Annotated in this window: 50 protein-coding genes and 1 pseudogene (1 of these 51 only partly in view); 31 read left to right on the plus strand and 20 right to left on the minus strand. The window is 73.0% G+C overall.

The annotated features are described in order from the left end of the window. A protein-coding gene (locus N4G63_RS23985; RefSeq protein ID WP_260790140.1) for an AraC-like ligand-binding domain-containing protein crosses the window boundary here: on the minus strand, positions 1 to 261 show its 5' end (the start). 714 nt of this gene lie to the left of the window's left edge; the window shows 261 of its 975 coding nt (coding positions 1-261); the start codon lies at positions 259 to 261; its stop codon lies off the left edge, out of view. 260 nt (positions 262 to 521) lie between these two features. Here N4G63_RS23985 and N4G63_RS23990 point away from each other — a divergent pair, with 260 nt between their 5' ends. The 6 genes from N4G63_RS23990 (at position 522) to N4G63_RS24015 (ending at position 7,001) form a co-directional block, all read left to right on the plus strand. After that, positions 522 to 1,760 carry an amino acid ABC transporter substrate-binding protein gene (locus N4G63_RS23990; protein ID WP_260790141.1) on the plus strand — a complete coding sequence of 413 codons (1,239 nt, stop codon included), beginning with the start codon at positions 522 to 524 and terminating at the stop codon, positions 1,758 to 1,760. Positions 1,761 to 1,819: 59 nt separating this feature from the next. Then, positions 1,820 to 2,695 (plus strand): branched-chain amino acid ABC transporter permease, encoded by an 876-nt coding sequence (locus tag N4G63_RS23995; protein ID WP_260790142.1) that lies wholly within the window; start codon positions 1,820 to 1,822, stop codon positions 2,693 to 2,695. Positions 2,696 to 2,738: 43 nt separating this feature from the next. Continuing rightward, complete coding sequence (locus N4G63_RS24000; protein WP_314600236.1) at positions 2,739 to 3,776, plus strand: branched-chain amino acid ABC transporter permease; 1,038 nt, start codon at positions 2,739 to 2,741, stop codon at positions 3,774 to 3,776. Next, on the plus strand, positions 3,769 to 4,680 hold the full coding sequence (locus tag N4G63_RS24005; RefSeq protein ID WP_314600237.1) for an ABC transporter ATP-binding protein: 912 nt from the start codon (positions 3,769 to 3,771) through the stop codon (positions 4,678 to 4,680). The genes N4G63_RS24000 and N4G63_RS24005 overlap by 8 nt, the downstream gene beginning before the upstream one ends. After that, positions 4,677 to 5,477, plus strand: a complete 801-nt coding sequence (locus tag N4G63_RS24010) for an ABC transporter ATP-binding protein (RefSeq protein ID WP_260790144.1) — start codon at positions 4,677 to 4,679, stop codon at positions 5,475 to 5,477. Before N4G63_RS24005 ends, N4G63_RS24010 begins: the two co-directional genes overlap by 4 nt. A 69-nt stretch (positions 5,478 to 5,546) precedes the next feature. Next, positions 5,547 to 7,001 carry an aldehyde dehydrogenase gene (locus N4G63_RS24015; protein ID WP_314600238.1) on the plus strand — a complete coding sequence of 485 codons (1,455 nt, stop codon included), beginning with the start codon at positions 5,547 to 5,549 and terminating at the stop codon, positions 6,999 to 7,001. 3 nt (positions 7,002 to 7,004) lie between these two features. On the opposite strand, the gene N4G63_RS24020 is transcribed toward N4G63_RS24015, so the two are convergent. Together N4G63_RS24020 and N4G63_RS24025 are read right to left on the minus strand one after the other, a co-directional pair. Beyond that, the gene (locus tag N4G63_RS24020; RefSeq protein WP_260790145.1) at positions 7,005 to 7,634 is read right to left on the minus strand and encodes a hypothetical protein; all 630 of its coding nucleotides are present in this window, start codon (positions 7,632 to 7,634) and stop codon (positions 7,005 to 7,007) included. Between the two features lie 155 nt (positions 7,635 to 7,789). Beyond that, a complete protein-coding gene (locus N4G63_RS24025) occupies positions 7,790 to 8,989 on the minus strand; it encodes a urate hydroxylase PuuD (RefSeq protein ID WP_260790146.1) in 1,200 nt (399 codons plus the stop codon). A 531-nt stretch (positions 8,990 to 9,520) separates the two neighbouring features. Between N4G63_RS24025 and N4G63_RS24030 the strand changes: the two genes are divergently transcribed. Together N4G63_RS24030 and N4G63_RS24035 are read left to right on the plus strand one after the other, a co-directional pair. Further along, entirely contained in the window at positions 9,521 to 10,792 is a 1,272-nt protein-coding gene (locus N4G63_RS24030) for a PhnD/SsuA/transferrin family substrate-binding protein (RefSeq protein ID WP_314600239.1), read from the plus strand. Beyond that, positions 10,789 to 11,901 carry a hypothetical protein gene (locus N4G63_RS24035; RefSeq protein WP_260790148.1) on the plus strand — a complete coding sequence of 371 codons (1,113 nt, stop codon included), beginning with the start codon at positions 10,789 to 10,791 and terminating at the stop codon, positions 11,899 to 11,901. Before N4G63_RS24030 ends, N4G63_RS24035 begins: the two co-directional genes overlap by 4 nt. Before the next feature lie 26 nt (positions 11,902 to 11,927). Here N4G63_RS24035 and N4G63_RS24040 read toward each other — a convergent pair whose 3' ends face one another. Together N4G63_RS24040 and uraH are read right to left on the minus strand one after the other, a co-directional pair. After that, positions 11,928 to 13,322, minus strand: a complete 1,395-nt coding sequence (locus tag N4G63_RS24040; RefSeq protein WP_260790149.1) for a vanadium-dependent haloperoxidase — start codon at positions 13,320 to 13,322, stop codon at positions 11,928 to 11,930. Between the two features lie 294 nt (positions 13,323 to 13,616). Continuing rightward, positions 13,617 to 13,973, minus strand: coding sequence for a hydroxyisourate hydrolase (uraH, locus tag N4G63_RS24045; protein ID WP_260790150.1), 357 nt, complete (start codon positions 13,971 to 13,973; stop codon positions 13,617 to 13,619). Between the two features lie 111 nt (positions 13,974 to 14,084). On the opposite strand from uraH, the gene puuE reads away from it, so the two are divergent. From puuE to fae (N4G63_RS24100), 11 genes are all read left to right on the plus strand, one after another. Continuing rightward, the gene (gene puuE, locus N4G63_RS24050) at positions 14,085 to 15,125 is read left to right on the plus strand and encodes an allantoinase PuuE (RefSeq protein ID WP_260790151.1); all 1,041 of its coding nucleotides are present in this window, start codon (positions 14,085 to 14,087) and stop codon (positions 15,123 to 15,125) included. A gap of 16 nt (positions 15,126 to 15,141) precedes the next feature. Then, positions 15,142 to 16,947 carry a 2-oxo-4-hydroxy-4-carboxy-5-ureidoimidazoline decarboxylase gene (gene uraD, locus N4G63_RS24055; RefSeq protein ID WP_260790152.1) on the plus strand — a complete coding sequence of 602 codons (1,806 nt, stop codon included), beginning with the start codon at positions 15,142 to 15,144 and terminating at the stop codon, positions 16,945 to 16,947. Between the two features lie 57 nt (positions 16,948 to 17,004). Beyond that, on the plus strand, positions 17,005 to 18,285 hold the full coding sequence (locus N4G63_RS24060) for a M20/M25/M40 family metallo-hydrolase (RefSeq protein ID WP_260790153.1): 1,281 nt from the start codon (positions 17,005 to 17,007) through the stop codon (positions 18,283 to 18,285). A 133-nt stretch (positions 18,286 to 18,418) separates the two neighbouring features. Then, complete coding sequence (locus N4G63_RS24065) at positions 18,419 to 20,293, plus strand: sensor histidine kinase (protein WP_260790154.1); 1,875 nt, start codon at positions 18,419 to 18,421, stop codon at positions 20,291 to 20,293. A 207-nt stretch (positions 20,294 to 20,500) separates the two neighbouring features. Beyond that, positions 20,501 to 21,637, plus strand: a complete 1,137-nt coding sequence (locus tag N4G63_RS24070; protein WP_260790155.1) for a beta-ribofuranosylaminobenzene 5'-phosphate synthase family protein — start codon at positions 20,501 to 20,503, stop codon at positions 21,635 to 21,637. Between the two features lie 89 nt (positions 21,638 to 21,726). Continuing rightward, positions 21,727 to 22,647, plus strand: a complete 921-nt coding sequence (locus N4G63_RS24075) for an NAD(P)-dependent methylenetetrahydromethanopterin dehydrogenase (RefSeq protein ID WP_260790156.1) — start codon at positions 21,727 to 21,729, stop codon at positions 22,645 to 22,647. A 13-nt stretch (positions 22,648 to 22,660) separates the two neighbouring features. Beyond that, positions 22,661 to 23,905: an ATP-grasp domain-containing protein gene (locus tag N4G63_RS24080; RefSeq protein ID WP_260790157.1), complete on the plus strand. Its 1,245-nt coding sequence runs from the start codon at positions 22,661 to 22,663 to the stop codon at positions 23,903 to 23,905. Next, positions 23,902 to 24,945, plus strand: a complete 1,044-nt coding sequence (gene mch, locus N4G63_RS24085; protein WP_260790158.1) for a methenyltetrahydromethanopterin cyclohydrolase — start codon at positions 23,902 to 23,904, stop codon at positions 24,943 to 24,945. Before N4G63_RS24080 ends, mch begins: the two co-directional genes overlap by 4 nt. Then, entirely contained in the window at positions 24,942 to 25,898 is a 957-nt protein-coding gene (locus N4G63_RS24090) for an ATP-grasp domain-containing protein (RefSeq protein WP_314600240.1), read from the plus strand. The genes mch and N4G63_RS24090 overlap by 4 nt, the downstream gene beginning before the upstream one ends. A gap of 58 nt (positions 25,899 to 25,956) precedes the next feature. Beyond that, positions 25,957 to 27,021 (plus strand): triphosphoribosyl-dephospho-CoA synthase, encoded by a 1,065-nt coding sequence (locus N4G63_RS24095; protein ID WP_260790160.1) that lies wholly within the window; start codon positions 25,957 to 25,959, stop codon positions 27,019 to 27,021. 78 nt (positions 27,022 to 27,099) lie between these two features. Beyond that, positions 27,100 to 27,612, plus strand: coding sequence for a formaldehyde-activating enzyme (gene fae / locus N4G63_RS24100; protein WP_260790161.1), 513 nt, complete (start codon positions 27,100 to 27,102; stop codon positions 27,610 to 27,612). Between the two features lie 88 nt (positions 27,613 to 27,700). Here the strand turns inward: fae (N4G63_RS24100) and N4G63_RS24105 are convergent, their stop codons facing one another. Then, positions 27,701 to 28,225 (minus strand): dihydroneopterin aldolase, encoded by a 525-nt coding sequence (locus N4G63_RS24105; protein ID WP_314600241.1) that lies wholly within the window; start codon positions 28,223 to 28,225, stop codon positions 27,701 to 27,703. 230 nt (positions 28,226 to 28,455) lie between these two features. Here N4G63_RS24105 and N4G63_RS24110 point away from each other — a divergent pair, with 230 nt between their 5' ends. From N4G63_RS24110 to N4G63_RS24130, 5 genes and pseudogenes are all read left to right on the plus strand, one after another. Then, entirely contained in the window at positions 28,456 to 30,570 is a 2,115-nt protein-coding gene (locus N4G63_RS24110; RefSeq protein WP_260790162.1) for a sigma-54-dependent Fis family transcriptional regulator, read from the plus strand. After that, complete coding sequence (locus N4G63_RS24115) at positions 30,497 to 31,171, plus strand: flavoprotein (protein ID WP_260790163.1); 675 nt, start codon at positions 30,497 to 30,499, stop codon at positions 31,169 to 31,171. The genes N4G63_RS24110 and N4G63_RS24115 overlap by 74 nt, the downstream gene beginning before the upstream one ends. Beyond that, on the plus strand, positions 31,150 to 32,691 hold the full coding sequence (locus tag N4G63_RS24120) for a DUF6513 domain-containing protein (protein WP_260790164.1): 1,542 nt from the start codon (positions 31,150 to 31,152) through the stop codon (positions 32,689 to 32,691). Before N4G63_RS24115 ends, N4G63_RS24120 begins: the two co-directional genes overlap by 22 nt. After that, positions 32,688 to 33,260 (plus strand): annotated as a pseudogene (locus N4G63_RS24125) (DUF447 domain-containing protein); the annotation flags it as partial. The gene N4G63_RS24120 and the pseudogene N4G63_RS24125, both read left to right, overlap by 4 nt. 163 nt (positions 33,261 to 33,423) lie before the next feature. Continuing rightward, complete coding sequence (locus N4G63_RS24130; RefSeq protein WP_260790165.1) at positions 33,424 to 34,149, plus strand: (5-formylfuran-3-yl)methyl phosphate synthase; 726 nt, start codon at positions 33,424 to 33,426, stop codon at positions 34,147 to 34,149. Here N4G63_RS24130 and N4G63_RS24135 read toward each other — a convergent pair. From N4G63_RS24135 to N4G63_RS24145, 3 genes are read right to left on the minus strand one after another with little or no spacing between them, the layout of a single operon-like run. Beyond that, positions 34,129 to 34,737 (minus strand): amino acid kinase family protein, encoded by a 609-nt coding sequence (locus N4G63_RS24135; RefSeq protein ID WP_260790166.1) that lies wholly within the window; start codon positions 34,735 to 34,737, stop codon positions 34,129 to 34,131. The two genes, N4G63_RS24130 and N4G63_RS24135, sit on opposite strands and share 21 nt — an antisense overlap. Then, the gene (locus N4G63_RS24140) at positions 34,737 to 35,858 is read right to left on the minus strand and encodes a hydantoinase/oxoprolinase family protein (RefSeq protein WP_260790167.1); all 1,122 of its coding nucleotides are present in this window, start codon (positions 35,856 to 35,858) and stop codon (positions 34,737 to 34,739) included. The genes N4G63_RS24135 and N4G63_RS24140 overlap by 1 nt, the downstream gene beginning before the upstream one ends. Continuing rightward, a complete protein-coding gene (locus tag N4G63_RS24145; protein ID WP_260790168.1) occupies positions 35,851 to 36,861 on the minus strand; it encodes an ATP-grasp domain-containing protein in 1,011 nt (336 codons plus the stop codon). Before N4G63_RS24145 ends, N4G63_RS24140 begins: the two co-directional genes overlap by 8 nt. Before the next feature lie 21 nt (positions 36,862 to 36,882). Here N4G63_RS24145 and N4G63_RS24150 point away from each other — a divergent pair, with 21 nt between their 5' ends. The 7 genes from N4G63_RS24150 (at position 36,883) to N4G63_RS24180 (ending at position 45,772) form a co-directional block, all read left to right on the plus strand. Then, positions 36,883 to 37,626: a HisA/HisF-related TIM barrel protein gene (locus tag N4G63_RS24150; RefSeq protein ID WP_260790169.1), complete on the plus strand. Its 744-nt coding sequence runs from the start codon at positions 36,883 to 36,885 to the stop codon at positions 37,624 to 37,626. A gap of 354 nt (positions 37,627 to 37,980) precedes the next feature. After that, positions 37,981 to 39,396, plus strand: a complete 1,416-nt coding sequence (locus N4G63_RS24155) for a molybdopterin-binding domain-containing protein (protein ID WP_260790170.1) — start codon at positions 37,981 to 37,983, stop codon at positions 39,394 to 39,396. A gap of 76 nt (positions 39,397 to 39,472) precedes the next feature. Next, positions 39,473 to 41,176: a formylmethanofuran dehydrogenase subunit A gene (locus N4G63_RS24160; protein WP_314600242.1), complete on the plus strand. Its 1,704-nt coding sequence runs from the start codon at positions 39,473 to 39,475 to the stop codon at positions 41,174 to 41,176. Beyond that, entirely contained in the window at positions 41,173 to 42,111 is a 939-nt protein-coding gene (fhcD, locus tag N4G63_RS24165; protein WP_260790171.1) for a formylmethanofuran--tetrahydromethanopterin N-formyltransferase, read from the plus strand. Before N4G63_RS24160 ends, fhcD begins: the two co-directional genes overlap by 4 nt. A 58-nt stretch (positions 42,112 to 42,169) precedes the next feature. Continuing rightward, a complete protein-coding gene (locus N4G63_RS24170; RefSeq protein ID WP_260790172.1) occupies positions 42,170 to 43,030 on the plus strand; it encodes a formylmethanofuran dehydrogenase subunit C in 861 nt (286 codons plus the stop codon). Positions 43,031 to 43,050: 20 nt separating this feature from the next. Continuing rightward, on the plus strand, positions 43,051 to 43,593 hold the full coding sequence (gene fae, locus N4G63_RS24175; RefSeq protein ID WP_260790173.1) for a formaldehyde-activating enzyme: 543 nt from the start codon (positions 43,051 to 43,053) through the stop codon (positions 43,591 to 43,593). A gap of 82 nt (positions 43,594 to 43,675) precedes the next feature. Further along, positions 43,676 to 45,772 carry a bifunctional chorismate-binding protein/class IV aminotransferase gene (locus N4G63_RS24180; RefSeq protein ID WP_260790225.1) on the plus strand — a complete coding sequence of 699 codons (2,097 nt, stop codon included), beginning with the start codon at positions 43,676 to 43,678 and terminating at the stop codon, positions 45,770 to 45,772. 30 nt (positions 45,773 to 45,802) lie between these two features. On the opposite strand, the gene N4G63_RS24185 is transcribed toward N4G63_RS24180, so the two are convergent. From N4G63_RS24185 to xoxF, 11 genes are all read right to left on the minus strand, one after another. Next, complete coding sequence (locus tag N4G63_RS24185) at positions 45,803 to 46,498, minus strand: M48 family metalloprotease (protein WP_260790174.1); 696 nt, start codon at positions 46,496 to 46,498, stop codon at positions 45,803 to 45,805. Between the two features lie 300 nt (positions 46,499 to 46,798). Further along, positions 46,799 to 47,443 carry a thioredoxin fold domain-containing protein gene (locus N4G63_RS24190; RefSeq protein WP_260790175.1) on the minus strand — a complete coding sequence of 215 codons (645 nt, stop codon included), beginning with the start codon at positions 47,441 to 47,443 and terminating at the stop codon, positions 46,799 to 46,801. Next, positions 47,443 to 48,372: a quinoprotein dehydrogenase-associated SoxYZ-like carrier gene (locus N4G63_RS24195; RefSeq protein WP_260790176.1), complete on the minus strand. Its 930-nt coding sequence runs from the start codon at positions 48,370 to 48,372 to the stop codon at positions 47,443 to 47,445. The genes N4G63_RS24190 and N4G63_RS24195 overlap by 1 nt, the downstream gene beginning before the upstream one ends. A gap of 35 nt (positions 48,373 to 48,407) precedes the next feature. Next, positions 48,408 to 49,457, minus strand: a complete 1,050-nt coding sequence (locus N4G63_RS24200) for an MBL fold metallo-hydrolase (RefSeq protein WP_260790177.1) — start codon at positions 49,455 to 49,457, stop codon at positions 48,408 to 48,410. Continuing rightward, positions 49,454 to 50,017 carry an SRPBCC family protein gene (locus N4G63_RS24205; protein WP_260790178.1) on the minus strand — a complete coding sequence of 188 codons (564 nt, stop codon included), beginning with the start codon at positions 50,015 to 50,017 and terminating at the stop codon, positions 49,454 to 49,456. Before N4G63_RS24205 ends, N4G63_RS24200 begins: the two co-directional genes overlap by 4 nt. A gap of 136 nt (positions 50,018 to 50,153) precedes the next feature. Beyond that, positions 50,154 to 51,113 (minus strand): YVTN family beta-propeller repeat protein, encoded by a 960-nt coding sequence (locus N4G63_RS24210; RefSeq protein ID WP_260790179.1) that lies wholly within the window; start codon positions 51,111 to 51,113, stop codon positions 50,154 to 50,156. Then, positions 51,110 to 51,535: a hypothetical protein gene (locus N4G63_RS24215; protein WP_260790180.1), complete on the minus strand. Its 426-nt coding sequence runs from the start codon at positions 51,533 to 51,535 to the stop codon at positions 51,110 to 51,112. The genes N4G63_RS24210 and N4G63_RS24215 overlap by 4 nt, the downstream gene beginning before the upstream one ends. A 53-nt stretch (positions 51,536 to 51,588) precedes the next feature. Further along, on the minus strand, positions 51,589 to 52,509 hold the full coding sequence (locus N4G63_RS24220) for a hypothetical protein (protein WP_260790181.1): 921 nt from the start codon (positions 52,507 to 52,509) through the stop codon (positions 51,589 to 51,591). Then, positions 52,506 to 53,363 carry a substrate-binding domain-containing protein gene (locus N4G63_RS24225; RefSeq protein WP_314600243.1) on the minus strand — a complete coding sequence of 286 codons (858 nt, stop codon included), beginning with the start codon at positions 53,361 to 53,363 and terminating at the stop codon, positions 52,506 to 52,508. Before N4G63_RS24225 ends, N4G63_RS24220 begins: the two co-directional genes overlap by 4 nt. Then, positions 53,360 to 53,746 (minus strand): c-type cytochrome, encoded by a 387-nt coding sequence (locus N4G63_RS24230; RefSeq protein ID WP_260790183.1) that lies wholly within the window; start codon positions 53,744 to 53,746, stop codon positions 53,360 to 53,362. Before N4G63_RS24230 ends, N4G63_RS24225 begins: the two co-directional genes overlap by 4 nt. 131 nt (positions 53,747 to 53,877) lie before the next feature. Beyond that, positions 53,878 to 55,668: a PQQ-dependent ethylene glycol dehydrogenase XoxF gene (xoxF, locus tag N4G63_RS24235; RefSeq protein WP_443112093.1), complete on the minus strand. Its 1,791-nt coding sequence runs from the start codon at positions 55,666 to 55,668 to the stop codon at positions 53,878 to 53,880. Positions 55,669 to 56,224 lie beyond the last annotated feature (556 nt).

Consider the following 56,224-nt stretch of genomic DNA (forward strand, 5'->3'; position numbering starts at 1 on the left):
GGGCGCCACGATCTTCAGGTGGGCCTCGCCGCCGTGGCGCGCCTGGTCGGCCGAGCGCATCACGCGGTGGCGGTTGCTGTCGAGCCGGCTGAGCACCACGTCGCCGGCCTGCGCGGTGGCGATGCGGCCGTCGAAGCGGGTGTCGCCGTACAGGTCGGAGCGCAGGCCGTGAAACAGGCGGTCGATCCAGTCGGTCCAGTAGGGCACGCGGTCATCCGGACTGACTTGGTCGGTGTCCATCGCGGTGCTGCGTTGTCCCATCGTGTCGCCTCCTTGCGTGGCGGCGGATTATCGGCAGCCGGGGGGCATTCGCCGCTCGGCGAACCCGGGATCGGGTAAGCCCCGAGCCCGGTTTGACCGCCAGGGGATCGGGAAACTCCTGACCCCGCTTGCACAAATCGGCAAGCCGGCCGGTAGTGGCGGCACAGCAGCGGCGCACGGCCCTGCCTACAGTGCAGCTGCCCACCGGTGGCCCCCAGCCGGGCCACCCGCCACTGCAGCCACACGAGAGGAGACCTCCGATGTCCGACCCACGCTCCCCGGCCCCTGAAGCCAGCCCCAGCCGCCCCGAGTGCGTCAGCCGCCGCACGGCGCTGCAGGGCGCGGCAGCGGCTGCCGCGTCGCTGGCCTTTCCGGCCATCGCCCAGGCCAAGCCGGTGCGGGTGGGTTATGCCATCGCCCGCACCGGCCCCTGGACCGGCGGCGCCCAGGTCAGCCAGGAGCCCAACTACCTGCTGTGGGCCGAGCAGCAGAACGCGGCCGGCGGCCTCAGCGTGGGCGGCCAGAAGCGGCCGATCGAGCTGATCAGCTTTGACGACCGCAGCGAGGTCGAGACCTGCGTGCGCACCTACGAAAAGCTGATGGGCAGCGACAAGGTCGACCTGGTGCTGCCGCCCTGGGGCAGCAATGCCAACTTCGCGGTGGCACCGCTGGCCAACCGCTTCGGCTACCCGTTCCTGGCGCCCACCGCGCTGAGCCGGCGCCTGGTGGAGATGAAGCTGCCCTACTTCTTCCTGCTGCTGCAGCAGCCGGCGCCGATGACCCAGGCGCTGGTGGACATGCTCAAGGCCAACGGCGTGAAGAGCGTGGCCTGCATCTACGTGGACGACCTGTTCGGCCTCGAGAACTACGCCGCGCTGAAGGTGGCGCTGCAGGGCTCGGGCATCAGCCTGGTCGAGGACAAGAGCTACCCGGGTGGCGTGAAGGACTTGAGCCCGGTGCTGCGCAGCATCAAGGACAAGAACCCCGACGCCTTCATCGGCTTCACCTACCCGCCCGACACCATCCTGGCCAGCAAGCAGGCCAAGGAGGTGGGCTTCAACCCGAAGTTCTTCTACGCCTCGGTGGGCACGGCCTTTCAGCTCTACCGCAACGTGATGACGCCGGCCGGCGCCGAGGGCGTGCTGGGCATGGGCTCGTGGAACGGCAAGACCAGCGCCGGCGCCAAGGCCTATTTCGACGCCCACACCAAGAAGTTTGCCGGCAAGGAGCCCGACCGCTGGGCCAGCGGTCACTGCTGGGCCAGCCTCGAGATCCTGAGCGCGGCGGTGGCCAAGGTGGGCCTGGATCGCAAGGCCATCCGCGACTACGTGGCCGGCACCGAGCACGACACGGTCATCGGCAAGGTCCGGTTCACCGGCAGCGAGAACACCGCCACGCCGGGCACCGTGGGCCAGTGGCAGAACGGCGAGTTCGAGGTGGTGTGGCCCAAGGCCCGCGCCACCGCGGCCCTCAACGCCGCCAAGCCGGCCTGGAAATGACCCAGCCGCCTTGCGCCACGGTGCAGCCCGGCCGCCGCGCTGGCCCGCTGGAGCGTTGAATGAGCGCGCTCGCGTGGTTCGAGTTGCTGGCGTCGGGGCTCATCACCGGCGGCATCTACGCCCTGGTGGCGCTGGGCCTGAACCTGCAGTACGGCCTGATGCGCATCCTGAACATCGCCCATGGCGAGTTCCTGATGCTGGGCGCTTTTGTCACCTGGATGATGCACACCCAGTTCGGCTGGCACCCGCTGCTGATGGTGCCGCTGAGCTTTGCGCTGCTGTTCGCGCTGGGCCTGGTGGTGCACCGGCTGTGCTTCAGGCGGCTGGCCGCCACCTCGCCCAACCTCGACATCTTCGAGGCCCGCGGCCTGATGGTGGCCTTCGGCCTGATGTTCCTGGTGCAGAACCTGGTCAGCCTGGTGTGGGGCGGCGAGCTGCGCGGCTACGACTTCGCCACCACCGCGCTGCCGGTGGCCGGCACGCAGTTCGCGGCCAACAAGCTGCTGGTGTTCGCCCTGGCGCTGCTGTTTGCCGGCGCGCTGATCGCGCTGCTGCGCCTCACGCTGCTGGGCAAGGGCGTGCGCGCGCTGATGCAGTCGCCGGTGGGCGCGCAGCTGGTGGGCATCGACACGCGGCGCCTGCACCCGCTGATGTTCGGCATCGGCCTGGGGCTGTCGGGCGTGGCCGGCTGCCTGCTGTCGATGGCCTACACCATCAGCCCGGCCATGGGCGAGCCCTACACCGTGACGGCGCTGATCGTCATCACCCTCGGCGGCTTCGGCAGCATGGGCGGGGCCCTGGCCGGCGGCCTGCTGCTGGGCGTGGTCGAGGCCGTGGGCATGCACTACAGCAGCCCCTCGCTGAAGGCCTTGCTGTCCTACACCGTGTTCATCGCCGTGCTGCTGGCACGGCCCAAGGGCCTGTTCGCCAAATGACCATCGACCTCCAGCTGCCCCGCGCCCGGCGCCGGGCCACCCCATGAACCGCCCGGCAGCCGAGCTGCGGCGCGATGGCCTGGTGCTGTTCGGCCTGGCCGGCTGGGCCCTGGCCCTGCCCGGCCATGCCAGCGAGTTTGTTGCCTCGCTGGCGCTGACCTGCCTGATGTACGTGGCGCTGGCCTCGAGCTGGGCGCTGTTTTGCGGCACCTCGCGCTACCTGTCGCTGGCCACCGCGGCGTTTTTCGGCCTCGGCGCCTACACCAGCGCGCTGGGCCTCGAGCATGTGGGCTGGTGGAGCGCCATCGCGCTGGGTGCGCTGGTGGCCAGTGCCGTGGCCCTGGTGATGGGCGCGCTGGTGCTGCACCTGCGCGGCACCTACTTCGCGGTGCTGACCTTCGGCATGACCGAGCTGATCCGCCACGCCATCACCTTCTGGGAAAAAAGCGTCACCGGCACCGTGGGCCGGGTGCTGACCGTGGTGCCCGAGCGCGAGACGGTCTACCTCACCGTGCTGCTGCTGGCGGTGCTGGCGGTGGCCACCAGCATCGTGGTGCGGCGCACGCGCTTCGGCCTGGCGCTGGCCGGCATCGGCGCCGACGAGCAGCGCGCGCAGACCCTGGGCGTCAACACCCGCTGGGTCAAGACCCTGGGCTTTGCGCTGACGGCGGCCTTTGCCGGCGCGGTGGGCGCAGCGATGAGCGTGCGCTGGACCTACATCGACCCGCCCACCGTGTTCAACCCCTTCATCGGTTTCCAGACGGTGCTGATCGCGCTGATCGGCGGCGCGCTCACGCTGTGGGGGCCGCTGATCGCCGCGGTGGTGTTCAGCCTGCTGGCCGAGACCCTGCGCCTGCAGGTGCCGCAGCTGTACATGATGTCGCTGGGCCTGCTGCTGATCCTGTGCGTGCTGTACCTGCCGGGTGGCCTGGCCAGCCTGCGCTGGGCCACGCTGCAGGGCTGGTGGCAGCACAGCCGCCAGGCGCTGCGCGAGCGCCGCGCGCGGCGTGACCGGCGCAACCAGCGCAACCAGCGCGCCAACCGGGCCGCCGGCCATGACGACGAGGACAGCGATGACTGAGCCCCTGCTGCAGGCCCGGGCGGTCAGCGTGCGCTTTGGCGGGCTGACCGCCGTCGACGCGGTGGACGCCAGCTTCCACGCCGGTGAGCTGGTGGGCATCATCGGCCCCAACGGGGCTGGCAAGACCACCTTCTTCAACGCCATCTCGGGCGTGGTGGCGCCCACCGGCGGCGAGCTGATCGCCGGTGGCCAGCGCCTCACCGGGGCCGGCCCGCACCGCTTTGCCGCGCGCGGCATCGCCCGCACCTTCCAGACGCCGCGCGTGTTTGCCGACATGACGGTGCGCGACAACATCGCCTTCGGCCTGCAGTTTGCCGGCCGGCGCCCGCGCCGCTGGGGGCTGTGGGGCGCCCAGGCGCCGGTGCCCTGGGCGCTGCGCACGCCCGAGAGCATCCTGGCGCTGATCGGCCTGGGCAGCGAGCGCCAGGACCTGGCCGCGCTGCCTGCCGCCGCGATCACGCCGTCGCAACAGCGCCTGCTGGAGATCGGCATGGCGCTGGCCACGCGGCCCAGGCTGCTGCTGCTTGACGAGGTGGCGGCCGGCCTCACCGAGGCCGAGGTCGAGGCCATGGCCCAGCTGATCCGCCGCCTGCGCGACGAGCTCGACCTCAGCGTGGTGTGGATCGAGCATGCGGTGACCACGCTGCTGCGCCATGTCGAGCGCGTGATCGTGCTGCACCAGGGCCGCAAGATCGCCGATGGCCCGCCGGCCGAGGTGGTGCGCAACCGCGAGGTCATCGAGGCCTATCTGGGCGACGAGATGGGCGACGAGACGGGCGGCGCGGCCGGCGACAAGACCCGCGACAAGACCCGCGACAAGACCGGCGACAACACTGGCGACAACACCAGCGACAACACCGGCCAGGGCCTGAACCACCGCCACAGCGCAGGGGCCGCCGCATGATGGACTGGAGCGATCGGCCCTTCGTGCTGGGCGGCACGGGCCATGCGCACCTGTCGGTGCAGGGCCTGTCGGCGGGTTACGCCAACTTCCTGGTGCTGCGCGACCTGCAGCTCGAGGTGCGGCCCGGGCTGACCGTGATCCTGGGGCCCAACGGCGCCGGCAAGACCACGCTGCTGAAGGCCCTGGCCGGCCTGATCCCGCGTCAGGGCCGGGTGCTGCTGGACGACGTGCGCCTGCCGCGCCGCACCGATGCCATCGTGCGTGCCGGCATGGCCCTGGTGGCCGAAGGGCGCCAGCTGTTTCCGCAGATGAGCGTGCTGGAGAACCTCGAGCTTGGCGGCTGGCTGACCGACAAGGCCCAGCGTGCGCAGCGTCTCGAGCAGTGCTTTGCCAATTTTCCCAAGCTGCGCGAGCGCGCCCAGCAGCTGGCCGGCACCATGAGCGGTGGCGAGCAGCAGATGGTGGCCGTGGCCCGCGCAATGATGAGCGCGCCGCGCCTGCTGATGCTCGACGAGCCCTCGCTGGGCCTGGCGCCACGCATGGTCGACGAGCTGCTGGCCATCGCCCGGCGCATTGCCGACGCCGGCACCACGGTGCTGATGGTGGAGCAGAACGTGCGCAAGGCGCTGGCCGTGGCCGACCGCGCCCATGTGCTCGAGCGCGGCGTGCTGGTGGCCAGCGGCCCGGCCCGGCTGCTGGCGCGCTCGAGCGTGGTGCGCGAGGCCTACCTGGGCAAGGCCGAGGCCCCCGCGGCTGCGCCGCGGCCGCTGGCGCGCCCACAGCCCCGCGCGGCCTGAGCGCACGCAGCGCCCGGCCGAGGCCTGCCTGCGCCCTCAACCCCCCGTTTCGCCACTGGAGACACCGCGATGTCCGACTTATCGATGCTGATCAACGGCCTGCAGGTCACCGCCGAGCATGGCGCCACCTTCGAGCGCCGCAACCCGCTGGACGGCAGCGTGGCCACGCGCGCCGCGGCGGCCAGCCCGGCCGATGCGGTGATGGCCGTCGAGGCCGCGGCCGAGGCCTTCAAGGCCTGGAGCCGCAGCGGCCCCGGCGAGCGCCGCGCCCTGCTGCTGAAGGCCGCCGACGCGCTGGAGGCCAAGACCCCGCGCTTCATCGAGGCGCTGGGCGCCGAGACCGGCGCCACCGCCATGTGGGCCGGCTTCAACGCCCACCTGGCCGCCGGCATGCTGCGCGAGGCGGCGGCGCTCACCACCCAGATCAGCGGCGAGGTGATCCCGTCCGACGTGCCCGGCAGCCTGGCCATGGGCCTGCGCGTGCCGGCCGGCGTGGTGCTGGGCATCGCGCCGTGGAACGCGCCCATCATCCTGGGCGTGCGCGCCATCGCCGTGCCGCTGGCCTGCGGCAACACGGTGGTGCTCAAGGGCAGCGAGAACTGCCCGCGCACCCATGGCCTGATCATCGAGGCGCTGCAGGAGGCGGGCTTTGCGCCCGGGGTGGTGAACTACGTCACCAACGCCCCGGCCGATGCCGGTGCGGTGGTCGAGGCCATGGTGGCCCACCCGGCGGTGCGGCGGGTCAACTTCACCGGCAGCACCCGGGTCGGCAGGATCATTGCGCAGACCTGCGCGAAGTACCTGAAGCCGGTGGTGCTCGAGCTGGGCGGCAAGGCGCCGCTGCTGGTGCTTGACGATGCCGACCTGGACGATGCCGTCAACGGTGCGGCCTTCGGCAGCTTTGCCAACTCGGGCCAGATCTGCATGAGCACCGAGCGCCTGATCGTCGACCAGAAGGTGGCCGACGAGTTTGTGCGCAAGTTTGCCGCCAAGGCCAGCGCACTGCCGCTGGGCGATCCGCGCCAGCCCGATCCGGTGGTGCTGGGTTCGGTGGTGGGCATGGGCACCGTGGCGCACTGCAACGCGCTGATCGACGATGCGCTGGCCAAGGGCGCCAAGCTGGTGTGCGGCGGCAAGGTCGAGTCGACCTTGATGCCGGCCACCGTGCTCGACCATGTCACGCCGGCCATGCGCGTGTACCGCGAAGAGACCTTCGGCCCGCTGAAGTGCGTGGTGCGGGTCAAGAGCACCGACGAGGCCGTCGCCTGCGCCAACGACAACGAGTACGGCCTGTCGGCGGCGGTGTTCGGCCGCGACATCGCGCGCGCCTTCCAGGTGGCCCAGCGCATCGATTCGGGCATCTGCCATGTCAATGCACCCACGGTGCACGACGAAGCGCAGATGCCCTTTGGCGGCGTCAAGGGCTCGGGCTACGGCCGCTTCGGCGGCAAGGCCGGCGTGGCCGAGTTCACCGAGCTGCGCTGGATCACGCTGCAGACCACGCCGCGGCACTACCCGTTCTGAGCGTCAGACCAGGTTCCAGTCGCAGGCCACCTGGTACACACCGTCGTGGTCGCGGAAGGTCAGCGTCTTCACCGCCGAGCTGGGGCTGCCGCTCCAGCTGAAATTGGCCGAGTCGATGCTCACCGTGGTGTGCTGGGGCTGGAACAGGTCGTCGGAGATGGCGCCCATCAGCTTCTTGCGCACGTAGTCAATGACGTAGGGCGCGGCATAGGCCAGGGCCTGCGCCAGCAGCGGTGACAGCGCCCGCTGGCCCTCGGCCTGGCGCACCATCGCAGCCGGCTGCTCGAGGCGCTTGCGCACCTCGGTCTCCACCTTGTCGGCAATGCGCTTGATGGCGTCGCTCATGCCGCCGGCGTCTTTCTCGATCAGCACCAGGCCCACCGCGAACTCCTGCGGAAAGCTGGGCCCCAGCGCGAAGGTGTGGAACACCCGCGGCGGGTTGTAGACCTTGATGTCGCCATCGTCGAAGTGCGGGTACACGCTGAACGCCGGCACCACGCTGGTACTGCCGTCGCCGAGCATGGCGTGACCGCCCATGTAGATCTCGTCGTTGCCGAAACGCTCGGCAAAGCGGCCGCCGGTCTCGTCGACGCAGCGCACGCTGTGGATTCGCAACTGCAGGGCTGAAGCCATGGAACACATCCTTTGGTCTGGAACTCCGAGAGGCGCTCGGTACGCTCCAGGTTCCACGGCCGCTGCCGCCTGCCGCGGACGGCAGCGCGGCCACCCGCCTCATCTGGCCGGTGGAGGGGGCGGCAGGCCGGCTGCCCGCGCGGGGGCCGGGCCGGTCAGCGCGTGAGGGCCCCGCCCTCGTACCAGCGGCGGATCAGGGCGCGCTCGTCGTCGCTGATCTGGGTGGCGTTGTTCAGCGGCATCAGCTTCAGCACCACCGCCTGCTGGTAGACGGCCTGGGCATGGCGGCCCAGCAGCTCGGGCGTGTGCAGGGCCACGCCCTTTTGCTGCAGCTGCGGGCCATGGCACATCAGGCAGCGCTGGGCGATCACCGCCTGCACCTGGGCCGGCGTGGGCAGCGGCGCACTGGCGGCCGGCGCCGCCTGCGGCATGGGCGCGCGCCACACCGCCAGGCCCGCCAGCAGCAGCGTGCCGGCCAGCGCATGGCCCCAGGGCACCGCCTGGCCCAGCACCAGGGCCTTGTGGCGGGCCACGAAGCTGAGGCGGATCAGCGCCCCGGCCAGCATCAGCAGCACCAGCACCGCCCAGTTGTGCGGGCCCTGGTACAGCCAGCCGTAGTGGTTGCTGAGCATGGCCACCAGCACCGGCAGCGTGAAGTAGGTGTTGTGCACGCTGCGCTGCTTGCCGCGCAGGCCGTGCACCGGATCGACCGGCTGGCCGGCCTTCATCTGCGCGATCACGGTGCGCTGGCCCGGGATGATCCAGAAGAACACGTTGGCGCTCATCGCCGTGGCCATCATGGCGCCGATCAGCAAGAAGGCTGCGCGCCCGGCAAACAGCTGGCAGGCCAGCCACGAGGCCAGCACCACCACCGCCGTCACCGCCGCGCCAACGATCGCATCGCCGCGCGGGCCGCGGCCCAGCGTGCGGCAGATGGCGTCGTAGACCAGCCAGAACACCGCCAGAAAGCCCAGCGCCGCGGCAATGGCCGCGCCGGCCGGCCAGTCGTGCACGCTCTTGTCGATCAGAAAGCTGCCGGCCTGGAACAGGTACAGCACCGTGAACAGGCCGAAGCCGGTGAGCCAGGTGCTGTAGCTCTCCCAGTAGAACCAGTGCAGGCGCTCGGGCAGCGCAGCCGGCGCCAGCAGGTATTTCTGCGGATGGTAGAAGCCGCCGCCGTGCACCGCCCACAGCTCGCCCGACACGCCCTTGCGGCGCAGCGCGGGGTCGTCCGGCGGCGTCAGGCTGCTGTCGAGAAAGACGAAGTAGAACGACGAGCCGACCCAGGCGATCGCGGTGACCACATGCGCCCAGCGCAACAGCAGATTGGCCCAGTCGAGCAGGTAGGCCTCCATGGCCGCCTCCAGCAATGCACGCGCCGTGCCGCCTGGCCAGGTGCCCGGCCCGTGGCGGGCCCGGCCGGCCGGAGCGGCACCCCACCACAGCGGGCTCTGTGGGGCGCGAAAGGTCGCGAACCCGGCTGACGGTGCGTCGGCCAGGGCGCCGCGGCGACCATGGGCCACAGTCTAGCCAGTTGCGTGCCAGCCGCACCCGGCCTGCGCGCTGCGGGAGGTACGGCGCAGGGCCTGCGCCGGATGCAGGCGAGGTGGATTCACCCAGTGACCAATGTCACAACTGCGCACGGTGGCCCTGCGCAGGCGGGCCGGTGCGGGGCGCCGCCGTCAAGCTGTTTGTCAGCGTTCGCCCCTATAGTCACCAGCACAAAATTGGGGAGCCCGGGGCGACACCGGGCTTTCTCACCCAGGAAGGCGGCATGTCGGACGGGAACCTGCGCGGCACCAAGGCGTGCAGCCGATTCCAGTCAGGGCAGCCAGTTCGTCCCGTGGAACAGGTTGTCGTAGTACCCCGAGCAGGAGTTGTTTCACATGGGATTTCCGGTCTTGTCGCAGCCGCGCCGCCCTGGCGCGCGCACCCTTTCGCTGGGCGCTGCCCACACCGTCATGGCCACCGCCGCCATGCTCTGCCTGGCCGCCGCACCCGATGCCCGGGCGCAGGCCGAGGCCGCCAAGGTCTTCGAGGTCAAGCCGGGTGACACGTTCTCGTCGCTGGCCGCACGCCACACCGGCAATGTGCGCAGCTGGCGCAAGCTCTACCGGCCGCAGCAAAGCCGGCTGAGCGATCCCAACCGCATCCAGGTGGGCATGCGTTTCGAGCTGGTGAGCGACGCCCAGGGCCAGTTCCTGTGCCTGGTGGGCCAGCATGGCCGCGCGGCACCTGCCGCCGCCGCGGTGGCCGCGGCCGTGGCCCCGGCCGCTGCGCCGGCCCCCGCACCGGCCCCTGCCCCTGCCCCTGCCCCTGCACCGGCGGCCGCCCCGGCACCGGCGCCGGCGCCCGTGGCGGCTGCCGCGGCGCCGGCAGCTGGCGAGTTCGTGCTGGGCGTGCTGCCCAACATCGCGCCGGCCACGCTGCTGGCGCAGTACGAATCGATGCGGCGCTACCTCGAAAAGCACAACGCCGGCATGAAGGTCAAGGTGGTGGTGCCCGCCAACTTCAAGGTCTTCTTCGACGCCACGATGAACGGCGAGTACGACCTGGCCGTGGCCGCGCCGCACTTTGCGCGGGTGGCCCAGGCCGACCGCAACCTGGTGCCGCTGGGCATGTACGAGCCGCGCATCAACGGCCTGTTCGTGGCGCCGATCGACAGCCCGATCACCGGCGCGAAGGACGCGCGCAGCAAGGCCATCGGCTTTGCCAACCCGCAGTCGCTGGTGGCCATGTACGGTCTGCAGTGGCTCAAGGGCCAGGGCCTCGAGCCGGCCAAGGATTTCGAGATCAAGGCCGCCCGCACCGACCTGGGCGTGGGCCGCATGATGCTCACCGGCGAGGCCGTGGCCGCGGTGATGAGCAATGGCGAGATGCGCGCACTGCCGCCCGACGAGGCCTCGCGCATGCGCATCGTCGAGGTGTTCACGCGCATCCCCAACTTCATGCTGATGGCCAACCCGGCGCGGCTGGACCGCGAGCGCATGGCCCGCCTGAAGGGCCAGCTCAAGGCCTTCATCGCCGACAAGGACGAGGGCGCCGAGTTCATGCGCGCCACCGGCTTCTCGGGTCTGGCCGAGGTGGACGACGCGCAGATGCGCGAGCTCGACGCCTTTGCGCCGCAGACGCGCCGTGCGATGGGCGTGGTGAAGTGAGTTCTGGCGCCGGCGGCCCGCGGCCGGCCTGGCAGGCCTCGCGCCAGGATAGCGGCCCTTCGACGATCACGCCGCCCGATGCGGTGCCGGTGCCGGCCCCGTTCGGGCCGCTGGCCGGCGACATGGCGCGGCTGTTCCGGGTGCTCGGGCTGCAGTCGTTTCGCGCCTCGGTGGTCGACATGGCCTCGATGGCCTACGAGGCCGCCTGGCTGGTGGGCGAAAACGGCGAGCTGGTCGACGAGCCCGACCGCGCGCCGCTCGACAGCGCGTTTCCGGGCTCCACCTCGGTGGTGGCGCGGCTGGCCAATGCCAGCCTCGACGAGACCATCGACCAGCCGCTGGGCGCACGCCGCTGCGTTTATGCCTGGCGCATGGACGGCCTGCGCGTGGTCATCGCCGAGGCGCGCTACCACGAGCGCCACAACCGCACCCGCGAGCTCGACATCGCCGCCGCGCGCCTGGTCTGCAGCGCCGGCCTGATGGGCCGCCAGGGCGGTGGTGCCCGCAGCGGCGAGGCGGCCATGCCGCTGAACTGGTCGCAGCCGGCACCGGTGGCGCCGGGCCCGTCGCGCGGCATCTCGCTGGCCGGCCTGGGCCTGAGCCTGGCCGCCGCCGGCCTGGGCGCCTGGCTGACCGTGCTGGCCCTGCCCGCGCTGAACCGCGAAACCCAGGCCGTGGCCGGCCAGGCGGTGCGCCTGCGCACCATGACCGACGAAACCCTGGGCCAGGGCCTCACCACGGCGCTGGCCAGCGGCGACTACGGCGAGGTGCAGAACCAGCTCGGCAGCTTCGAGTCGCTGGGTTACTTTCGCGGCGCCTTGATCACCAATGCGCGCCAGCGCGTGGTGGCCATCGCCGGCCAGGTGGACGACACGCTGCGCATCGGCATCGAGCTGCCCGAGGGCACGCTGCCCAAGGCGCAGTCGCGTGACCTGGTGCAGGGGGCCGAGCGCTTCGGCCGCCTGGTGATCGTCAAGCCGGCGGGCGACGCCCTGGCGCCGCCCGATCTGGCACCGCTGCGCACCGTGGCCGGGGTGGCCACCGGTGCCGCGGCACTGGCGGCCTTGCTGCTGCTGTGGGCGCTGCGGCGGCCCGGGGCAGCGCGCTGACGCAGCGCGTCAGCGCCGCGGCCTGATCAGCTGAACACGCGCTGGCAGCGGGCCAGCACCGCGCTGCCCACCTGCTTGCCCAGGGCACGGCCCATCAGGTCACCACGCTCGAAGTGGATGCCGCCCACGCGACGCGAGTAGCCGGCCCAGTCGGCGGCCTCGCTGAGCGTGCCGACGCTGAGGTTCACCTGCTGGCCCACCGGCTCGAAGCGCGGCAATTCGGGCAGCACGTAGCCGGTCAGCGCGATGGTGTTGCTGCCGCGCAGGCCGGCGATCACCGACGAGGCCGCGGCACTGAAGGTGCTGTGGCCCGACACGAACTCGGGGAACGGCGGCGTGGGCGCGGTGGGCCGCTGGAACGGCCGCCAGTGCTGGCCCAGGATGGTCTGCGTGCCCAGGCCCGGGCCGGCCCAGGCGCGGATCGACTGGTTGCGAAAGTAGTAGGGCACGGCGCTCACCGGGCGGGCCGAGTCGTAGGCGCGCTTGGCGTCCCAGGCGGCGATGCCGGCATCCAGCAGCGCCTGCGAGACGCCGAAGAACAGCTTCACATCCTCGGCCAGCGAGTTGTTGTCGGCGTTCGACACCGCCTCGGCGATCTGCAGCCACTGCCCGGGCGGCGACACGGTGCCGGGATTGGCGGCCCAGAACTCGACCAGCGCCTTGGCATTGAGATCGAGCGCAGCGCTCAGGTTGATCATCTCCAGCATCTCGGCCTGGCTGGGGCCGGCGGCGGCGCTGAACGCCGGCCGGTACTGCGAGCCCGAGGCCAGCGCAAACGGCCGCACGCGGCCCCAGTGCGGCGTGAGGAACTTCTGCACGCCCCACACGCCCTGCGCGTCCAGCACGTACAGCGGCTGCCAGCGGGTGGGGTCGACCAGCTGCGTGGGCGAGTTCACCGGCACGTAGCCCGAGGTGTCGGCATAGGTTCCGGCGGCCGGGTCACCGTACTGGTTGGCGCCGTCGTTGCGGCGTGCCGCCAGCAGGCGCCGGCCCATGTCCAGGCCCAGGTCGCGGGCCGCCTGGCCATGGCCCAGCCACTGGTACACGGTGCTCGAGGGGGCACGCAGCGCCAGCTTGCCATCCAGCACCGTCTTCTGGCTCGGAAACAGGTCGACCAGCACGGTGTAGGCGGCGTAGCTGATCGCCACCTCGCGCCAGGTGTCGCTGGCCTCCCAGAACGGGCGGCGGCTGCAGCCGGACAGCGTGAAGTCGGCCGAGCTGCTGTAGGCCGCCCAGGCGTTGTAGATGGCCTCGTTGACCATCGACGCGGCGCGTGCCGAGATCGTGGCCTGGGTGAAGGTGGCCGCCACGGCCTCCAGCAGGCTGCGGTTCCAGCGCAGCACCATCGTCGAGCCGCGGCTGCCCGCCGTCGGCACATTCACCACCTGCGCCTGCGCGCCGCTGCCTGCCACCCAGGTCACGCCGGCTGCTGCCGCCTGACCCATCCATGCCCGTCGAGAGATTGTCATTGCCCGTACTCCATGTTGTTGAGCGACGGCACGACCGGGCAGCTGGGCACCTGCGGGTACATCACTGACGGGCGCGCCATTCTTGTAACAACAGGTACGCTATCTGCTGCCGGGCGGTGGCCGACCCCCTGGGTTCAATGGCCCGGGCCCATGCGCCGGCCAGCCCGTGTGAATGTGCTCTCCTAGCGTTCAGGTGACGCGTCCAGGCGTGTCAATGCAGCCACGCCGGGGCCGGGCCGGCGTGGCTCAGGAGCCGCGGTAGGTGGCGTAGGACCAGGGGCTGGCCAGCAGCGGCACGTGGTAGCGCGCAGCGGCATCGGCAATGCCGAAGTCCAGCGTCACGGTGTCGATGAAGGGCGGCTCGGGCAGCTCGACGCCGCGCGCCCGGAAGTACGGCGCCACCTCGAACAGCAGGCGCCAGCGGCCGGTGGCCATGGCCGGGCCTTCGAGCAGCGGGCCGCCGGCGCGGCCATCGGCGTCCAGCTGCACCTGGCGCACCGTCTCGGCGCGGCCGTCGTCGTGCAGGCGCTGCAGGCGCACCTGCATGCCGGCGGCGGGGCAGCCGTGCATGGTGTCGAGAACATGGGTACTGAGGTGGCCCATTGCGGCAGATCCTTGGTTGGCAGGCGGTGAGGGGCAAGACCGGGCGGCATGGCACAGGACTTGCCGCTGTCAGTCTATACACTGCCTTGCACCGCCCGTGCCAGCCCGCCGATGACCGCCTTTGCGCCCGACACCGCCCCCCGCTACCCCCGTGACCTGGCCGGCCACGGCCGCTGCGCGCCGCATCCGCAGTGGCCGGGTGACGCCCGCGTGGCGCTGCAGTTCGTGCTGAACTTCGAGGAGGGCGGCGAGAACTCGGTGCTGCATGGCGACGCCGGCAGCGAGCAGTTCCTGTCGGAGATGTTCAACCCCGCCAGCTACCCGGCGCGCCACCTCAGCATGGAGAGCATCTACGAGTACGGCTCGCGGGTGGGCGTGTGGCGCATCCTGCGCGAGTTCGAGCAGCGTGGCCTGCCGCTCACCGTGTTCGGCGTGGGCATGGCGCTCGAACGCTGCCCCGAGATCACCGCCGCCTTCGTGGCTGGCGGCCACGAGCTGGCCTGCCACGGCTGGCGCTGGATCCACTACCAGGGCCTGGACGAGGCCACCGAACGCAGCCACCTGGTGCGCGGACTGGCGGCCATCGAGCAGCTCACCGGTGCGCGCCGCGGGCACAGCGCGCCGGGCGCGGCGGCCGACCTGTTGAACGGCCATGTGCACGGCCTGGGCTGGTATACCGGCCGCGACAGCCCCAACACCCGCCGCCTGGTGGCCGACGCCGGCGACATCGCCTACGACAGCGACCACTACGGCGACGACCTGCCCTTCTGGCTGCAGGTGCAAAAGTCCGACGGCAGCCTGGCGCCGCACCTGGTGGTGCCCTACACGCTGGACTGCAACGACATGCGCTTTGCCCTGCCCCAGGGCTACAGCCACGGCGAGCCGTTTTTCCAGTACCTGAAAGACGCCTTCGACGTGCATTACGCCGAAGGCGGGCGCGATCCGGCCGATGGCCAGGGCGGCCCGGCGATGATGAGCGTCGGCCTGCATTGCCGCCTGCTCGGCCGGCCCGGCCGCATGCGGGCACTGCAGCGCTTTCTTGATCACGTGCAGTCGCACCCGCAGGTGTGGGTGGCCCGGCGCATCGACATTGCGCGCCACTGGCGCCGCGTGCACCCCTTCGACGCCGCCACCGCCTTCACCTGGGCCTGAGCGGCCCCTCCCACCGATGAGCCCCACCCCGTTGACGCTGGCCGCGCTGAACGCCGCCAGCCCCGAACTGTTCAGCACCCAGCTGGCCGGCATCTACGAGCATTCGCCGTGGATCGCCGAACACGCCGCCGCTGCCCGGCCCTTTGCCACGCTGGCGCAGCTGCGCCAGGCCCTGGTGCAGGCGGTGCGTGCGGCGCCGCGCGAGGCCCGGCTGGGCCTGATCCGCGCCCACCCCGAGCTGGCCGGCAAGGCCGCCATCGCCGGCACGCTGACGCCTGAATCCACCGGCGAGCAGCAGCGCGCCGGCCTCAACGCCTGCACGCCCGAAGAGTTTGCGCAGCTGCAGCGGCTGAACGCCGACTACGGTGCGCGTTTCGGCTTTCCGTTCATCGTGGCGGTGCGCGGGCCGCGTGGCACCGGTCTGGCCCGCAGCGAGATCATCGACAGCCTCGCCCGCCGCCTGCTCAACCACCCCGACGACGAGTTTGCCGAGGCGCTGCGCCAGATCCACCGCATCGCCGAGATCCGGCTCGACGACCGCCTTGGCAGCGCCCCCACGCTGGGCGAGGCGGTGTGGGATCGCGCCGAGGCCCTGGCCCGGCACAGCGAGGCGCCGGCCGTGCCTGGCGCGGCGCCCGAGCTCACGGTCACCTACCTCACGCCGGCGCACCGCGCGGTGGCGGCCGAGCTGGCGCAGTGGATGCGCGACGACGGCTTTGACGAGGTGGGCCTGGACGCCGTGGGCAATGTGGTGGGCGTGTACCACGGCAGCGATGCCGCCGCGCCGCGCCTGCTGACCGGCAGCCACTACGACACCGTGCGCCGCGCCGGCAAGTACGACGGCCGCCTGGGCATCCTGGTGGCCATGCAGGTGGTGCAGGGCCTGGCCCGCGCCGGCCGGCGCCTGCCCTTCGGGCTGGAGCTGGTGGCCTTTGCCGAAGAGGAAGGCCAGCGCTGGCCGGCCACCTTTCTGGCGTCGAGCCCGCTGGTGGGCCGCTTTGACGCCGCCTGGCTGGCGCAGGCCGATGCCCAGGGCGTCCGCCTGCGCGACGCGATGCGCGACGCCGGCCTGCCGGGCGAGCTGGCCGCCATCGAGGCGCTGCGCCGCGACCCGGCGCGTTACCTCGGCTTTGTCGAGGTGCACATCGAGCAGGGCCCGGTGCTGCATGCGCTGGACCTGCCGCTGGGCGTGGTCAGCGCCATCAACGGCAGCCGCCGCCATGTCGGCCTGCTCACCGGCCAGGCCAGCCATGCCGGCACCACGCCGATGGGCCAGCGCCGCGACGCCGCCGCCGGCGTGGCCGAGCTGGCGCTGCTGCTCGAGCGCTGCGCCAGCGCCCGCCCCGAGGTGGTGGCCACGATGGGCCAGCTGGAGGTGCCGGGCGGCTCGGTCAATGTGGTGCCCGGGCGCTGCCGCTTCAGCCTCGACATCCGCGCCACCACCGACGCGGCGCGCGATGCCTGCCTGGCCGAGGTGCAGGCCGGTCTGGCCGAGATCTGCCAGCGCCGCGGCCTGCGGCCCACGCTGACCGAAACCCTCAGCGCCGGCGCCGCGCCCTGCCACCCCGCCTGGCAGCAGCGCTGGGCCGCGGCGGTGCAGGCGCTGGGCCTGCCGGTGCACAGCCTGCCCAGCGGCGCCGGCCACGACGCGATGATGCTGCACCATGCACTGCCGCAGGCCATGCTGTTTGTGCGCGGCCAGAACGGCGGCATCAGCCACAACCCGCTGGAAGCCGTGAGCACCCACGACGCCGACCTGGCCGTGCAGGCCTTCCAGCAGCTGCTGCAGGGCCTGGCCGCCGAGCGCGCCAGCCCCGCCTGATCGACCGACCGCCTGAACGCCTGAACGCCTGACCGCCCGCCCCTTGCGCGACACCCGATGACTTTGCCCCTGAACGACCCGCTGTTTGCCGCCCTCGACGCCTGGATCGCCGAGCACTTCGACGACGAGGTGGCCTTTCTGCAGGCCCTGGTGCGGGTGCCCACCGACACGCCGCCCGGCGACAACGCGCCGCATGCCGAGCGCACCGCCGAGCTGCTGGCGCAGTTTGGCTACCAGGCCGAGCGCCATGCCGTGCCGGCCGACGCGGTGCGCGCCGCCGGCCTGCAAAGCATCACCAACCTGATCGTGCGCCGGCCGCAAGGCGCCGGTGCTGGCGGCGTCGGCCCGACCATCGCGCTCAATGCCCATGGCGACGTGGTGCCGCCCGGCGATGGCTGGACGCACCCGCCCTACGCCGCCGAGATCGTCGACGGCGCGCTCTACGGCCGCGCCGCCGCGGTGAGCAAGAGCGACTTCGCCACCTACACCTTCGCCACCCGCGCGCTCGAGGCCGTGGCCGCCGCGCAGGCCGCGCGCGGCCTGGCGCTGCGCGGCACGGTGGAGCTGCACTTCACCTACGACGAAGAGTTCGGCGGCGAGCTGGGCCCCGGCTGGCTGCTGGCGCAAGGCCTCACCCGGCCCGACCTGCTGCTGGCCGCCGGCTTCGGCCACGAGGTGATCACCGCGCACAACGGCTGCCTGCAGCTGGCCGTCACGGTGCATGGCGTGATGGCCCATGCGGCGATCCCGCACACCGGGGTGGATGCGCTGCAGGGCGCCAACGCCATCCTCAACGCGCTGTATGCCCAGAACACCGTGCTGCGCCAGCGCAGCTCGCAGGTGGCCGGCATCACCCATCCCTACCTCAACGTGGGCCGCATCGAGGGCGGCACCAACACCAACGTGGTGCCGGGCCAGGTGCTGCTCAAGCTCGACCGGCGCATGATCCCCGAGGAAGATCCGGTGGCCGTGGAGGCCGCGCTGCGCCAGCTGATCAGCGAGGCCGCGGCCACGGTGCCGGGCATCACGGTGCGCATCGACCGCCTGCTGCTGGCCCATGCCATGCAGCCGCTGCCCGGCAACCGGCCGCTGGTGGCGGCCCTGCAGCGCCATGGCCAGGCGGTGCTCGGCGAGCCGTTGGCCGAGCGCGGCACGCCGCTCTACACCGATGCCAGGCTGTATGCCGAACGCGGCATTCCGGCGGTGATCTACGGTGCCGGCCCGCGCAGCGTGCGCGAAAGCAATGCCAAGCGGGCCGACGAGCACCTGCAGCTCAGCGACCTGCAGGCCGCCACCCGGGTGGTGGCGCGCATGCTGGCCGATCTGCTGATCGCCTGAAGCGCCCGCATCAACGGGCTGGATCAGCGGCCGGCCCACGGCGTGGCGTAACGGCTGAAATGGGCGGCCGGCTCAAGTGCCGCGCCTTTTTGCCGATAGCAGCAGACCCGCACTGCTGCCCGAAAGCCCGCCCGTGTCCGCCCACCTGCCCCGCGAAACCCAGGCCCTGGCCGCGGCCGCGGCTGCGGCCGACGTTGCGGCCGACGTTGGGCAGGGCGGCCGCAATAGGCCGCTGGCTGCCGGCACCGCCGCGGCGGGCCCGGCCGCGGCCGCTGCCACCGCCCCGGCCCGCAACGGCCGCGGCACCGCGCTCAGCCGCTGGGTGGCACCGGCCGTGCTGCTGGCGCTGGTGGTGGCCTGGGCGGCGGTGGGCGCGGTGCTCACGCTCAAGTGGCGCCATGCCATCGCGGTGGAGCAGCTGCACAGCGCCAACCTGGCGCGCATCCTCCAGGAGCAGACGGTGCGGGTGCTGGCCAGTGCCGACCAGGCCACGCTGCGCCTGCGCGATGCGCTGCGCAGTGGCGAGCTGGCGCCGGGCGACATCGCGCACTACGCCAACGAGACCGGCCTGGCGCCCAGGATCCTGGTGCAGCTGGCCCTGGTGGGGGCCGACGGCCGGCTGCTGGCCAGCAACCTCGACCCCGACGGCAGCCGCTCGGGCCATGTCGACCTGTCGGAGCGCGAGCACATCCGCGTGCACCTGGCCCAGCCGGCCGGCACGGCGGGCGGGTCGGTGTCGGCCGGCGGCCTGTTCATCGGCAAGCCGGTGCTGGGCAAGGTGTCCGGGCGCTGGACGATCCAGCTCTCGCGCCGCATCGACGGCCCGCAGGGCCAGACCCTGGGCGTGGTGGTGGCCTCGCTCGACCCGGCCTACTTCGAGGACGTGTACCGCGGCGTGGCCCTCGGCGCGCAGGGCGGCGTGGCCCTGGTGGGCAGCGATGCCGTGGTGCGCGCCCAGGTCATCGGCGGGCGCAGCCAGGGCATGGGCAGCCGGCTCGACGCCGCCGAGATGCCGGGCGCGGCGGCCTCGGCCGGGCATGTCACGGCCACCCGCGCCGCCGATCCGGTGCCGCGCCTGGTGAGCCACCAGGCCGTGGCCGGCTACCCGCTGCACGTGGCCGTGCTGCGCGCCACCGACGAGGCCCTGGCCAGCTGGCGCGACACCCGCACGCTGGCGCTGCTGCTGACCGCGCTGCTGAGCCTGGCCATGCTGGGCGCCGCGGCGATCTTCCACCTGGGCCTGCGCCGGCTGGAGGACAGCCACGCCGCGCTGCAGCTCAGCGAGGCCGCGGCCCAGTCGGCCAACCAGGCCAAGACCGACTTCCTGGCCGCCATCTCGCACGAGCTGCGCACGCCGCTGACCAGCATCCGCGGTTTTGCCGAGCTGATGGAACAGCGCCTGCCGCAGCCGCGCCAGCGCCAGCAGGCCGGCCTGATCCGCCAGGCGGCCGAGTACCTGAACACCCTGCTCACCGAGATCCTGGATCTGGCCAAGGTCGAGGCCGGCGCCATGCAGGTGGTCAACGCGCCGGTGGACTTGCGCGCGGTGGTCGAGGGCGCGGCCTCGTTCTACGCCATCACGGCGGCCGAAAAGGGCCTGGCGCTGCGCGTGCGGGTGGCCGATGCGGTGCCGTCCAGCCTCATCGCCGACGAGCTGCGCATCAAGCAGATCCTGAACAACCTGCTGTCCAACGCCTTCAAGTTCACCTGCAGCGGCGAGGTGTGCATCGAGGCCGAACTGGCGCCTGCGGCGGCCTGCGGCGGCAGCCAGCCGTGCTGGCTGCTGCATGTCAGCGACACCGGGCCGGGCATCGCGGCCGAGCTGCATGGCCGCATCTTCGAGCGCTTTCGCCAGGGCCACGACCGGGTGGCCTTCGAGCATGGCGGCACCGGCCTGGGCCTGGCGCTGTCGCGCGCACTGGCCGGCCTGATGGGCGGCACGCTGGCCGTGCACAGCGCGCCGGGCCAGGGCGCCCGCTTCACGCTCAGCGTGCCCTTGCAGGCCTGAGCGGCAGGCCGGCGCGCGGCCGTCGCCTCACGGCCAGCCGCGCAACACAGTGTCACGGCCACGGCACAGGCCGGCGCGGGTGTGGGCCGAAATGCCGGCGCTGCCTGGCAAAACCGGCCCTGATCGGCCTCAAAACGACCCGATTCGCGGCTTTTGGCGGCGGAACGATGCTTGCTATTCCAGGCCTGAACGCCACCACGCCAGGCCATGCTGTCCACCCTTGCCACCCCCTGCCCGCCCGGGCCGCAGCCAGCGGCTGAGGCCGGCGCCGTGGTCACGGTGTCGGCGCCCGGCCGCCTGCACCTGGGCTTTCTGGATCCGGCCGGCAGCCTGGGCCGGCGCTTTGGCAGCGTGGGCCTGGTCATCGACGGCCCGGCCACCGAGCTGAGCCTGGGCCGCGCCGGGCACGATGCCGTGCTGGCCGGCACACCGGCCGCGCTGGCCGAGGCCGAGCGCGCCAGCGCCTGGCTGCACACGCTGCGCCAGCGCAGCGGCTGCCACGCGCCGCTGCGGCTGCAGCTGCACCAGGTGTTGCCAGCGCATGCCGGCTTCGGCTCGGGCACGCAGCTGGCGCTGGCGCTGGGCCGCGCCTTTGCCCGCCTGCATGGCCTGGCGCTCGATTCGGCCACGCTGGCGCACTGGCTGGGCCGCGGCCTGCGCTCGGGCATCGGCATCGCCGGCTTCGACCAGGGCGGCCTGCTGCTCGATGGCGGCCCCGGCGCCGATGGCCGCCCCGCGCCGCTGCTGGCGCGCCTGGCCCTGCCCGAGGCCTGGCGCGTCGTGCTCGTGCTCGATCCGGCCCACCGCGGCCTGTCGGGCCCGCAAGAGCGCAGCGCCATGGCCAGCCTGCCGCCGCTGCCGCAGGCCCTGGCCGCTGACATCTGCCACCAGGTGCTGATGCGCGTGCTGCCCGGCGCGGCCGGCCAGGATTTCGCGCTGTTTGCCGCCGGCGTGACCGGCATGCAGCAGCGCCTGGGCGCGCACTTCGCGGCCGCCCAGGGCGGCAGCGCCTACACCAACCCGGCCGTGGGCCGGCTGCTGCACTGGATGGCCGACAGCGAAGCCGGCATTGAATCCGGCAGCGGCAACGGCATCGGTACCAGCAACGCCAGCACGGCCGCTGCCGGCATCGGCCAGAGCTCCTGGGGGCCCACCGGCTTTGCCATCGTCGAATCACAGGCCCGGGCCGAGGCCCTGTGTGCCGCCGCACGCCGGGCCGGCCTGGTGGCGCCCGGCCTCGTGCTGCAGATCACCCGGCCGCGCCAGCGCGGCGCCGAGGTGGCCGTGCAGGCCGCTGGTGCGCCAAGCCCGCGTGCGCTGCCCGCCGCCCAGCCGGTGGCCTGAGCGGCCAGGCCGCCCGCCGCCGCCCCGCCCGCCTCGCCCGATCCACCCCCGATCCACTCTCACTGGCGCCCCAGCCGCTGGAACCCCCGATGGAACGCCGCCACATCCTGCACCTGTTCACCCCCGGCCGGCAGGCCAGCCCCTTTGACGTGAACATGGCCGCCGACGCCGGCTACGACCTGGTGGTGCCCTACTGCCAGGTGGACGCCGACGGCGTGGCCGCGATGACCCAGGACGCCATCTTCTCGCGCGGCCCCAAGGGCGTGGCGCGCACCGGCATCTTCATCGGCGGGCGCGATGCACTGCTGGCGGCCGACATGCTGGCGCGCGCCCAGGCGGCGATGGTGCCGCCCTTCAGCGTGTCGCTGATGGCCGACCCGAGCGGTGCCTACACCACCGCCGCGGCCATGCTGGCCTGCGTGGAAGCCGCGCTGCAGCAGCGCCACGGCCAGGGCCTGGCCGGGCAGCAGGTGCTGGTGCTGGGCGGCACCGGGCCGGTGGGCCGCGTGGCCGCCGTGCTGGCGGCCCAGGCCGGTGCCCGAGTGCGCCTGGCCAGCCACCGCGGCCGCCCGCATGCCGACGCCGCGGCGGCCGAGACCGCGCAGCGCTTTGGCGTGCCGATCGACGGCGCCTCCACCGCCGACGCCGCCGCGCTGGCCGAGGCCCTGGCCGGCACCGATCTGCTGCTGGCCTGCGCCGCGGCCGGCGTGCAGGTGGTGGACGCCAGCGCGCTGCAGCAGGCCGTGCGGCTGAAGGTGGCGGCCGATGTCAACGCCGTGCCACCGGCCGGCATTGCCGGCGTTGGCGTGATGGACCAGCAGCAGCCGCTGGCCGGCAGCGGCGCGGTGGGCATCGGTGCGCTGGCCATCGGCAACGTCAAGTACCAGACCCAGCACCGCCTGCTGCTGCAGATGCGCGAGGCCAGCCGCCCGGTGGTGCTGGGCTTTGCCGAGGCCCTGCACACCGCGCGCAGCTGGCTGGCCGAGCAACCTGCCGCGCCCTCGCGCTGAGCCGGCCGGGCGCATGGCCGTGCTGGCGGTGGCGGGCCTGTCGGCCCGGGCAATGGCCGAGGCCGCGGCCCGCGACGGCCTGCGCGTGGTGGCGCTCGACCTGTTTGGCGACCGCGACACGCGCCGCGCCAGCCAGGCCTGGCGCTGCATCGGCGATGCCGACACGCTGCGCATCGACCCCGCCCGCCTGCTGCCGGCGCTGCAGGCACTGGCGCGCGATGGCGACGTGCTGGGCTGGGTGGCCGGCAGCGGCTTCGACGACCAGCCCGAGCTGCTGGCCGCCGGCGCCGCGGTGCTGCCGCTGCGGGGCACCGCGCCCGAGGCCGCGGCGCGGGTGCGCGATGCGCGCCAGTTCTTCGGTCTGCTCGACGCGCTGCAGGTGCCCCATCCCGAGGTGCGCTGGCAGCGCCCGGCCACGCCCCAGGGCTGGCTGCTGAAAAACGCCCGCGGCTGCGGCGGCTGGCACATCCGCCCGGCCAGCGCGGTGGGCAGTGCCCAGCCGCCCGAGCACCACCTGTACCAGCGCCAGGTGGCCGGCACGCCGATGTCGCTCACCTTCCTGGCCAATGGCCGCGCCGCGCGGGTGCTGGGCTGCAACCGGCTGCTGGTGCAGGCCATGGGTGGCCACCCCTTCGTCTTCTGTGGTGCGATCGGGCCGGTGCCCTGCCCGCCCGCCGTGGCGGCGCAGGCCGGCGCGGCCCTCGAGCGGCTGGTGCCGGCACTGGCGCTGCAGGGCCTGGGCAGCCTCGACTTCATGCTGCACGAGGGCCAGATGCTGGTGCTCGAGATCAATGCCCGGCCGCCGGCCAGCATGGCGCTGTACCCGCAGGTGCAGGGCGAGGGCCTGATGCAGGCCCATCTGCGCGCCTGCATGCAGGGCCGCTTGCCGGCGCTGGCGACAGTGCCACCCCACTTGCTGGCCCACTTGCCGGCCCACTCGCCAGCCCACTCGCCAGCCCACGCGCCGACACCCACGCCGCCCTGCACGCCGCACGCCGGCCCGGCGGCCACGCGGGCGGCGCCGGTGCGCGGCATCGAGATCGTGCATGCGCCGCGCGCGCTGCGGCTGGACGACAGCGCGGCGCGCTGGCTGGCCCGGCGCGGCGATGTGCACGACGTGCCAGCGCGCGCCACCCGCTTTGCCGCCGGCCATCCGGTGTGCAGCGTCAGCGCGGCCGGGCGCGACGCCGCCACCGTGCGCCGCCAGCTGCGCCGCACCCGAGACGACCTGCTGCTGCAACTCGAGGCTCCGCCATGACCGCCCCCCGCCCCACCCACCCCTCCCAGGCCACCGAGGCCGGCCCCCACGCCGTGCCGCAGCCGGCGCCCAGCGTCAACGCGCTGGCGCGCCCGGCGCTGGCGCGGCTGCTGGACCAGGCCGATGCCCTGCGCGTGCAGGTGGCGCCCGGGCCTTCGGGCGTGTGCCTGGTGGATGCCGGCATCGCCTGCCGCGGCAGCGTCGAGGCCGGCCTGCTGATTGCCGAGATCTGCCTGGGGGGCCTGGGCCAGGTGCGGCTGCGCGCCGATGGTCACGCGGCCTGGCCCGGCTGGGTCGAGGTCAACAGCGCCCAGCCGGTGCTGGCCTGCCTGGGCAGCCAGTACGCCGGCTGGAGCCTGGCCGCCAGCAAGGACGAAACCGGCGGCCGCAGGTTCTTCTCGCTGGGCTCGGGGCCGGCCCGCGCGCTGGCCGCCAAGGAGCCGCTGTTTGCCGAGCTGGGCTACCGCGACCGGGCCGATGCCGGCGTGCTGGTGCTCGAGGTCGACCGCCTGCCGCCGCCGGTGATCGTGGACAAGCTGCTGCGCGACTGCGCGCTGCCGGCCAGCGCGCTGACGCTGATCCTCACCCCCACCACCAGCCTGGCCGGCATCACCCAGGTGGTGGCCCGCGTGCTGGAGGTGGCGCTGCACAAGGCCCACCAACTGGGCTTTGCGCTGGCCGACATCGTCAGCGGCTCGGCCACCGCGCCGCTGCCGGCGCCCTGTGCCGACGGCGTGATGGCCATGGGCCGCAGCAACGACGCCATCCTCTACGGCGGACGCGTGCACCTGACGGTGAGCGGCAGCGATGCCGCGGCACGCGACCTGGCGGCCCGCCTGCCGTCGTGCAACTCGGCCGCGCATGGCCGCTCGTTTGCCGAGATATTCAGCGCCGCCGACCACGACTTCTACAAGATCGACGGCGCGCTGTTTGCGCCGGCCCAGGTGTGGGTCAGCAACCTCGACAGCGGCAACACCTGGCAGGGCGGCGGCACCCGCCTGGATCTGCTGCAAAGCCTGTGGCTGGGGGCCGGCCAGTGAGCGGCCCGCGCATCGCGCTGCTGGCCGACGAGCGCGGCTGGCACACCCGCCAGCTGCAGGCCGCGCTGCGTGCGCGCGGCGCCAGCGGCCACTGCGTGGACCTGGCCGACTGCCACATCGACACCACGGCCAGCCGCCACGGCCTGGTTCTGCCGGGCTTTGGCCGCGGCCTGCCCGATGCGGCCCTGGTGCGCGGCATTGCCGGCGGCAGCTTCGAGCAGGTGACCAAGCGCCTGGGCGTGCTGCACGCGCTGCGCGAGCTGGGCGTGCCGGTCTACAACGACGCCCGGGCCATCGAGCGCAGCGTCGACAAGTCGATGACCAGCCTGCTGCTGCATGCGGCCGGCATTCCCGGCCCGGCGACCTGGGCCACCGAGTCGCAGGCCCAGGCCCAGCGCATCACGATGCGCGAGGCCGCGCGCGGCCATGCGCTGGTGCTCAAGCCGCTGTTCGGCTCGCAGGGCCATGGCCTGCAGCGGGTGGGCCAGGTGGACGGCGTGTTCCAGCCGGTGCCCGAGCTGGCCACGGCCTATGGCGGCCTGGCCTATCTGCAGCGCTACGTGCCGCCGCTCGAGGAGCCGGGCTTCGACTGGCGGGTGCTGGTGGTGGGCGGGCGGGCGGTGGCGGCGATGCGGCGGGTCAGCCGGCACTGGGTGCACAACATCGCGCAGGGCGCCCAGGCCATGCCGGCGGTGCTGACCCCGGCTCTGGCCGAGCTGGCCGAGCGCAGCACCCAGGCGCTGGGGCTCGATTACGCCGGCATCGACCTGCTGCCCGCCGCCCGCGGCGCACCGCTGCAGGTGATCGAGGCCAATGGCGTGGCCGCCTGGCAGGGCCTGCAGCGCGTCACCGGCTTCAACATCGCCCGCGTGCTGGTCGACGACCTGCTGGACCGCCGCCTGGCCGGCGCGCGCGCGCGGTGCCCGGTGCCGCAGCTGGCGCCAGGGGCATGAGCGCGCCGCGTCGCGCCCAGGCGCGCACCCCTGAGCGCGCAGCGCCGGGGGGCGTCCAGTGATCCGCACGGCCGGCATCCGCGACGCCTTCGTGCAGGCCTGCGCGCTGGATGTGGCGGTGCGCAAGCCCGGCAATGTGAGCCACGCCTCACCGGGCCACGGCATGCAGGCGGCGCAGTTCGAGGCCAGCGCCGAGGCCGCCGCGGGCCCGCTGTGCCGTGCCGGGGCCAGCGTGGGCCAGCGCATCGTGACGGCCCAGGCGGCCTCGTGGCGGGCGGCCGGCTGCAATACCAATCTCGGCATCGTGCTGCTGTGCGCGCCACTGGCGGCGGCCGCTGAGCAATGTCTGGCGGCGGCCGCTGAGCAAAGTCTGGCCGCGGCCGCCGAACACGGCCTCGCCGCGGCGGCACGGCCACCCTGGGCCGGCGCGGCCGCGCCGGCGGTGGCCCAGCCACCGCCGCAGCCGCTGCAGCCAGCCGGCCTGCGCGCGGCGCTGCAGCAGGTGCTGGGCGCGCTCGACCGCCACGACGCACAGGCCGCCTTCACGGCCATTGCCGCCGCGCAGCCGGGCGGCCTGGGCGAGGCACCCACGCAGGATGTGCACGGCCCGGCCACGCTGGGCCTGCGCGCCGCCATGGCCCTGGCCGCCGAGCGCGACCGCATCGCGCGCCAGTACCGCGACGGCTTTGCCGACCTGTTCGACACCGCGCTGCCGGCCTGGGCCGCAGCCTGCGGTGGCCAGCCGCTGGCGCCACCGCCGTGGGCCGGGCCGGGTGGCGACGCGGCGGGCCACCGCGCCGTGCTGCGCCTTTACCTGGCGCTGCTGGCGCGCTGGCCCGATTCACACATTGTGCGAAAGCACGGCGAGGCCGTGGCACACACTGTCATGGCGCTGGCGCAGGGCTGGCAGCGGCGTGCGGCCAGCGACGACACCGCCGCACTGGCCTGCGAACTGGCCCAGTGGGACCAGAGCCTCAAGCACCAGGGCCTGAACCCCGGCACCACGGCCGATTTGACCGTGGCAACCCTGATGCTGGCGGCCTTGATCCACCCTGCGCCGGGCCCTGGCCCGCAAGCGGCCGACAGCAGCACGCGTCGCCTGCGTGCATGGCACGGAACGTGATATGGCCAAGGCACTCTGGCCCGTGTTGAGGCCAGCGTCGTCTCGACTCCACAACCCAACGCAGGAGACCAGCAAACCATGGCCAGGATCAATCACATGATGGTGGGCGAATCGCTCGTCGGCGAGGGCAACGAAGTAGCCCACATCGACCTGCTCATCGGCCCGCGCGGCAGCCCCGCCGAAACCGCCTTCGCCAACGCCCTCGTCAACAACAAGGACGGCTTCACCTCGCTGCTGGCGGTGGTGGCGCCCAACCTGCTGACCAAGCCGTCCACGGTGATGTTCAACAAGGTCACCATCAAGGGCGCCAAGCAGGCGGTGCAGATGTTCGGCCCGGCCCAGCGCGGCGTGGCCATGGCGGTGGCCGATTCGGTCGAAGACGGCACCATTCCGGCCGACGAGGCCGACAACCTGTTCGTCAGCGTGGGCGTGTTCATCCACTGGCTCGCCGAGGACGACAAGAAGATCCAGGACTACAACTACCAGGCCACCCGCGAGGCCATCAAGCGGGCCGTCGGCGGCCTGCCCACCGCCGCCCAGGTGGTGGCCCAGAAGGGCACGGCCGCCCATCCGTTTGCGGCCCACCTGTAAAGACACGCGCCGGCCGCGGCCGGCGCTGTCGCCATGCGTCCGCCCGCCCGCGTCAGCCGCGTGGCGGGCGGGCTTTTGTCGGGCCTGCTCAGCGCTGGCCCGGCACCAGGCCGCTGCCCAGCAGGCGCAGCACCGCGGCCTGGCGTGCACCCGGGCCCTCGTGGCCACCAGCACGGCGGCTGGCCTGGCGCTCGATCTGCACACCCACCGCTTCGACATCGGCAAACTTGCGTGGCTTGGTCACGCGCACACGCACCCAGGCAGCATGAAACTCCTCGATCAGGATGCTGGCCATCTGCTCGGCCAGGGCCTCGAGCAGCTGCAGCCGGTGCTCGGCCAGCAGGCGCAGCAGGCGCTCGCGCACCTCGCCGTAGTCGATGGTGTCGGCAATGCGGTCGGTGTCGCAGGCCAGTGCACGCGGCAGCCCGGCCTGCAGGTCGATGCGCAGCGGCTGCGGCGCGTGCAGCTCGCTCGGATGGATGCCGATCACGGTCTGGCCGAGCAGGCCGTCGATGAAGATCAGGTCCAGCGCCCGGCCGGTGGCCGGGGCCGTGTCGGCGCGTGGGCTGCCGGGGGCCGGCCAGGCGTTCTGGTCGCTCCAATGCGGGGTCATCCGTGGGGTCTCCTGGGGTCGTTTGTGCGTGGATGGCGTGGCACGCGCCGTGGCGCGGCGGCCAGCCAGTGCAATATGCGGGCCACGCGCGGCCGCGCCGGCTGCAGCGCCACCGCCAGGCGCCGTCTATCGTGGTGGTACCCGTGTTTAACCGGGTGTCCGTCCGGCAACGCCGACCCAGAATGCCTGCTGAGCAGGGCCTGCTGTCACCGGGCCCGCCGGAGATCACCATGGCGTTGAGCTTGTCCAGCGAATCCAGCAGTGCCGACCAGCACGCCGAGCGCATCCTGAACGTGGTGCGCGTGGGTGCCAGCGGTGGCGGCAACGAGGTCTTGCTGCGCTCCTGGGACCGCTGCCTCAACGACTACCGGCTCGACCCGGCCAAGCGCCGCGATCCGCTGCTGGTGTCGCAGGCCTCCCTGGAAGAGCGCTGCGCACGCCAGGCCGATGTCATCGACTGCGCCCGCTACGAGATGACCACGCTGTACCAGCAGCTGGCCGACCCCGAGATGGCCGTGGTGCTGACCGACACCGACGGCGTCATCATCCACATGGTGTCCTCGCCCGAGTTTGCGGCCGAGGCCGCCTTTCTGGGCCTGCAGTGCGGCGGCGTGTGGAGCGAGAACCAGGCCGGCACCAATGGCATGGGCACCTGCCTGGCCGCCGCGGCGCCGGTGTCGATCCGCCGCGAAGACCACTTCTTCAGCGACTTCACCCAGCTCACCTGCTCGGCCGTGCCGGTGTTCGATCCGGCGGGCCGCATCACCGCGGTGCTGGATGTCACCAGCCGGTCCAGCCTGATGCAGCAGCATCTGCTGGTGCTGCTGGGCATGACCGCGCGCATGATCGAGAACCGCCTGATCGATCAGCGTTTCCGTGACGCGCATCCGCTGCACTTCCACAGCCGGCCCGAGTTCGTCTACACGCTGCACGAGGGCAAGCTGGCCATCGGCAACGATGGCCGCGTGCTGGCCGCCAACCGCAGCGCGCTGTTCCAGCTGGGCCTGCAGTCGATGGACCAGATCCGCAGCCAGCGTGTCGACGAGCTGTTCCAGAGCTCGCTCGAGGACATGCTGGTGCGCAGCTCCTCGTCCTCGTACCACCCGGTGGTGACCTACCGCGCCGGGGCCTCGTCGCGCTTTTTCGCCGTGGCCCGGCAGCCGGCCACGGCCCTGGTGGCCGGCAGCGGCCCGCGGGGCGCCATCGGGCCGGTGGCGCACCTGGCACCGGGCGGCCAGGCCGGCCAGATGCCGGGTGCCGAGCTGGTGGCCGCGGCGCGGCCGCGCCCCGCGGCGGCCCGTGGCGGCAGCGGGCTGGGCACCTTCCAGGACGCCCGGCTGCAGGCCCATCTGCAAACCGCCCGGCGGGTCATCGGCCGGCAGACGCCGGTGCTGCTGTGCGGCGAAACCGGCGCCGGCAAAGAGGTGTTTGCGCGTGCGGTGCACGAGGGCAGCCCGCATGCGGCCGGCGCCTTCGTGGCCGTCAACTGCGCCAGCCTGCCCGAGACCCTGATCGAGTCCGAGCTGTTCGGCTACCGCGCCGGCGCCTTCACCGGGGCGCAGCGCACCGGCCGCCGCGGCAAGATCCTGCAGGCCGATGGCGGCACGCTGTTTCTCGACGAGATCGCCGACATGCCGCTCGAGCTGCAGGCCCGGCTGCTGCGCGTGCTCGACGAGCGCCAGGTCACGCCGCTGGGCACCGAGGACACCCTGCCGGTCGACTTCCAGCTCATCAGCGCCAGCCACCAGCACCTGCCCACCATGGTCAGCGAAGGCCGCTTCCGCGAAGACCTGTACTACCGCCTGGCCGGCATCGAGCTGCAGCTGCCGCCGCTGCGCGAGCGCAGCGACCGGCAGGAGATCATCCGCGCCACGCTGGTGGCCGAGGCCGGCGCCGAGGCCCAGCTCAGCCCGATGGCGCTGCAGCGCCTGATGAGCCACCCCTGGCCCGGCAATGTGCGCCAGCTGCGCCACGTGCTGCGCACCGCCGCGGCGCTGGCCGACGGCCAGACCATCGACTGCGAGCACCTGCCCGCGCTGCGCGTGCTGCCCGAACCCGCGGCCACCGGCCCCGGCCGCCTGGCCGCACCCGAGGCGCTGGCCGGCCCCGGCAGCGTGGCCACCCCCACCGCCCTGCCGCCGGCCGCCACCGCGGCAGCCCTGCCGGCCGCCGCCGGCCGCTTCAACCCGATCCAGGCCAACGAACGGCAGGTGCTGCTGCAGATGCTCGAGCAGTACCGCTGGAATGTCAGCAACGTGGCCAAGGCCCTTGATGTCAGTCGCAACACCCTCTACCGCAAGCTCCACAAGCTCGACATCGACGTCTGCCCGCCCGAGCCCCGCTGAGGCCGACCCCGGCCGCGGTGACGCGCCCGGCCCGGCCACGCCGGCCCGCCCGCGTTTTGCCTGGTGCGTCACCGGCTCGGGGCACTACCTCGAAGAATCGATGGCGCTGGCCGCGCGCCTGCCCGATGTCGATCTGTTTCTCTCCGCCGCGGCCGAAGAGGTGCTGCCGCTGTACAAGCTGCGCATCGACACCCTGAAGCAGCGCTTTCGCGTGCTGCGCGACACCACCGCCAGCGGCGTGCCGGTGGGCATGCTCTACGACGGCAGCTACCACACCGTGGTGGTGGCGCCGGCCACCAGCAACACGGTGGCCAAGTGCGCGCTGGGCATCAGCGACAGCCTGCCCACCAACATGTTTGCGCAGGCCGGCAAGCTGGGCATTCCGGGCATCGTGTTCGCGTGCGACACCGAGCCGGTGGTGGTGACCAAGTCGCCGCACGACTGGGTGACGCTGCGCCCGCGCCGCATCGAGCTGGACAACGTGGCGCGGCTGCGCGAGATCGATTTCTGCCAGGTGGTCTGCTCTCCCGATGAACTGGCCGCCGCGCTCGAGGCCCGGCTGCACGCTTTGGCCCTGGCATGGAACACATCCTCTTCCTGACCGGCCGGCTGGCCCAGCCGCAGCTCGAGCGGGTGCTGGCCGGCATCGACAACGCACCGTTCACCCACGAGGTGCGCGATCTCGGCCTGCAGGTGGCCGCCCTGATGACCGCCGACATGGTGCGCCGCCGCCTGGCCACGCCGGTGGCCGCGCAGCGCATCATCGTGCCGGGCCGCTGCCGTGGCGACCTCGAGGCCCTGAGCCGGCACTACGGCCTGCCGGTGCAGCGCGGGCCCGAGGAGCTGAAGGACCTGCCGCAGTTCTTCAACCGCCAGGCCCGGCCGGTCGACCTGAGCCAGACCGGCAGCCTGCTGTTTGCCGAGATCGTTGACGCACCGCGCCTGTCGGTGGCGCAGATCGTCGAGCGCGCGCTGGCCCTGCGGGCCGAAGGCGCCGACGTGATCGACCTCGGCGGCCTGCCGCAGACGGCGTTTGGCCACCTGGCCGAAAGCGTGCAGGCGCTCAAGGCCTGCGGGCTGCGGGTCAGCGTCGATTCGGTCAACACCGACGAGCTGCGCCTGGGCGCGCGCGCCGGTGCCGACTACCTGCTGAGCCTGAGCCTCGACACGCTGTGGCTGGCCGACGAGGTGGCGGCCACGCCGGTGCTGATCCCGCGCGAGCCGGCCGACGAGGCCTCGCTCGATGCCGCGATCGCGCAGTTGCAGCGGCGCGGCCGGCCGTTCCTGGCCGACCCGATCCTCGACCCGATCCCGTTCGGCTTTGCCGCGTCGATCACGCGTTACCACCGGCTGCGCCAGTGCCACCCCGAGGTGGCGATCATGATGGGCGTGGGCAATCTCACCGAGCTGACCGAGGCCGACACCAGCGGCATCAATGCGCTGCTGTTCGGCATTGCCGCCGAGCTGGGCGTGGCGGCGGTGCTGACCACCCAGGTCAGCGCCCATGCCCGCCGCGCCGTGCGCGAGGCCGACTGGGCGCGCCGCATCATGCATGCCGCGGTGCGCCACGGCGCCTTGCCCAAGGGCCTGTCGCCGGCGCTGATGACGGTGCACGACAAGCACCCCTTCCCCGACACGCCGGCCGAGATTGCCGCCACCGCCGCCCAGGTGCGTGACCCCAACTTCCGGGTGCAGGTGGCCGCCGATGGCCTGCATGTCTACAACCGCGACGGCCTGCGCCAGGGCCCCGACCCGTTCACGCTGTGGCCGCGGCTGGGCCTGCACGACGACGCCGCCCATGCCTTCTACATGGGCGTGGAACTGGCGCGCGCCGAGATCGCCTGGCGTCTGGGCAAGCGCTATGTGCAGGACCAGCCGCTCGACTGGGGCTGCGCGGTCGAACGCGCGGCCGAGCCGCTGGAGGGCTGGTGCGCGCCGGGCAGCACGCGGGCGGCGGGTGCGGCGGCGGGTGCTGCCGCGGGTGCGCCCTCGGGTGCGACGGCGGCGGGCGCGTGCGCCGGCGCGCCCGCCGTTCCCGCTGCCAATCCCGGTGCCACTCCCGGTGCCACTCCCGGTGCCACTCCCGCCGCCATCCCCACTGCCATCCCCGCCGCACCATGAACGACAGCATCTTCGAGGCCGTGGTCAGCACCCGTTCGCCGGCCGGGCGCGACCACCTGGCGCCGATGGGCGTGCGCTGGCAGCCCGAGGGCGTGGTGCTGATGCCGTTCAAGCCCTCCACCACGCTGGACAACATCCTGGCCAGCGGGGTGGCGGTGCTCAACCTGGTCACCGATGCGCGGGTGTTTGCCGGCTGCGTGACCGGCCGCCGCGACTGGCCGCTGCGGCCCGCCACGCAGGTGCTTGGCGCCTACCTGGCCTGCGCGCTGCGGCATGTGGAGCTGCGGCTCGACCATCAGCACGACGACGGCCAGCGCCCGGTGCTGCACATGCGCACGCTGCACGACGCCACCCATGCGCCGTTCCAGGGCCTGAACCGGGCCCAGGCGGCGGTGCTGGAGGGCGCCATCCTCGTCAGCCGCCTGCACCTGCTGCCGGCGGCCAAGGTGGATGCCGAACTGGCCTACCTGCAGATCGCCATCGACAAGACCGCCAGCCCGGCCGAACACGAGGCCTGGGGCTGGCTGCGCGAGGCCGTGGCGCGGCACCGCGCTGCAGCCGGCACCGCACCCGGCGCCGCACCCGGCGCCGCACCCGGCGCGATTGCGGCCAGCGGCCAGGCAAGCCTTGCGGTGCCCATGGCCCGTCGCGAGCCGGCCCAGGCTGTTTCGGACAAGGCCGCTGTCCAGCCGCGCGGTGGCTAGCCTCAACCACAGCTTGTCAGGCCCTCTGATGCACCAGAACCCTCCGCTGCGCCTGCTGGTCAGCGTGCGCAGCGTCGACGAAGCCCGGCTGGCCTGCGCCGCCGACATCGACTACATCGACCTGAAGGAGCCCGGCGCCGGCGCCCTGGGTGGCCTGCCCCTGCCCACGGTGCGGGCGGTGAGCCAGGCGCTGCGCGCGGCGGGCTGGTCGCGCCCGGTCAGCGCCACCATCGGTGATCTGCCGCTGCAGCCGCTGCAGGCGGTGCTGGAGCGGGTGGCCGCGGTGGCCGATTGCGGGGTCGACTATGTCAAGGTCGGCATCCCGCCGGGGCCGGGCGCCGCTGCCGCGCTGCAGGCCCTGGCGGCCGGGCCCTCGACGGTGGTGCCGGTGTTCATTGCCGAGCAGGGCCTGCCCGAGGACCTCACCACGCTGGCCTGCAGCCTGGGCTTTGCCGCGCTGATGGCCGACACCGCCGACAAGCTCGCCGGCAGCCTGCTCGACTGCGTGCCGCGGCCGCTGCTGCAGGCCTTTGTGGCGCGCGCGCGGGCGGCGGGCGTGCCGGTGGGCCTGGCCGGCGCGCTGCGCGCCAGCGATCTGCCGGCAGTGCAGGCCCTGGGTGCCAGCTTTGCCGGTTTTCGCAGCGCGGTGTGTGCCGGCCACCGCGCCGCGGCGCTGGATGCGCAGCGCCTGCAGGCGCTGCGCCAGTGGCAGCACGGCCGCGGCGCGCCGGCCTCAGCGCTCGGCGTGGCCTGAGACCCGGTGGCCACCCAGCAGCAGGGCGCGCATCTGCGCCAGCTCGTGCTTGTGCAGGATCTCGATCGGAAAGGCCGCGGTCTCTGACAGCTGCGCGAAATGCCCGTCCACCACGCCGGCCTCGCCCAGCTGGCCCAGCGAGCAGCGGTGGTCGACCAGGCATGACTTCACCAGCACCAGGCGTTCGGCGTTCAGGCCGCAGGCCAGCTCGAGGGCCATGCTGTCGGCGGTGTTGTCCCAGTTGGTCATGCGGTCGGGCTGGTCGCGCTGCATCTCGAAGGGCAGCCACAGCGCGGTCTGGCCCTTTTGCAGCACCTGGCGGATCTCGCGCTGGCTGGCGGCCAGGCGCAGCCCGGGGTTCAGCGCATGCAGCTGGTAGGCCACCTGGGCCATGGCCAGCACCGCCATGTTGTGCGCGGCCAGGTCATTGAACTGCCAGTGCGCCTGCACGCGGCGCACCTCGTCGGCAAAACGCGCGCCGCCGCAGACCACCGCCACGCGCCCGCCACCCAGGCGCACCAGCAGCTCCAGCCACTCGAGCAGCACCGGGTCGTCGCCCAGGCTGCCACCCAGCTTGACGATCCACATCAGCCACGCTCCTGCTGCCACAGCGCGGCCACCGCCACGCTGGGCGCGCACACCTGGGCCCAACGCGCCAGCCGGGCGGCTTGTTCGGGGCTGTCGGCGGCGATCGGCACCAGCGCGTCGACGTAGCGCTGCAGCCGCGGCCGCGGCGCCGTGGCGGCACCCGGCAGCGCGGCCCAGGCCTGGGCCAGCACATCGGGCAGCAGAAAGTCGCCGCAACCAGCGCTGACCACCTGACCCGGCCAGCCCGGTGCGGTGGCCGGCAGCCGCGCCAGCACACGCTGCAGCTGGCCGGCCAGCTCAGCCACCTGGCGCGCCCGCCAGGCCTGTGCAAAGCCCAGCCATTCGGCGGCGCTGCCCTCGCGGGCATCGAGCCCGATCATGCGCGCCAGCCGGGCCTGCGAGCCGGCCTGGTTCTTGAGGCCCTGGTCGGCGGCGGCCTGCTGGTCGTGGGCCGGGTCGAGCTCGCCGGTCAGGCGGTACACGTCGGCGCTGGTGGCAAACCATTCGTTCATCACGTTGTGCAGCTGGCCGCGCCAGGCAATGCGCGGGCCCAGGGCGCACAGCGGCGTGCGCACCACGCCGTGGTAGACCAGCTCGCCGCTGGCCAGGCGCTGGGCGTCGCTGCGGCTGGCACCCAGCACCTGGCCGCCGGCCAAGGCGATCAGGTCGGTGGTGGTGCTGCCGATGTCGACCAGCACGCCTTCGCCCAGGCCGGCCGCGGCATGGCGGGCGGTGGCCAGCCAGTTGGCCGAGGCGATGTGCGGCCACAGCGCCGCGGCGTGGCCGGGCGTGCACCAGCCGGCCTCGCCGGCAAACACCTGCAGCGCCGCGGCGTCGCGCGGGCGCAGGTCGGTGGCCAGCTGGGCGCTGATGCGGCGCACGCCGTCCTCGCGGTCGGCAAACAGGTCGGCCATCTCGCCGCTCATGGTCACGGCATGGTTGGCGCCGTCCAGCGCCGGCCAGCGCTGCCAGGCGGCCTGCAGCACGGCCTGCAGGTGCGACAGGCCCAGCCACAGCGTGCAGGGCCACTGCGCCAGGTCGTGCACGCGGCCGCCGCGCATCAGGCAGGCCTTGACATGGGCACCGCCGATGTCCCAGCCGATCAGCGCGCGCTCAGACATGGCCGGCCTTTGCCCGCGCCGGGCTGCCCAGGCCGGCTGGCGGCCCGACCGGTGGCGCCAGGCTGTGGATCCAGTCGGCCGCCAGGTTGCGACCCAGCGCCGCCGACAGGCCGTCGTAGGCGCAGGTCAGGCGCGGGTTCAGCTCGATGAACACCGCGCCTTCGCGGGCATGCCACACACAGTCGATGCCCACAAAGCCCAGCAGGCCGGGCACGGCGGCCACCACCCGGGCGGCCAGCGTGGCCAGCGGCGCATGGCGCGGATCGCCCGGGCCCAGGGCGCACAGGCTCACGCCGGCGTACGACACCTGGCCGGCGGCGTCCACCTCGATGTGCTGGCGGTTCACGCTGAGCAGCTCGAAGCCGGCGTGGCTGCACAGCAGCGACAGGCTCAGCGCCTCGCCATCCACCCAGGGCTCGAGCGTGCTGACCCTGCCGCTGGCGGCCCGCCGGGCCTGGTCGGCCAGGGCCGAAGCCAGGTCGTCATGGCGCCAGGTGGCCAGGGCGCCGGCACCGTCGTCGGGCTTGACCACCCAGCGGCCGGCCTGCGCCCCGGGCCCGAAGCGCCAGGGCGTCGGCACGCCGTGGCGCGCCAGGTGGCCCAGCGTGGCCTGCTTGCGGCTGGTGAGCGCGATGGCCGCCGGCGAGCAGCCCAGCCAGGCCTCGGCCGGCACCACCGCCTGCAGCCCGGCCAGCAGGCCGTCGGTCTCGGGCGCGATGACCCACACCAGCCCATGCCGGCGCGCCTGGCGGGCCACGAAGGCCTGCGCCGGCTCGCCCGGCGCAGGGGCCTGCACCCGCGCACCCGGCGGTGGTGCCGGCATGCCGCTGGCGCTGGCCACCACCACCTCGGTGTGCGGGCAGGCCAGCAGGTCGCGGGCCAGCGCATCGCGCATGGCCAGGCCGGCGGCCAGCAGCTCGGCGTCGTCGGCGGGCGCGGCGCCCAGGCCCGCGGCCAGCGGCGCCGCGCCACTAACATGCTCGTACACGAACACCTGTCTCATCGCCCGCCTCCCGTCTTGCCCATGCAGCTCATTCCGGTGATCGACCTGATGCACGGCCAGGTGGTGCGCGCCCGCGGCGGCCAGCGCGCGCTGTACCGGCCGATGCAGTCGCAGCTGTGCGCAGGCAGCGCACCGCTCGTGGTGGCCCGCGCGCTGCTGGCCCATTGCCGGACCGAGACGCTGTACCTGGCCGACCTGGATGCACTGACCGGCGGCGCGCCGCAGCAGGCGGTGCTGGCCAGCCTGCTGGCCGCGCTGCCGCGGCTGCAGCTGTGGCTGGATGCCGGCTTTGCCAGCGCGGCCGATGCCCGGCAGCTGCGCGACGCGCTGGGCGCCGATGGCGACCGCCTGGTGCCGGTGTTCGGCAGCGAATCGCTGCGCTCGGCGCAGGCGCTGGACGCTTGTTTCGGCCCCGCTGGCGCCTGGCAGGCGCAGGGCATCCTGTCGCTCGACCGGCGCGGCACCGAACTGCTCGACGCCGCCGGCTGCTGGCAAAGCCCCGGCCGCTGGCCGCAGCGGCTGATCGTGATGACGCTCGAGCGCGTGGGCTCCGGCGCCGGGCCCAACCTCGACACCCTGCGCTGGGTGCGCGAGCGCGCGCCGCAGGCCCTGCTGGCCGGTGCCGGCGGCCTGCGCGACGAGGCCGACCTGCAGGCCGCCGCGGCGGCCGGCGCCGATGCCTGGCTGGTGGCCAGTGCGTTGCACGATGGCCGGCTGGCGCCGCGCGGTGGCCACCGCACGTCATCCGGGCCCGGCGAGGGCTGAGCGGGGCCGGGCCGCCGCAGGCGCTGCGTGGATTGCATCGCCCGCTTGCATCACGTTTCGTGCCATCCGCAGAACCCCTGCCAGAACCCCCGCCAGCCCCCCGCCAAGGCCCCGGCCAGGGCCTGCCACGGCGTGGCAGCGGCCATAAACGTCACACAGTGTTGCGTTTTTGGCGGCTGGCGGCGGGGGCGGCCCGGGCGGTGAACGGCGGGACCGGGCGTGGCAGCCGGATGCGACAGCGGTGGCGACAGCGGTGGCGACAGCGGTGGCAACAAGGGGGCCGACACAACCGGCCGCCGGGGCGCGCAGCCGGGCGCGGCGCAATGGCATGTGGATTGCGAGGTGGGGCCCTGCATGAGCCTTGCCGCCAGCCCTCACTCGCTGCCCCCGGAGCCGTCCAGGCCGCTCTGGACCTGCCCGTTCTGCCCGCTGCTGTGCGACGAGGTCGACCCGGCGCAACCCGCCGCCGCCGACTGCGCGCTGCTGCAGCAGCGCCTGGCCGAGGTGCTGGCCACGCCCGAGGCCGAGGCCGGCGCGGCGGCCTGGGTGGCCGGCCAGCCCTGCGATCTGGCCACCGCCGTGGCGGCCGCCGCTGCCCACCTGGCCAACAGCCGCCAGCCGCTGCTGGCCGGCATGGGCACCGATGTGGCCGGGGCCCGTGCGCTGTACCGCCTGGCGGCACACACCGGCGCCATCTGCGACGCCGCGCATGGCGAGTCGCTGATGCAGTCCCAGCGCGCGCTGCAAGACCATGGCGGCTACAGCAGCACCCTGGGCGAGCTGCGCGAGCGCGCCGACCTGATCGTCTTCGTGGGCGGGCTGCAGCGAGACCTGGCGCCGCGGCTGTGGCGCCGCTGCGGCATCGGCCAGCCGATCGGCGTGGCGCCGGCGCTGCACCGCCACATCGTGCTGCTGGGCCCGGCCGAAGGCGACCTGGCGCTGTTGCAGGGCCTGCCGCACACCCGCGTGAGCAGCCTGCCGCTGCACGGCGGTTTGCCGGCGCTGCTGGCGCAACTGGCGATGCTGGTGCGCAGCCAGCCGCAGCCGGCGGCCGCGGCGCAGGATGCCGATGCGCCGCCTGCGTCACCCGACACCCCTGACACCTCGGACACCCCCGACACCCCCGACACCCCCGACACCCCCGACCACGCCGCACTGGCCCGGCTGGCCGCGCAGCTGCACGGCGCACGTTACGCCGTGTTCGTGGGTGCCAGCGCGCGCCTGCCGGCGCATGGCGCGCTGCTGATCGAGCAGGTGCAGCGCCTGGTCGGCGAGCTCAACCGCCGTGGCCGCGCGGCCAGTCTGTGGCTGGGCGGCAGCGGCGGCACCGGCACCGCCAACCAGGTGTTCACCTGGCTGTCGGGCCTGCCCTTGCGCAGCCGCGCCGGGCCGGCGGGCCTGGAGCATTCGCCGCAGCGCTTTGCCAGCGCCCGGCTGCTGGCCGATGGCGCGGTGGACGCGCTGCTGTGGGTGTCGAGCCTGGACGTCACGGCCCAGGCGCCACTGCCGCCCGCGGGCCAGGCGCTGCCCTGCATCTACCTGGCCCCCCCGGCGCTGGCGCCGCGCCAGGCGATGGCACCGCAGGCCATCTACATCCCGGTGGCCATGCCGGGCATCGACAGCGCCGGCCACCTGCTGCGCACCGACGGCACGGTGGTCAAGCCGCTGTTCGCCTTGCGCCCCAGCCGCCTGCCCGGCGTGGCCGAAGTGGCCTCGCGGCTGCTTGACGCCGTGCTGCGGCAGCGCGCCATGGCGGGGGTGGCGGCATGAGCCCGCCGGGCCGCCCCAAGGGCGAATCCCGACAGGCGCAGCCTGGCGGTGCCAAAGTGCACCCGCGGTGCCACCGATGAGCAGCGTGCGCCTGAGCGGCGGCCGCGTGATCGACCCCACGCAGGCGCTCGACGACCGCGTGATGGACCTGGTGCTGCGCGATGGCCGCATGGCCGCGGCCGACTACGCCGGGCCGGTGACCACCACGCTCGACGCCAGCGGCTGCGTGATCATGGCCGGCGGCATCGACATGCACACCCACATCGGCGGTGGCAAGGTCAACCTGGCGCGCATGCTGATGCCCGAGGATCACCGCGCCGGCCTCGATCCGCTGCCCCTGCCCGCGCCGCTGGCCGCGGCCACGCAGGCGCTCGAGCTGCCCTCGTGCGGCCGCTGCACGCCGGGCACCCTGGCCACCGGCTACCGCTATGTGGAGATGGGCTACACCGCGGCCTTCGAGCCGGCCATGGTGGCGGCCAATGCACGCCAGGCGCACCTCGAGATGGGCGACACGCCCATCCTCGACCACGGCGCCTACGTGATGCTGGGCAACGACGAGCTGATGCTGCAGATGCTGGCCGAGCAGCAGGATTTCGGCCTGCTGCGCGACTACACCGCCTGGACCCTGCACGCCAGCAAGGCGCTGGGCGTGAAGGTGGTCAACCCGGGCGGCATCTCGGCCTTCAAGTTCAACCAGCGCCGGCTCGACGTGGACGAGGCCCATGGCCACTGGGGGGTCTCGCCGCGGCGCGTGCTGCACACGCTGGCGCGCGCGCTGCACGACCTGGGCGTGCCGCACCCGCTGCACATCCACGGCAGCAACCTGGGCGTGGCCGGCAACATCGGCTCGACGCTGCAGACCATCGCGGCGCTCGAAGGTCTGCCCGGCCACCTGACCCATGTGCAGTTCCACGCCTACGGCCGCGAGGGGCCGAAGAAGTTCTCGTCGGCCGCGCGCGAGCTGGCCGAGGCGGTCAACACCCATCCCAACATCAGCATCGATGTCGGCCAGATCATGTTCGGCCAGACCGTCACCGCCTCGGGCGACACCATGCGCCAGCATGCCCAGGCCGGCCTGGCCAGCCCGCGCAAGTGGATCGGTGGCGACATCGAGTGCGAGGCCGGCTGCGGCGTGGTGCCCTTCCGCTACCGCGAGCAGAGCTTCGTCAACGCGCTGCAGTGGGCCATCGGGCTCGAGATCTTCCTGCTGGTGCGCAACCCCTGGCAGGTGGTGCTCACCACCGACCATCCCAATGGCGGCCCGTTCACCAGCTATCCGCACCTGATCCGGCTGCTGATGGACCGCAGCTTCCGCAACGAGCAGCTGGCCCGCCTGCACCCCGACGTGGCCGCGCACAGCGCGCTGGGCGAGATCACGCGCGAGCTGACGCTGCGCGAGATCGCCATCATGACCCGCGCCGGCCCGGCGCGCCTGCTGGGCCTGCGCGACCGCGGCCACCTGGCGCCCGGCGCCGCGGCCGACATCGCGGTGTACCGCGACCAGCCCGACCGCGAGCGCATGTTCGCCACGCCGCAATGGGTGTTCAAGGACGGCGCGCTGGTGGCCGAGGCCGGCCGGCTGCTGGCCATGCCGGTGGGTGGCACGCACTTTGTCGAGCCCGAATACGACCGCGGCATCGAGCGGGTGCTGCGCCGCCACTGGGCGCGCCACGGCTCGGTGAACTTCGACCACCAGGCCATCGGCCGCGACGAGCTGTGCCACTGCGCCAACGGCGGCCGCCTGCTGCCGGCGGCGTGTTTCGAGCGCACACCGGCATGAGCACGGCGCAACGCCCCGCGCTCGCGCTGCTGCGCAACGGCGTGCTGATCGACGACGGCTTTGCCGAGGCCTTTGCGATGAAGGCCACGCGGGTGATCGTCACCGCCCACAACGCGCAATGGGCGCGGCATGCGGCCGAGGCCGCCACCGGCTTGGCCACCTCGGTGATCGCCTGCGGCTGCGAGGCAGGCATCGAGCGCACGCTGGCGGCCGACGAAACCCCCGACGGCCGGCCGGGCGTGGCCCTGCTGCTGTTTGCGATGTCGGGCAAGGAGCTGGCCAAGCAGATCGAGCGCCGCATCGGCCAATGCGTGCTCACCTGCCCCACCACCGCGGCCTTTGCCGGCCTGGCCGAGGGCGAGCCGGTGGCGCTGGGCCGCAACCTGCGCTTTTTTGGCGATGGCTGGCAGATCGCCAAGCTGATCGACGGCCAGCGCTACTGGCGCATCCCGGTGATGGACGGCGAGTTCGTGGTGCAGGAGAGCACGCCGGTGATCAAGGCCGTGGGCGGCGGCAACCTGCTGCTGCTGGCCCGCGACACCGACTGCGCGTTGGCGGCGGCCGAGGCCGCGGTGGCCGCCATGCGCCGTCTGCCCAACGTGGTGATGCCTTTTCCGGGTGGCGTGGTGCGTTCGGGCTCCAAGGTGGGCAGCAAGTACCCGGCGCTGAGCGCGTCCACCAACGATGCCTTCTGCCCCGGCCTGCGCGGCCTGGTGCCGCACAGCGAGATCGCTGCCGAGGTGCGCTGCGTGCTCGAGGTGGTGATCGACGGCCTCAGCGAGGCCGACGTGGCCGCGGCCATGCGCGCCGGCCTGCAGGCCGGCATCGCCATCGGCGCCGCCGGGGGCCTGCTGCGCATCTCGGCCGGCAACTATGGCGGCAAGCTGGGGCCCTACCACTTCCACCTGCACCGGCTGCTGGAGGACAGGGCATGAGCGCGCAGGGCCGCTCCCAAGCGCCAATCCTGCAGCGCGGAGCGCGGGGGGGCGTGCAGTGAGCGGCTGGCGTCTGGCCCTGCGGCGGCCGCCGCCGCTGCGCCTGGATCTGCGCGGCCTCACGCCCGCCGCGCTGGCCGGCCTGGGCCAGGCGCAGGTCGAGCGCTGGCCGCTGGGCCATGGCCGCGAGACGCTGGCGCTGGCCGAGTGTTTTGACGTGTCGGCGCAGCCCGACGATGGGCTGCTTTTCGAGGGCAACCTGTCGCGCTGCGACCACCTGGGCTGGGGCATGGACGGCGGCCGCATCCGGGTGCTTGGCCCGGTGGGCGATGGCGTGGGCACCGGCATGCGCGCCGGCGAGCTGCGGGTGGACGGCAACGCCGGCGACCTGGCCGCCTGCGAGATGGCCGGCGGCCTGCTGCACATCGGCGGCGATGTCGGCCACTTTGCCGCCAGCACCCTGCCCGGCAGCATCGACGGCATGCGCGGCGGCCTGCTGCGCATCGACGGCCATGCCGGCGACCGCCTGGCCGACCGCATGCGCCGCGGCACCGTGCTGCTGCGCGGCGATGCCGGCGCCTACGCCGCCTCGCGCCTGGTGGCCGGCACCGTGCTGCTGGGCGGCCGCGCCGGCGCGCAGGTGGGCTATGGCATGCGGCGCGGCAGCGTGGTGTGCGCCGCCGGCCCGCAGGCCGTGACTGTGCCGGGCAGCTTTGTGCCGGCCGGCGCCGAGGTGCCGGTGTTCTGGGCCCTGCTGTCGCGCAGCCTGGCGCGCCTGGCCGGCCCGCAGCCCGACGCGCCCTGGCCCGAGCGCGCCTTGGCCGAGCACCCCTTCGCCGGCCTTGGCCGCCGGCCCATCCAGCGCCACCTGGGCGACCGTGCCCAGGGCGGCTTTGGCGAACTGATCCACCTGTGCTGACCCATCCCCGGAGCCCCTGCATGATCCCCGAGACGCCCGACTACCTGTTCCACGCCGGCGAGGCCACCGTGCTGGCGCGCGAAGGCCAGTTCACCGACGCCATGCCCGAGATCCTGATCGGCCGCACCGACGGGCCGGTGGGCCATGCCTTTGCCAAGCTGATGGCGCAGAGCAAGGGCCACACCGCGATGTTCGTGATCCGCGCCTGCAACCAGCTGGTGCGGCCGGCCACGATCATGGTGCCCAAGGTCACCCTGAAGGACACGGCCAACATCGACCTGTTCGGCGGCGTGGTGCAGAGCGCCACCGCCGATGCGGTGGTCGACTGCCTGATCGAGGGCATCATCCCGCGCGAGCTGGCCAACCGCCTGTGCATCATCAGCCTGGTCTGGATCGACCCGCGCTGCGCCAAGCACGAGAATCTCGACAAGAAGGACATGTACCGCACCAACCACGAGGCCACCCGGCTGGCCATCCGGCGCGCGCTGTCCAACGAGCCCACGGTGGATGAGCTGATCGCGCGCCGCCACAGCCTCAAGCACGACATGGACGACTGGTCCTGAGCCCTTTTTCTTGCCCGCCTTGCCTGCCACCCCCACCGCTGCCCCCGCGGCCGCCCCCGCGGCCGCCATCCTGCCGGCCCCGATGGCCTGCTTTGCCCTGATCGACGACCCGGGCGCCGACACCAACGCGCCCGCCGACGCCCGCCCCGGCGCACGCCTGTACACCGGCCTGGCCGGCGAGCACCGCTGCACCGATGCGCCGGGCCTGGATGCCTTGTGCGCCGCGGTGGCGGCCGACCAGGCCCGCGGCCTGCACGCCGTGCTGCTGGCCGACTACGAATGGGGTGCCAAGCTGCAGCAGGCCGCGGCGGCGCGCCGGCCGGGCGACGAAGCCGCCGCGCTGCGGGTGCTGATGTTCCGCCAGCGCCAGCACCTGGACGCGGCCCAGGCCCAGGCCTGGCTGCGCGAGCGCATCGCCAGCGAGGCCCAGGCCGAGCCCGATGCCGAGCGCGATGCCGACGGCCACCGCGCCTGCGGCGTGATCAGGCTGCAGCCCAGCATCGACCGCGCGGGCTTCGGCCAGGCCATTGCCGCCATCCAGACGGCCATTGCCGAGGGCCAGACCTACCAGGTCAACTACACCTACCGGCTCGAGGGCCAGGCCTACGGCTCGCCGCTGGCGCTCTACCAGGCCTTGCGCGCGCACCAGCCGGTGCGCCATGGCGCGCTGCTGGCCCTGCCGGCACGCAGCGCCCCGCCCTGGCAGGCGGGGGCCGCGGGCAGCGAGCCGCCGCCGGCGGTGGAGATGGTGCTGTCGTGCTCGCCCGAGCTGTTCCTGCAGCACCGCCAGGGTCTGGTGACGGCGCGGCCGATGAAGGGCACGGCGGCGCGCGGTGCCGGCCCCGAGGCCGACAGCGAGATCGCCCGCCAGCTCGCCGGCGACGTGAAGAACCGCGCCGAGAACCTGATGATCGTGGACCTGCTGCGCAACGATCTGGGCCGCGTGGCGATCACCGGCTCGGTGCAGGTGCCGGCGCTGTTTGCGGTGGAGCCCTATGCCACGGTGTTCCAGATGACCTCCACCGTGCAGGCGCGGCTGCGGCCCGGCGTGGGCCTGGCCGAGCTGCTGCGCGCCACCTTTCCCTGCGGCTCGATCACCGGCGCGCCCAAGCGCCACACCATGGGCCTGATCCGCCAGCTCGAGACCACGCCGCGCGGCCTGTACTGCGGCAGCATCGGCTGGCTCGATGCGCCGGCGCCAGGGGCGGCCTGCGGCGACTTCAGCCTCAACGTGGCCATCCGCACGCTCACGCTGGGGGCGCCCACGGCACGCGGCCTGCGCCCGCTGCGCCTGGGCGTGGGCGCCGGCATCGTGCAGGACAGCCGTGCCGCCGACGAGTTCGACGAGTGCCGGCTGAAGGCGCGCTTTCTCACCGCGCTCGACCCCGGATTTGCCCTGTTCGAGACCCTGCTGTGCACGGCCGGCGGCCAGCTGCCGCACCTGGCCCGCCACCTCGACCGGCTGCAGGCCAGCGCCGCGGCGCTGGGCTTCGGCCTCGACCGCGGGCAGGCGCAGGCCCTGCTGCTGGCGCGGGCGGCCACGCTGGCGCGCGGCATGCCGCACCGCCTGCGCCTGGCCTTGCGGCATGGCGGCCGGCTGCTGCTGAGCGATGCCGTGCTGGCCCCGCTGGTGGCTGCGGGCCCGGCCCCGCTGCTGGATGCCGGCCCGGCCGCACCGGCCGTGGCTATGCTGGCGCCGCCGGCTGCTGACGGGCTGGCGCTGCCGGCCGGCGCCGACCCGGCCCGGCCCGCTGGCGCGGTGCCGGTCAGCCTGCGCATCGCCAGCCAGGCGCTGCCGCTGGCCCGGCCGCTGGCCGGCCACAAGACCACGCTGCGCGCGCGCTACGACGCCGGCGTGCGCGAGGCCGAGCGCCACGGCGCCTTCGACACCCTGTTCTTCGACCGCCGCGGCCACCTGGTGGAAGGTGGCCGCAGCTCGGTGTTCGTGCGCCTGGACGGCCGCTGGTGGACGCCGCCGCTGAGCGATGGCGCCCTGCCCGGCGTGATGCGCGCGCTGCTGCTCGACAGCCCCGCCTGGCAGGCCGCCGAGCGCAGCCTCACCCGCGCCGATCTGCAGCGTGCCGAGGCCATCGTGGTGTGCAACGCGCTGCGCGGCGCCTTGCCGGCGCGGCTGGTTCAGCCAGCCACCGCGGCGCCGGCCGACGCGCTCAGCGCCTGAGTCTGAGCCTGAGTCCGGCAGGCAGCCGCGTCAGCGGCTGACGGCCGTGCGGCCCTGGCCGGGCTGCAGATGGGCCATCGGCTCGGGGGGCTCGGGCGGCAGCTCGCCGCGTTCGGCCGCGCGCAGCCAGCCCAGGCGCTTGCGCGTGCCGGGGTGGGTGGCGGTGTCGTTGTAGACGCCCATCTGCATGAACACCGCGCGCGCCTCCTGCACCGAATGGCCCAGCGGCTGGATGATGCGCAGCGCAAAGGCGTCGGCGGCAAATTCCTGGTGGTGGGCCAGGGCCGAGGCATCGCGGCCGAGCATCGGCGCCACGGCATCCGATTCGGCCTGCACCAGATCACCGGGCAACCAGGCCTGGTAGAGCCGGGTCATCTGGCGCCAGTGGTTCAGGCTCACATGGCCCAGCTCATGGGCCAGCACGAACAGGCGCTCGCCCTCGCTCAGGCGGCCCAGGCGCTCGCTCACCACGATCACGTGGCCGTGCAGGGTTTCGGCCAGCACCGGCCCGTCCACCACGCGCAGGCTCACCGGGCGCGGCAACTCCAGGCGCGCGGTCAGCTGGGCAAAGCTCTCGTGCAGGCGCTGCACGCTGGGCAAGGCCGGATCGGCCACCGCAAAACCGGCCAGGCGCAGCTGCTGCGAGCGCTCCAGCACCTCGCCGATGCCTTCGCACCAGGCCTGACTGCAGAACATCCAGCTCAACAGCAGAAACCAGCGACGCATGGGGCACCCTCTTCCGGACCGGATCGACGCCAGAGACGGGCCGCCGCGACAAAAACAGTGGCCTCAGACTAGCATGACCTCGGGTTAACCCTGGGCGAGAGTTGGGTGGCAATCGGCCCCCATCTCGGTGGCTGGGGTGCTGTTTCGCGGCTTGATTGGTGGCTTGGCGGGCTGATGCTCAGAGGTTGCCTCTCATTTCGGGGACACCCTCTCAGATCTTCACCGCGGCGCTGCAGGGCCCGTTTTCGGGCCGTCAACTCGTTGTTGCCGGGACCTCGCAGCCGGGCGCGGCGGCCCCGGCTACTGCACCAGGTTCAGGATCTCGAGCTGTTCCGACACGGTCTCGAAGGTGCCGGTGCCGGCCGGCATCTGCATCAGCGGGCGGCCGCGCGCGTCGAGCAGCCAGACGCTGGGATACACCAGCAGGCGGGCGCGCTCATCGCCGATCTCGCGCATCCAGTCGGCATAGGCCAGCGTGCGCCCGCCCAGGCGCACCAGCAGCCGGTCGGCCTGCACCGCCAGGCTGGCCGGCAGCTCATACACCAGGTACTGGCGCGCGAACTGCGGCGCCAGCTCGTCGGCATGGCGGGCCAGAAAGGCCTCGTAGCGCCGGCAGTAGGGGCAGTCACTGGCATGCAGGTAGAGGTACAGGCGCTTGCGCTGCTGCTGCGCGCGGCGCAGCGCGGGATCGAGGTCGAAAACATGGCGCGATGGCAGGCCGGTGGGCACCAGCGCCGTGGCGCCATAGGCCGCCGGCATGCCCCCGGCCCACGCGGCCTGCGGCGCCCAGGCCAGAAGCGCCAGCAGCGCCAGCAGCGCATGCAGCCATAGCGGCCCCGCCAGCGGCGCCAGCAGCGCCAGCAGCCACGGGCCGGCCCGCGCCAGGCCAGGCCAGGGCAGCTGCCGGCCCGGCCGGCACCGCCAGCGCTGCAGCGCGGCCGGCATCAGCCCACCGCCAGGCTGCCGCTGAAGCGCCGCTCTTTCGAGTCGAGCACCTCGGCCAGCAGCTCGCCCGGGCCCTGCGGCACGAAGAAGAAGCGCCAGGTCGGGTTCTCGCTGATCGAAAAATCGGTCTCGGCCTCGAACACCGGTCGGCCGCCATAGCTCACCCGGATGTGGCGCACAAAGTCGGGCGGGATGTACATCACCGTCACCTGGTTCAGCTCGAAGCCGGTGTCGTTGGGATGGATCACGGTCAGGTCCACCGGCACCGGCTGGCCCAGGCGCAGCTCGCCGGCCAGGCGCAGCACGGTCTTGCCGCGCAGGTGCAGGGTTTCGCGGTTGGGTGGCGCCGAGCAGCCGCCCGAGGTCTTGACGTAGCGCGAGTCGGTGTGCAGCTCGCCGTTGCTGAGCTCGGCCACCACGCGCACATGGCTGTACTCGTCCACCCGCAGCCGGGTTTCCACATCGGCCTGGCCCGCGGCCACGCCCAGCTCGATGGTGGCGGCCAGCGGCGAGGGGTTCTTGTCCACCAGCAGGTGCAGGCGGCGCACGTGGCGCTCGTCGCGCTGCGCCAGATGGGTGGCCACCCGCACCGGCACCGAGGCGCCGTAAGCCGCGCGCAGCGGCGCCGTGAGCTGCACCGTGCCCTGCCCGGCCAGCAGCGGGCGCTGGCCGAACAGGCGCTGGCGCAGCGTCTCCCATTCGGGCGAGCTGTCGCCGTGCGCGGCATTGGGCAGGCCGCCGGGCGCCGCCAGCGCCGGCATGGCCAGCGGCCAGGCCAGCGCCGCGCCACTGGCCTGCCCCAGGTGCTGCAGACAGCGGCGGCGCGACAGCGGTGCCGCGGCGGGCCGGGCCGGGGCGTGGGCCGGGGCGTGGGCGTGGGCAGAGCCGGCTGGGTCGGCTGGGTCGGCTAGGTCGACGGGGCGGGGCATGCTCGGTTCTCCTTCGGCGCGTGGCGGCGCCGGCGCTACTGCAGCAGGGCCTCGCGCTCGACGCGCAGGTAGGCGATCGAGGCGTTGCGGCGGTGGGTGGTCTCGTACTGGTCCCAGGCGGCGAACTCGGGCAGCTCGAGCGCCTCGCCGATGTTCATCAGCGCCGAGCCCTCGGCCACCAGCGCGCGGGCGCGCCGGGCCAGCTGCGTGAGGTAGCGATCGGTCTGTGCAATGGCCTGCGGCCCGGCCGCCGGGCCATGGCCGGGCACCAGCTGGCGCACCGGCAGGCGCGCCAGCGCGGCCAGCGCGGCGTGCCAGCCGGCCCAGTCGCTGTCCTGGATGTCGGGGATGCGGCCCACCGACACCAGGCCTCCGGCAAACAGGCTGCCGGTGTGGGTGTCGAACACGGCGATGTCGCCCGGCGTGCCGGCCGGCCCGGGGTACAGCAGCTGCAGCGGCCGGCCGATCAGCTGCAGCAGCTGGCCATCCGAAAACACCTGGTCGGGCCGGGCCAGCACCGTGCCCTGCAGCGGCGCCTCGCCGACCTGCTGGCGCAGCTGGCGCAGGCAGGTCTCGCAGCGCGCGGCCATCAGGTTGGCGCCACGCTGGTGCATCAGCAGCGCGATGCCCCGCGCCTGGAACGCCGCCGCGCCAAACACGAACTCGGGCCGCACCTGGGTGAGCAGGGCCAGGCGCACCGGCTGGTCGGTGAGCTCGGCCACCGCCGCCAGCAGGGCCTCGCCGTGCTGGCGCGAGCTGCCGGTGTCGATGCACACCACGCCCCTGGGGCCGACGATGACGCCCGCATTGCCGATGCGGCCCAGGTTGGCCGCATCGGCCACGCCGGGCTGGCCGCGCGCCATGTAGACGCCTGGCGCCACCGCCTGCAACTGCACCGGCGGGCCTGGGGCCAGCATCGGCGCCGCACCGGCCGCCACCGGCGGGGCCGCTGGGGGTGGCAAGGCCGACCGCAGCGCGCAGCCGCCAGTGGCCAGGCACAGGCCGCCCGCCAGGCCCAGGCCGGCCAGCCCGCCCAGCGCCAGACGGCGGCGGGCGGGGTCGGGGCCGGCGGCGGCGGGGGTCACGGCGCCTCGGTCAGCTTCTTGAGCTGGGCCAGGCCCGCCTGGTAGACGGCGGTCACCGCGCGCACCGCGGCTTCGTCATTGCGGTCGGGCGGCGGGTCGTTGTTGGGGTGGCCGCGGTAGAAGGCGCCGCGCCATTCCACGGTGCTGCGGCCCTCGCCATCGGGCCGCACCTGCAGCGTGGCGGTGTAGTTGGTGACCGGCAGCGCACCGCCGTCGCGGGCGCGGTAGCTGTACTTCATCTGCTCGGCGCTGTAGCCCTCGAGCTTCTCGAACAGCTCGCCGCCGCCCTTCAGCCGCAGGTGGCGCACCGAACCTTCGGCATTGCCCTGGTCGGCCGGGCTCTCGGCCACGGCCGGATGCCAGTTCTTCAGGCCGTCAAAGGCCGCGATGCGTGCCCACACCTTGGCCGCCGGCGCGGCAATGCTGATGGTCTCGACCACCTTCTGCCGGGTCGGGCCATGGGCCTGCGCCGGCAGCGACAGCGCGGTGGCGGCCGCCAGCAGCGCGGCGGTGGTGACAAGGCGGCGCCGGTGGGCGCGGGGCTGGGGCTGGCAGGGCACAGAGGTCTCCGTTTCAGGGCGGGGGAATCGGTTGAGGGGGCGGTTGACGGTGCGGTTGACGGTGCGGGTGCGGGTGCGGGTGGCTGGGGCGACGCTTGGCTGCGGGGGCTGCGGGGGCTGCGGGGGGCTGCGCAGCTCAAGGCGGCGTGGGCGCGCCGATGAACGCACCAAAGGCGCGGCTGTTGCGGCCGGTGGCCACGCGCCGCAGTTGCTGGCCCGAGGCGGCGTCGAGCACGCTCACATCGTCGTCCATCCAGTTCACTACGTAGACCTTGTCGGCATGGGCGGCCACGCCCTCGGGGTAGCCAAAGCCGCGCAGCGTGCGCAGCGGCCGCAGCGTCTGCGCATCGATGACGCTGACGCTGTCGTCGTGCTGGTTGCTCACGTACAGCAGCCGGCCACCATCGGCCAGTGCCGCACCGTAGGGCGCCCGGCCCACGCCGATGGTGGCCGTCACGGTGAGGCTGCGGGTGTCGATCACGCTGAGGTCGTTGCTCAGCACGTTCAGCGCATACAGGCGCTGGCGCGCGGCGTCGTGCAGCAGCGCAAAGGGGTGTTCGCCCACCGCCACGCGGCGCAGCACACGGCCGCTGCCGAGATCGATCTCGGCCACCTGGTTGTCGTCGCGCTCGGCCACCCAGGCGCTGCGGCCGTCGGGGTGGGCGGCCACGCCGGCCGGGGCGCGGCCCACGGCGACTTCGCGCGGCGCCGCCTGGCCGCGGCTGGGCAGCAGCAGCAGCCGGTTGCGGTACCAGTCGGCCACCAGCAGCCACTGGCCGTCGGGCGTGATGTCCAGGCCCACCGGGCCGTCGCCGGCGGGCAGCGTGGCCACCACCGCCTGGCGCCGCATGTCGATGACCGAGATGCTGCGGCTGTCGGGGTTGGACACGAACACCAGGCCGAGCCCGCTGGCCGCCACCACGCCGGCCGGCGAGCGCCCCACCGGCACCGTGGCCACCACGGCCTGGCGCTCGAGGTCGATCACCGAGACATCGTGGCTGCCCTGGTTGGTGATGTAGGCAAAGGGTGCCGCCCCTGCCGCGCCGCAGGCCGCGGCCAGCGCCAGGCTGCTGGCCAGGCGGGCGCGCAGCGTCATCGCGGCTGGATGAAGCAGCGTTGCGCCGCCTTGGCCTGCAGCTCGCGCAGGCGCTTGATCTGCGGCTTGATCGACTCGTTGTCGCGCAGCTCGCTGCCGCGCTCGCCACCGATGCTGATCGCGTTGGCCGCCGTGCTCATGCTCACATAGGCCTCGTGCGGCACCTCGGCGGCCACCGCGTCGAGCGCGCAGGAGCACTTGCTCAGCATCTCGAACTGCGGCCCGGGGTTGGCGCGCATGCAGTCGAGCACATAGCGCACGCGCTCGGCGGTGGGGTAGTCGTTGGCCAGGGCCGGGGCATGGCCCGACAGGGTTGACAGGCCCGCCAGGCAGGCCAGCGCGATCCGGGCCAGGCCGTGCCCGCGCTGGCGGCCTTGCTGGCCGTGTGGAAGGCGGTGCCGGGGCGTGCTGCGCTGGGTCATGGGGTGTTCACGGTCGGGCGTGGGTAGGGCGGTGCGCGCTGGCTGGGTGGGCCTCAGGGCGTGCGCGTGGCCGGCGTGGGGCGTGCTGCGGCCGCTGCCGCAGCGCCGGCGGCCCCGCTGGCCCCGCTGGCGCCGGTGGTCCCGCTGGCCCCGGCGGCTCGGGTGTCGGCGCCGCCCAGCGTGGGCGTGGCGCCGTCGAGCCACAGCTCCTCGGCCAGCACCGGCGTGGCCGCACCCGGGGCGGCGGCCACCAGGCTGCGAATGGCGTACAGGCCGCCCGGCACGGCGTCGGACAGCACAAAGCTGTACTGCTTGCCGGCCAGCTGTTCGAAGCGGGCACGCAGCGGGTCGTCGTGGTAAGGCCTGATCACGATCTGCTGCGCGGCCACCGTCTTGCCGCGCCACGGCACCTGCAGCGTGCTGATCTGGGCGCCCTGGTAGACCGCCATGCGGATGCGCTTGCGAAAGTAGTTGGCCTTGCCGCTGGTCAGGCGCTGCATCTCGGCGATCTCGCGCTCGAGAAAAAACAGCAGCGCGGGGTTCGACTCGGCCTGCTCGATCTCGGGCGTGGCCACCTTGTGCTTGCCGCTGAGAAAGTCGCCCTTGGCCGCGCAGCAGCGGCCGTCGGCGCGGGCCGTGAGCGCCAGCGAGAGCTGATCGTCGAAGTTCTCGGCCAGGCTGCCGCGGCGCGCGAACTGGTAGCGCAGCACCAGCGGCGGCTTCAGCGTGCCCAGGTGGTTCTGCATGAACAGCGCCCGCTCGGCTGGCGAGAAGTCTTCGGCGCCGGCCTTGGCGGGCGCTTGGGTGGGTTCTTTGGCGGGTTCTTTGCTGGCCGCCGTGGCCGCCCGGGCCGGCGGGCTGAAGGCCAAGCCACCCAGGCCGGCCAGCCCGCCCAGACCTGCCGAACTGGCCATCAGGGCCAGACCGGCCAGCAGACCGGCGCCCTGCCGCACCCCGAGCCAGCGCGCGATCACGGCCGTGTCGCCGAGAAGGTTTCGTCGACCAGCGGCACGTTGTACTCGGCCAGGATGGCCTCGATGGCGCCGCGCTGCGCGTCGATCAGGGCCTCGACCTGGGCCTTCCAGGCGCGCTCGCCATGGCGCACGCCCATTGCCATCTGGTAGTCGAACTGCACGCCGCGCTCGGACTTGAGCGGCACCACGGTCAGCCGGGGCTGGCTCACACGCTTGGCAAAGTAGCCGGCGATCGGGCCCCAGACGATGGCCACGTCGATCTTGCCCGCGGCCAGATCGCTCTCGATGATCTGGCCCGGGTACTGGTCGGGGTTGGCGTCGAGCGTGCGGTAGGGCACGCCGCTGTCGACCAGGCCGTGGCGGTTGAGCCATTCGGCGGCCGGTGAGCGGTCGTACACGCCAATGCGCAGCTGCGACAGCACACGCTTGTCGAGCGCCAGAAACTGCTCGCCGCTGCGCACGCCGTCCAGGCCCTTGCCGGACGCGTACACCAGCGCATAGGTCGAGCGGTAGTAGGGCTTGGTCACCGCCACCTGGTCAAAGCCGACCGGCACGCCGATGACGATGTCGCAAGGGTAGTCCTGCCCCGGCAGCTTGTAGCGCAGCGTGTTGCGGATGAAAGCCATGCGCTGCGGAAACGAGTAGTAGGTCACCGGCAGGCCCATGGCCTTGCCCAGCACCTCGGCAATGCGGTTCTCGATGCCTTCGCCGCTGCGGTTGGAGAACGGCAGGTTGTTCGGGTCCTGGCACACGCGCAGCGCGGTGCGCGGCTCGGCCGCTGCCTCCTGCGCGGCCACGGGGGGCTGGGCCAGCGCCAGGGTCAGGCCCAGGCATGCCGCGGCAAAGGGCCTCATGGCGAGATCGGCTCGACCTTGGAGCGGGTGATGGCGCCGTCGGAACGGCCCTTGAGGTAGGCATACAGCTGGTCGATGTTGTTCATCACCGCCTCGCTGGAGCCGAAGCTCTGCATGCCCTTGTCGAGGCGGCCGTCGCGCACCACCTTGACGAAATCGTCCTTGCTCAGGGTCTTGAGGCTGACCACCAGCGAGGGGCCGACCATGCCTTCCTGATTGGCACCATGGCAGCGGTCGCAGGCCGCCTGGCGCCAGGTGCGAAAGCCCTTCATGGTCTGGGGATCGACCTTGTAGCCGTCGACCACGGTGTACAGCGCATCGCCGGCCGCGGCATTGCAGGCGCCCACCAGGGCAAGGTTGAGCAGCAAAAACTTCCTGAGCATGGTGATGTGTGCGAGCTTGGGTTGCTGGTAGGTCAGGGCCCAGGCGGGCCGCGCGCTGCGCGCCGCCCGCCTGGCTTGGTGGGGCCGGGCGGCGGGTGTGGGCCACCCGCCGCCCGGCGCCCGCAGGCGCCTCAGTTGGGCAAGGCGAAGACGGTCAGCGAGCCACCGAGTTCGGTGTACTGGCTCAGTTCACGGTAGCCACCCACGGCACCCAGGCCGTCGGTGTCCTTCTCGAGGCCAGCGGCCATGCCGATGCCGGCCCAGCCACCGATGCCCGAGAACACGCCCAGGAACTGCTTGCCCTTGTGCTCGTAGGTGAACACGTTGCCGATGATCCCGGAGGGCGTCTTGAACTTGAACAGCTCCTTGTTGATGTCCTTCTTGTCCACGCACTTCAGGTAGCCCTCGAGCGTGCCGTAGCAGCTGAGACCGCCTGCGGTGTTGAGCGATCCGCTCCACACCGAGAACTTCTCGGCCTTGCTCTGCACGATCTTGCCGGTGCCGGCGTCCCAGGTGATGTAGTTGCCCATGCCGCCGTGGCTGGCCGGCGCCGGGAACATCGACAGCGTGGCGCCCACATACGGCTGGCCCGCGGTGTACTCGACCTTGAACGGCTCGTAGTCCATGCAGACATGGTTGGTCGGCACGTAGAAGAGCTTGGTTTCGGGGTCGAACGAGGCCGGCTGCTGGTCCTTGCTGCCCAGTGCGGCCGGGCAGATGCCCTTGGTGTTGACGTCGGGTCCGTTCTTGGCCGTGGAGTAGCGTGGCACCACCTGCGGCCGGCCCGACTTCATGTCCACATGGGTGGCCCAGTTCACCGCTGGATCGAACTTCTCGGCCACCAGCAGGGCGCCGTTGGTGCGGTCCATGGTGTAGCCGAAGCCGTTGCGGTCGAAGTGCACCAGGGCCTTGGTCATCTTGCCCTTGACCGGGATGTCGGCCAGGATCATCTCGTTGATGCCGTCGAAGTCCCACTCGTCGAACGGCGTCATCTGATAGACCCAGTTGACGCGGCCGCTGTCGACATCACGCGACCAGATCGACATCGACCACTTGTTGTCGCCCGGGCGCTGCGCCGGGTTCCAGGTGCTGGGGTTGCCGGTGCCGTAGAACATGGCGTTGAGCGCCTTGTCGTAGCTGTACCAGCCCCAGGTGGTGCCGCCGCCGATCTTCCACTGGTCGCCCTGCCAGGTCTTGAGCGAGGAGTCCTTGCCCACCGGCTTGACCGCACCATCGGTCCAGGTGGTGGTGCGGTCGGGGTCGATCAGCATCTCGCTGTCGGGGCCCACGCTGTAGCCCTTCCAGGCCAGCTTGCCGTCGCTGAGGTTGTAGGCCGCGATAAAGCCGCGCACACCCCATTCGCCGCCGGAGATGCCGGTGATGACCTTGTCCTTGAACACGTGCGGCGCATTGGTGTTCACCGCGCCGAGCTTGGGCTCGCCGTTCTTCACGCTCCACAGCAGCTTGCCGCTCTTGGCATCGAGCGCGATCAGGTTGCTGTCGGCCTGCTGCAGGATGACCTTGCCTTCGGCATAGGCCAGGCCGCGGTTGACCGTGTCGCAGCACATCTGCGGAATCACGGCCGGGTCTTGCTTGGGCTCGTACTTCCACAGGATCTTCTGCGTGTCGAGGTCGATCGCGAACACCTTGTTCGGGAACGGCGAGTGCAGGTACATCTTGCCGTCCACCACCAGTGGCGAGCCCTCATGGCCGCGCAGCACGCCGGTGGAGAAGGTCCATGCCACCTGCAGCTTGCCCACGTTGCTGGCGTTGATCTGCTTGAGCTGGCTGTAGCGCTGGTTGTACATGTCGCCAGCCTGCATCGCCCAGTTCTTGGGGTTGGCGATGTGTTTCTCGACATCGGCGTTGGCCAGTGCCAGGCCTGGCAGCGCCAGCAGCGCCAGGCCCACACACGACCACACCGACCGATTGGATAGTCCCGTCCTTCGCATTGCTGTCTCCTTGTTGAGATGACCGGAGCCTTGCCGCGCCATCACCACCCGGTGGTGATCAATGGCCTCGGATTGACGTACTCGGCACCCCCTTTCCGCAAAAAGCGGGCCCGATTCCGGGGGGGGGCCGGCCGGGCGGCTGGTGGCCAGCGGCGGCTCGCGGGGCCACGGCCGGGTAGCGGGTGCCGCCCACGATGGCAGGCAGGCCAGGCGGGCGCAAGCGCTGCGCGCCGAAGGCGGCAAGGGTTCAGGGATCGTCCCGATAGGGTTACTACGGTTTGCCGGGCGCGGCCTGGCGGGCCGGCCGGCGGCGCCGGCCAGGGCCGCGCACAAGCTGCGCCAAAAGCGTGGCACCGGGGCCGGGACACAGTGTTGCAGTTGCCCGCTGGCAAGGGGCCTGGCCATGCAACGCTGACGCAAGGCGGGCATGGGTGAGCGGCGCTCAGCCACTCAGTCCAGCCCGCGCGGCCGCGCCGTCGCAGTCGCTGCCGAGACCGCCGGCTGGCGGTTGCCTGCTGATGCAGCC

The sequence above is a fragment of the Aquabacterium sp. OR-4 genome (genome assembly GCF_025290835.2).
Lineage (GTDB): Bacteria > Pseudomonadota > Gammaproteobacteria > Burkholderiales > Burkholderiaceae_C > Pseudaquabacterium.

Coding starts and splice junctions, on each gene's coding strand:
- N4G63_RS23990 (WP_260790141.1), top strand. CDS start 522: ATGTCCGACCCACGCTCCCCGGCCCCTGAAGCCAGCCCCAGCCGCCCC.
- N4G63_RS23995 (WP_260790142.1), top strand. CDS start 1,820: ATGAGCGCGCTCGCGTGGTTCGAGTTGCTGGCGTCGGGGCTCATCACC.
- N4G63_RS24000 (WP_314600236.1), top strand. CDS start 2,739: ATGAACCGCCCGGCAGCCGAGCTGCGGCGCGATGGCCTGGTGCTGTTC.
- N4G63_RS24005 (WP_314600237.1), top strand. CDS start 3,769: ATGACTGAGCCCCTGCTGCAGGCCCGGGCGGTCAGCGTGCGCTTTGGC.
- N4G63_RS24010 (WP_260790144.1), top strand. CDS start 4,677: ATGATGGACTGGAGCGATCGGCCCTTCGTGCTGGGCGGCACGGGCCAT.
- N4G63_RS24015 (WP_314600238.1), top strand. CDS start 5,547: ATGTCCGACTTATCGATGCTGATCAACGGCCTGCAGGTCACCGCCGAG.
- N4G63_RS24020 (WP_260790145.1), bottom strand. CDS start 7,634: ATGGCTTCAGCCCTGCAGTTGCGAATCCACAGCGTGCGCTGCGTCGAC.
- N4G63_RS24025 (WP_260790146.1), bottom strand. CDS start 8,989: ATGGAGGCCTACCTGCTCGACTGGGCCAATCTGCTGTTGCGCTGGGCG.
- N4G63_RS24030 (WP_314600239.1), top strand. CDS start 9,521: ATGGGATTTCCGGTCTTGTCGCAGCCGCGCCGCCCTGGCGCGCGCACC.
- uraH (WP_260790150.1), bottom strand. CDS start 13,973: ATGGGCCACCTCAGTACCCATGTTCTCGACACCATGCACGGCTGCCCC.
- puuE (WP_260790151.1), top strand. CDS start 14,085: ATGACCGCCTTTGCGCCCGACACCGCCCCCCGCTACCCCCGTGACCTG.
- uraD (WP_260790152.1), top strand. CDS start 15,142: ATGAGCCCCACCCCGTTGACGCTGGCCGCGCTGAACGCCGCCAGCCCC.
- N4G63_RS24060 (WP_260790153.1), top strand. CDS start 17,005: ATGACTTTGCCCCTGAACGACCCGCTGTTTGCCGCCCTCGACGCCTGG.
- N4G63_RS24070 (WP_260790155.1), top strand. CDS start 20,501: ATGCTGTCCACCCTTGCCACCCCCTGCCCGCCCGGGCCGCAGCCAGCG.
- N4G63_RS24075 (WP_260790156.1), top strand. CDS start 21,727: ATGGAACGCCGCCACATCCTGCACCTGTTCACCCCCGGCCGGCAGGCC.
- N4G63_RS24080 (WP_260790157.1), top strand. CDS start 22,661: ATGGCCGTGCTGGCGGTGGCGGGCCTGTCGGCCCGGGCAATGGCCGAG.
- mch (WP_260790158.1), top strand. CDS start 23,902: ATGACCGCCCCCCGCCCCACCCACCCCTCCCAGGCCACCGAGGCCGGC.
- fae (WP_260790161.1), top strand. CDS start 27,100: ATGGCCAGGATCAATCACATGATGGTGGGCGAATCGCTCGTCGGCGAG.
- N4G63_RS24105 (WP_314600241.1), bottom strand. CDS start 28,225: ATGACCCCGCATTGGAGCGACCAGAACGCCTGGCCGGCCCCCGGCAGC.
- N4G63_RS24110 (WP_260790162.1), top strand. CDS start 28,456: ATGGCGTTGAGCTTGTCCAGCGAATCCAGCAGTGCCGACCAGCACGCC.
- N4G63_RS24115 (WP_260790163.1), top strand. CDS start 30,497: ATGTCAGTCGCAACACCCTCTACCGCAAGCTCCACAAGCTCGACATCG.
- N4G63_RS24120 (WP_260790164.1), top strand. CDS start 31,150: ATGGAACACATCCTCTTCCTGACCGGCCGGCTGGCCCAGCCGCAGCTC.
- N4G63_RS24130 (WP_260790165.1), top strand. CDS start 33,424: ATGCACCAGAACCCTCCGCTGCGCCTGCTGGTCAGCGTGCGCAGCGTC.
- N4G63_RS24135 (WP_260790166.1), bottom strand. CDS start 34,737: ATGTGGATCGTCAAGCTGGGTGGCAGCCTGGGCGACGACCCGGTGCTG.
- N4G63_RS24140 (WP_260790167.1), bottom strand. CDS start 35,858: ATGTCTGAGCGCGCGCTGATCGGCTGGGACATCGGCGGTGCCCATGTC.
- N4G63_RS24145 (WP_260790168.1), bottom strand. CDS start 36,861: ATGAGACAGGTGTTCGTGTACGAGCATGTTAGTGGCGCGGCGCCGCTG.
- N4G63_RS24150 (WP_260790169.1), top strand. CDS start 36,883: ATGCAGCTCATTCCGGTGATCGACCTGATGCACGGCCAGGTGGTGCGC.
- N4G63_RS24155 (WP_260790170.1), top strand. CDS start 37,981: ATGAGCCTTGCCGCCAGCCCTCACTCGCTGCCCCCGGAGCCGTCCAGG.
- N4G63_RS24160 (WP_314600242.1), top strand. CDS start 39,473: ATGAGCAGCGTGCGCCTGAGCGGCGGCCGCGTGATCGACCCCACGCAG.
- fhcD (WP_260790171.1), top strand. CDS start 41,173: ATGAGCACGGCGCAACGCCCCGCGCTCGCGCTGCTGCGCAACGGCGTG.
- fae (WP_260790173.1), top strand. CDS start 43,051: ATGATCCCCGAGACGCCCGACTACCTGTTCCACGCCGGCGAGGCCACC.
- N4G63_RS24180 (WP_260790225.1), top strand. CDS start 43,676: ATGGCCTGCTTTGCCCTGATCGACGACCCGGGCGCCGACACCAACGCG.
- N4G63_RS24185 (WP_260790174.1), bottom strand. CDS start 46,498: ATGCGTCGCTGGTTTCTGCTGTTGAGCTGGATGTTCTGCAGTCAGGCC.
- N4G63_RS24190 (WP_260790175.1), bottom strand. CDS start 47,443: ATGCCGGCCGCGCTGCAGCGCTGGCGGTGCCGGCCGGGCCGGCAGCTG.
- N4G63_RS24195 (WP_260790176.1), bottom strand. CDS start 48,372: ATGCCCCGCCCCGTCGACCTAGCCGACCCAGCCGACCCAGCCGGCTCT.
- N4G63_RS24210 (WP_260790179.1), bottom strand. CDS start 51,113: ATGACGCTGCGCGCCCGCCTGGCCAGCAGCCTGGCGCTGGCCGCGGCC.
- N4G63_RS24215 (WP_260790180.1), bottom strand. CDS start 51,535: ATGACCCAGCGCAGCACGCCCCGGCACCGCCTTCCACACGGCCAGCAA.
- N4G63_RS24225 (WP_314600243.1), bottom strand. CDS start 53,363: ATGAGGCCCTTTGCCGCGGCATGCCTGGGCCTGACCCTGGCGCTGGCC.
- N4G63_RS24230 (WP_260790183.1), bottom strand. CDS start 53,746: ATGCTCAGGAAGTTTTTGCTGCTCAACCTTGCCCTGGTGGGCGCCTGC.